General features: G+C 66.2%; 46 protein-coding genes (1 of these 46 cut by a window edge). 20 read left to right on the top strand and 26 right to left on the bottom strand.

The genetic code is table 11. The annotated features are described in order from the left end of the window. The first annotated feature begins 7 nt into the window (after positions 1 to 7). From ABD05_RS27365 to ABD05_RS27355, 3 genes are all read left to right on the top strand, one after another. The gene (locus ABD05_RS27365) at positions 8 to 748 is read left to right on the top strand and encodes a GNAT family N-acetyltransferase (protein ID WP_047903843.1); all 741 of its coding nucleotides are present in this window, start codon (positions 8 to 10) and stop codon (positions 746 to 748) included. Positions 749 to 921: 173 nt separating this feature from the next. Continuing rightward, entirely contained in the window at positions 922 to 1578 is a 657-nt protein-coding gene (locus tag ABD05_RS27360) for a VC0807 family protein (protein ID WP_047903092.1), read from the top strand. Between the two features lie 81 nt (positions 1579 to 1659). Then, entirely contained in the window at positions 1660 to 2526 is an 867-nt protein-coding gene (locus tag ABD05_RS27355; RefSeq protein ID WP_047903091.1) for a CPBP family intramembrane glutamic endopeptidase, read from the top strand. A gap of 42 nt (positions 2527 to 2568) precedes the next feature. On the opposite strand, the gene ABD05_RS27350 is transcribed toward ABD05_RS27355, so the two are convergent. From ABD05_RS27350 to ABD05_RS27330, 5 genes are all read right to left on the bottom strand, one after another. Then, positions 2569 to 3549 (bottom strand): aldo/keto reductase, encoded by a 981-nt coding sequence (locus ABD05_RS27350; RefSeq protein ID WP_047903090.1) that lies wholly within the window; start codon positions 3547 to 3549, stop codon positions 2569 to 2571. A gap of 201 nt (positions 3550 to 3750) precedes the next feature. Beyond that, entirely contained in the window at positions 3751 to 4422 is a 672-nt protein-coding gene (locus ABD05_RS27345; protein ID WP_047903089.1) for a MarC family protein, read from the bottom strand. Between the two features lie 127 nt (positions 4423 to 4549). Further along, positions 4550 to 5350, bottom strand: a complete 801-nt coding sequence (locus ABD05_RS27340; RefSeq protein WP_047903088.1) for an enoyl-CoA hydratase-related protein — start codon at positions 5348 to 5350, stop codon at positions 4550 to 4552. A 38-nt stretch (positions 5351 to 5388) separates the two neighbouring features. Then, positions 5389 to 6711, bottom strand: coding sequence for a phenylacetate--CoA ligase PaaK (gene paaK / locus ABD05_RS27335; protein ID WP_047903087.1), 1323 nt, complete (start codon positions 6709 to 6711; stop codon positions 5389 to 5391). A 59-nt stretch (positions 6712 to 6770) separates the two neighbouring features. Further along, complete coding sequence (locus ABD05_RS27330) at positions 6771 to 8327, bottom strand: 3-hydroxyacyl-CoA dehydrogenase (RefSeq protein WP_047903086.1); 1557 nt, start codon at positions 8325 to 8327, stop codon at positions 6771 to 6773. Between the two features lie 549 nt (positions 8328 to 8876). Between ABD05_RS27330 and ABD05_RS27325 the strand changes: the two genes are divergently transcribed. Beyond that, on the top strand, positions 8877 to 9965 hold the full coding sequence (locus ABD05_RS27325; RefSeq protein WP_047903085.1) for a calcium:cation antiporter: 1089 nt from the start codon (positions 8877 to 8879) through the stop codon (positions 9963 to 9965). A 91-nt stretch (positions 9966 to 10056) separates the two neighbouring features. On the opposite strand, the gene ABD05_RS27320 is transcribed toward ABD05_RS27325, so the two are convergent. The 4 genes from ABD05_RS27320 to ABD05_RS27305 form a co-directional block, all read right to left on the bottom strand. Beyond that, entirely contained in the window at positions 10057 to 11190 is a 1134-nt protein-coding gene (locus ABD05_RS27320) for a transporter substrate-binding and LysM peptidoglycan-binding domain-containing protein (protein ID WP_047903084.1), read from the bottom strand. A gap of 20 nt (positions 11191 to 11210) precedes the next feature. Further along, on the bottom strand, positions 11211 to 11987 hold the full coding sequence (locus tag ABD05_RS27315; RefSeq protein WP_047903083.1) for a hypothetical protein: 777 nt from the start codon (positions 11985 to 11987) through the stop codon (positions 11211 to 11213). 656 nt (positions 11988 to 12643) lie between these two features. Then, complete coding sequence (locus ABD05_RS27310) at positions 12644 to 13552, bottom strand: LysR family transcriptional regulator (protein WP_047903082.1); 909 nt, start codon at positions 13550 to 13552, stop codon at positions 12644 to 12646. 180 nt (positions 13553 to 13732) lie between these two features. Continuing rightward, the gene (locus tag ABD05_RS27305) at positions 13733 to 14701 is read right to left on the bottom strand and encodes a LysR family transcriptional regulator (RefSeq protein ID WP_047903081.1); all 969 of its coding nucleotides are present in this window, start codon (positions 14699 to 14701) and stop codon (positions 13733 to 13735) included. Between the two features lie 362 nt (positions 14702 to 15063). Here ABD05_RS27305 and ABD05_RS27300 point away from each other — a divergent pair, with 362 nt between their 5' ends. The 4 genes from ABD05_RS27300 to ABD05_RS27285 all read left to right on the top strand — a co-directional run bounded on the left by ABD05_RS27300 (position 15064) and on the right by ABD05_RS27285 (position 19423). Then, complete coding sequence (locus tag ABD05_RS27300; protein ID WP_047903080.1) at positions 15064 to 16239, top strand: HPP family protein; 1176 nt, start codon at positions 15064 to 15066, stop codon at positions 16237 to 16239. A 116-nt stretch (positions 16240 to 16355) separates the two neighbouring features. Then, on the top strand, positions 16356 to 16769 hold the full coding sequence (locus ABD05_RS27295) for a MarR family winged helix-turn-helix transcriptional regulator (protein WP_047903079.1): 414 nt from the start codon (positions 16356 to 16358) through the stop codon (positions 16767 to 16769). A 20-nt stretch (positions 16770 to 16789) separates the two neighbouring features. Then, a complete protein-coding gene (locus ABD05_RS27290) occupies positions 16790 to 18577 on the top strand; it encodes a chloride channel protein (protein WP_047903078.1) in 1788 nt (595 codons plus the stop codon). 510 nt (positions 18578 to 19087) lie between these two features. Next, a complete protein-coding gene (locus tag ABD05_RS27285; RefSeq protein WP_174418674.1) occupies positions 19088 to 19423 on the top strand; it encodes a hypothetical protein in 336 nt (111 codons plus the stop codon). Positions 19424 to 19510: 87 nt separating this feature from the next. Here ABD05_RS27285 and ppnP read toward each other — a convergent pair whose 3' ends face one another. Both ppnP and ABD05_RS27275 read right to left on the bottom strand, forming a co-directional pair. Next, positions 19511 to 19831: a pyrimidine/purine nucleoside phosphorylase gene (gene ppnP / locus ABD05_RS27280; RefSeq protein ID WP_047903077.1), complete on the bottom strand. Its 321-nt coding sequence runs from the start codon at positions 19829 to 19831 to the stop codon at positions 19511 to 19513. Positions 19832 to 20040: 209 nt separating this feature from the next. Then, complete coding sequence (locus tag ABD05_RS27275) at positions 20041 to 20943, bottom strand: LysR substrate-binding domain-containing protein (protein WP_047903076.1); 903 nt, start codon at positions 20941 to 20943, stop codon at positions 20041 to 20043. Positions 20944 to 21125: 182 nt separating this feature from the next. On the opposite strand from ABD05_RS27275, the gene ABD05_RS27270 reads away from it, so the two are divergent. From ABD05_RS27270 to ABD05_RS27260, 3 genes are all read left to right on the top strand, one after another. Next, on the top strand, positions 21126 to 22310 hold the full coding sequence (locus tag ABD05_RS27270; RefSeq protein WP_047903075.1) for a M20 aminoacylase family protein: 1185 nt from the start codon (positions 21126 to 21128) through the stop codon (positions 22308 to 22310). A gap of 42 nt (positions 22311 to 22352) precedes the next feature. Beyond that, entirely contained in the window at positions 22353 to 23672 is a 1320-nt protein-coding gene (locus ABD05_RS27265; protein WP_047903074.1) for an MFS transporter, read from the top strand. A 235-nt stretch (positions 23673 to 23907) separates the two neighbouring features. Continuing rightward, positions 23908 to 24450 carry a cysteine hydrolase family protein gene (locus ABD05_RS27260; protein WP_047903073.1) on the top strand — a complete coding sequence of 181 codons (543 nt, stop codon included), beginning with the start codon at positions 23908 to 23910 and terminating at the stop codon, positions 24448 to 24450. A 77-nt stretch (positions 24451 to 24527) separates the two neighbouring features. Here ABD05_RS27260 and ABD05_RS27255 read toward each other — a convergent pair whose 3' ends face one another. From ABD05_RS27255 to ABD05_RS27235, 5 genes are all read right to left on the bottom strand, one after another. Beyond that, the gene (locus tag ABD05_RS27255; protein WP_047903072.1) at positions 24528 to 25631 is read right to left on the bottom strand and encodes a porin; all 1104 of its coding nucleotides are present in this window, start codon (positions 25629 to 25631) and stop codon (positions 24528 to 24530) included. Positions 25632 to 25694: 63 nt separating this feature from the next. After that, complete coding sequence (locus tag ABD05_RS27250) at positions 25695 to 26114, bottom strand: DoxX family protein (RefSeq protein WP_047903071.1); 420 nt, start codon at positions 26112 to 26114, stop codon at positions 25695 to 25697. A gap of 190 nt (positions 26115 to 26304) precedes the next feature. Continuing rightward, complete coding sequence (locus ABD05_RS27245; protein ID WP_047903070.1) at positions 26305 to 27582, bottom strand: c-type cytochrome; 1278 nt, start codon at positions 27580 to 27582, stop codon at positions 26305 to 26307. 2 nt (positions 27583 to 27584) lie between these two features. Beyond that, positions 27585 to 29204, bottom strand: a complete 1620-nt coding sequence (locus ABD05_RS27240; protein WP_047903069.1) for a GMC family oxidoreductase — start codon at positions 29202 to 29204, stop codon at positions 27585 to 27587. After that, the gene (locus ABD05_RS27235) at positions 29204 to 29710 is read right to left on the bottom strand and encodes a sugar dehydrogenase complex small subunit (protein ID WP_047903068.1); all 507 of its coding nucleotides are present in this window, start codon (positions 29708 to 29710) and stop codon (positions 29204 to 29206) included. Before ABD05_RS27235 ends, ABD05_RS27240 begins: the two co-directional genes overlap by 1 nt. Positions 29711 to 30020: 310 nt before the next feature. Here ABD05_RS27235 and ABD05_RS27230 point away from each other — a divergent pair, with 310 nt between their 5' ends. The 3 genes from ABD05_RS27230 (at position 30021) to ABD05_RS27220 (ending at position 39253) form a co-directional block, all read left to right on the top strand. After that, the gene (locus ABD05_RS27230; protein WP_047903067.1) at positions 30021 to 36056 is read left to right on the top strand and encodes an alpha-2-macroglobulin family protein; all 6036 of its coding nucleotides are present in this window, start codon (positions 30021 to 30023) and stop codon (positions 36054 to 36056) included. A gap of 7 nt (positions 36057 to 36063) precedes the next feature. Continuing rightward, positions 36064 to 38301 (top strand): penicillin-binding protein 1C, encoded by a 2238-nt coding sequence (pbpC, locus tag ABD05_RS27225; RefSeq protein WP_047903066.1) that lies wholly within the window; start codon positions 36064 to 36066, stop codon positions 38299 to 38301. Between the two features lie 262 nt (positions 38302 to 38563). Beyond that, positions 38564 to 39253 (top strand): hypothetical protein, encoded by a 690-nt coding sequence (locus ABD05_RS27220; RefSeq protein ID WP_047903065.1) that lies wholly within the window; start codon positions 38564 to 38566, stop codon positions 39251 to 39253. A 28-nt stretch (positions 39254 to 39281) separates the two neighbouring features. On the opposite strand, the gene ABD05_RS27215 is transcribed toward ABD05_RS27220, so the two are convergent. The 3 genes from ABD05_RS27215 to ABD05_RS27205 all read right to left on the bottom strand — a co-directional run bounded on the left by ABD05_RS27215 (position 39282) and on the right by ABD05_RS27205 (position 42402). Next, positions 39282 to 39803 carry a GNAT family N-acetyltransferase gene (locus ABD05_RS27215; protein ID WP_047903064.1) on the bottom strand — a complete coding sequence of 174 codons (522 nt, stop codon included), beginning with the start codon at positions 39801 to 39803 and terminating at the stop codon, positions 39282 to 39284. Between the two features lie 104 nt (positions 39804 to 39907). Further along, positions 39908 to 41155: a multidrug effflux MFS transporter gene (locus tag ABD05_RS27210; RefSeq protein WP_047903063.1), complete on the bottom strand. Its 1248-nt coding sequence runs from the start codon at positions 41153 to 41155 to the stop codon at positions 39908 to 39910. 350 nt (positions 41156 to 41505) lie between these two features. Then, positions 41506 to 42402 (bottom strand): glutamate/aspartate ABC transporter substrate-binding protein, encoded by an 897-nt coding sequence (locus ABD05_RS27205; protein WP_047903062.1) that lies wholly within the window; start codon positions 42400 to 42402, stop codon positions 41506 to 41508. Positions 42403 to 42811: 409 nt separating this feature from the next. On the opposite strand from ABD05_RS27205, the gene ABD05_RS27200 reads away from it, so the two are divergent. The 4 genes from ABD05_RS27200 (at position 42812) to ABD05_RS27185 (ending at position 48750) form a co-directional block, all read left to right on the top strand. Next, positions 42812 to 44458, top strand: coding sequence for a S8 family peptidase (locus ABD05_RS27200; protein WP_047903061.1), 1647 nt, complete (start codon positions 42812 to 42814; stop codon positions 44456 to 44458). 341 nt (positions 44459 to 44799) lie between these two features. Continuing rightward, positions 44800 to 45120, top strand: a complete 321-nt coding sequence (locus ABD05_RS39050; protein WP_047903060.1) for a hypothetical protein — start codon at positions 44800 to 44802, stop codon at positions 45118 to 45120. A 47-nt stretch (positions 45121 to 45167) separates the two neighbouring features. Continuing rightward, positions 45168 to 47930 (top strand): magnesium-translocating P-type ATPase, encoded by a 2763-nt coding sequence (gene mgtA / locus ABD05_RS27190; protein ID WP_047903059.1) that lies wholly within the window; start codon positions 45168 to 45170, stop codon positions 47928 to 47930. A gap of 76 nt (positions 47931 to 48006) precedes the next feature. Further along, positions 48007 to 48750, top strand: a complete 744-nt coding sequence (locus tag ABD05_RS27185) for a transporter (RefSeq protein WP_047903058.1) — start codon at positions 48007 to 48009, stop codon at positions 48748 to 48750. Positions 48751 to 48820: 70 nt separating this feature from the next. On the opposite strand, the gene ABD05_RS27180 is transcribed toward ABD05_RS27185, so the two are convergent. Continuing rightward, entirely contained in the window at positions 48821 to 49105 is a 285-nt protein-coding gene (locus ABD05_RS27180; RefSeq protein WP_047903842.1) for an Rrf2 family transcriptional regulator, read from the bottom strand. A 76-nt stretch (positions 49106 to 49181) separates the two neighbouring features. Beyond that, a complete protein-coding gene (locus ABD05_RS27175; RefSeq protein WP_047903057.1) occupies positions 49182 to 50057 on the bottom strand; it encodes a LysR family transcriptional regulator in 876 nt (291 codons plus the stop codon). Between the two features lie 51 nt (positions 50058 to 50108). Between ABD05_RS27175 and ABD05_RS27170 the strand changes: the two genes are divergently transcribed. Together ABD05_RS27170 and tssF are read left to right on the top strand one after the other, a co-directional pair. Next, positions 50109 to 50387, top strand: coding sequence for a hypothetical protein (locus ABD05_RS27170; RefSeq protein ID WP_047903056.1), 279 nt, complete (start codon positions 50109 to 50111; stop codon positions 50385 to 50387). Between the two features lie 630 nt (positions 50388 to 51017). Continuing rightward, complete coding sequence (gene tssF, locus ABD05_RS27165; protein ID WP_047903055.1) at positions 51018 to 52829, top strand: type VI secretion system baseplate subunit TssF; 1812 nt, start codon at positions 51018 to 51020, stop codon at positions 52827 to 52829. 48 nt (positions 52830 to 52877) lie between these two features. Here the strand turns inward: tssF and ABD05_RS27160 are convergent, their stop codons facing one another. The 5 genes in view from ABD05_RS27160 to ABD05_RS27140 are tightly spaced (at most 43 nt apart) and all read right to left on the bottom strand, a layout consistent with a single transcriptional unit that may run on beyond the window. Further along, on the bottom strand, positions 52878 to 53129 hold the full coding sequence (locus tag ABD05_RS27160; protein WP_047903054.1) for a PAAR domain-containing protein: 252 nt from the start codon (positions 53127 to 53129) through the stop codon (positions 52878 to 52880). Between the two features lie 2 nt (positions 53130 to 53131). Next, a complete protein-coding gene (locus tag ABD05_RS27155; protein WP_047903053.1) occupies positions 53132 to 53869 on the bottom strand; it encodes a putative type VI secretion system effector in 738 nt (245 codons plus the stop codon). Between the two features lie 21 nt (positions 53870 to 53890). Next, on the bottom strand, positions 53891 to 54622 hold the full coding sequence (locus ABD05_RS27150) for a putative type VI secretion system effector (protein WP_047903052.1): 732 nt from the start codon (positions 54620 to 54622) through the stop codon (positions 53891 to 53893). After that, complete coding sequence (locus ABD05_RS27145) at positions 54619 to 57516, bottom strand: T6SS effector BTH_I2691 family protein (RefSeq protein ID WP_047903051.1); 2898 nt, start codon at positions 57514 to 57516, stop codon at positions 54619 to 54621. Before ABD05_RS27145 ends, ABD05_RS27150 begins: the two co-directional genes overlap by 4 nt. A gap of 43 nt (positions 57517 to 57559) precedes the next feature. Further along, on the bottom strand, positions 57560 to 57671 hold the final stretch of the coding sequence (locus ABD05_RS27140) for a DUF4123 domain-containing protein (protein WP_047903050.1). The gene runs 863 nt beyond the window's last position; 112 of the gene's 975 nt are visible here — the last part of the coding sequence; its start codon lies beyond the right edge, outside the window; it ends in the stop codon at positions 57560 to 57562.

Here is a 57671-nt window from a genome sequence, read left to right as displayed (position 1 = left end):
CATGCGCATGCCGACTGCCTCTCCCGCTCCCGACGCCACGCTTCCGCTCGACTCGGTCTGGTCGACCTTCCCGCACCGCAGGGCCGCCGTGCGCACCTTCATCGCCGGGTACTGCGCCGCGCGCGACCGGCGCGACGCGCCGCTGCACGACAGTCCGGACGGCCAGGTCGTGCGGTTCGATGGCGGCATGGGCCGGCCTTTCGAGCATTTCATGATCGAGGGCGCGCCCGCGTGCAGCGACGGCCCGTTCGCCGTCGGCGCATGGATCACGCGCTATGGCGCCGCACCGCTGCCGCCTGCGCTGCAAGGCAGGACGCGCCGGCTGTCGGACGAGCATTTCATGGCCGCCGATATCGGTGTGCTGTCCGGCGACAATGCACTTGCCGAAGCACTCGCCTGCCACACGCCGGGCGACATCGACGCGTTCAACGCGAGCGCGTCATTCCCGCCGTTCCAGCCGAATCCGGCCGCATTCCTGTTCGCGCACCGGCTGGACGGGCAAATCGCGGCCACCGCGCGCTACGGCTTCGCGTCGGCGCGCGACATCGTCGTCGACCGGGTCGCGACGGCGGACGCCTACCGGCGCCGCGGCTTCGCGATGCAACTGCTCGCCGCGATCGTCGCGCACGCGCGGCAGCGTGGTGCGCAGCGCGTGTGGCTCGTGTCGACCGAAGCCGGTCAGCCGCTGTACCGCGCCGCCGGATTCACGCTGCTCGCGCCGGTCGCGGTGGACGAAGTCGTCGCCTGAAGCACGCATCGAACCGCGCCAGCCATCGCCGTTCGTCTCGCGATTCGTCTCATTGCGCTGAGACGAACGTCCCCGCTCGATTCTTCGATATACTGGACCGAACCCTTTTCGGGGCAACCGCGGGCAACCACGCCCGTCGCGCGTTCGCCCCAACCTGCGTGGAATTGCCTACCGTGAAACCGCGAGCCGGCCTGATTCTCGAACTCTTCGTCAACCTGCTGCTGCCCTGGGTTGCGTACCGGGTCGCGCATCCGTATTTCGGCGAAACCGGCGCGCTGTACGCGTCGGCGGTTCCCCCCATCATCTGGTCGATCGTCGAATTCGTCCGCTCGCGCCGCGTCGACGCGGTGGCGGCCATCGTGCTGTTCGGCATCGCGCTGTCGATCGTCGGAATGGCGCTCGGCGGCAGCCCGCGCACGCTGCTGATGCGCGAATCGCTCGCGTCGGGCACGATCGGCGTCGTGTTCCTGCTGTCGCTGTTCCGCGAACGCCCGCTGATCTTCTATCTCGCCCGCGCCACCGTGGCCCGCGAGATGGACGGCGGCGCCGCGCACTTCGAATCGGTCTGGGCCGCACAGCCGGGGCTGCGGCAGATGCTGCGGCGGATGACCTTCGTGTGGGGCGCCTTCATGACGCTGGAGATGCTGCTGCGCTGCTGGATGGTCATGACCTGGCCCGTCGAGCGCGTGCTGGTCGTGTCGCCGATCATCGGCTACACGGTGTTCGGCTGTCTGCTGACGTGGACGTTCTGGTACCGGCGGCGGATGCGCGTGCGCAACAGCGTCGACATCCCGTCCCGCGACGGCGTCACCGAGGTCGCCGGCCGCTGACGGCCGACGCCGGCCCGGCGGCCTGTCACCGCGCCTGCTGTATGATGCGCGGCGTCTTGTCCGACCAATGCGTTTCCTGTCATGTCCCTTTCGCTCCTTCCGTGCGCCACGATCTGGATCGCCCTGTTCGCGGCCGCCGCACTCGCGTGGCATCGCCCGCAGCACGGCCTGAGCCTCATCCTGGCCACGCTCGGCTATGCCGGCGCGCTGGCGTTCGGCAAGCTCGAGCCGATCGTGCTGGCGCCGCTCGCGCTGCTGGCCGCGGCCGCGTGGGGCGTGTTGCCCGCGCGCCCGCTCGCGGTGCGGATCGCCGCGCATGCGGTGTTTGCCGCGCTCGCGGTCGCGCTGAGCCTGCACCTGATCCCCGGTTTCCACAATCCGCTCGTGATCGCCCCGACGCGCTTCACGCCGGACGCCGTGCCGTTCACGATGTACCTGAATCTCGACAAGCCGCTGGTCGGCCTGTGGCTGCTGTGGGTGCTGCCGTGGGTCGCCCCCGACGTCACTCTGTCGCGCGCGCTGCGCACGGGTGCGGTGGCGGCCGTCGCGACGGCCGCCGCATGCCTGGCCGGCGCGCTCGTGTTCGGGATGGTCGGCTGGGCGCCCAAATGGCCCGCGTCGGGCTGGCTGTGGCTCGTCAACAACCTGCTGCTGGTGACGCTCGCCGAGGAAGCGCTGTTCCGCGGTTACGTGCAAGGCGGGCTGACGCGCGCGCTCCGCGCGTTCGCATGGGGGCCATGGGCTGCGCTGGCAGTCGGTGCGGTGCTGTTCGGCGCCGCGCACGCGGCCGGCGGCTGGCAATGGATCGTGCTCGGCACGGTGGCCGGCGTCGGCTACGGCCTCGCGTGGCGGCGCGGCGGACTGCTCGCCTCCGCGCTCGCGCATGCCGGGCTGAACGTCGTCCACTTCGGGCTGTTCACCTACCCGATGCTCGACGCCGCGCGCTGACCCCGGCGCGCGGCACCACGCGGCGAAATACCGCGCCAGGTTTCAGTTGAACCCGGCGACCGCGTGCGGCACGTACGGGCCTTCGAGCGTGGCGATTTCGTCGTCGGTCAGTTTCAACTCGAGCGCGCCGAGCGCATCGTCCAGTTGCTGCGGCTTCGAGATGCCGACGATCGGCGCGGTGACGCCGCGCTTTTGCGCGACCCATGCGAGCGCGACCTGCGCGCGCGGCACGTTGCGCGCGGCGGCGATCGCCGCGACGGCGTCGACGACCGCCTTGTCCGCATCGGCCGTCGCGTCGTACAGCCGCTGGCCGACGTCGTCCTTCTGCTGCCGCTCCGACGATTCGTCCCAGTTGCGCGTCAGGCGGCCGCGCGCGAGCGGGCTCCACGGAATCACCGCGATGCCCTCGGCTTCGCACAGCGGCAGCATTTCCCGCTCTTCCTCGCGATACAGCAGGTTCAGGTGGTTCTGCATGCTGACGAAGCGGGTCCAGCCGTTCTGCTTCGACGTGTGCAGCGCCTTCGAGAACTGCCACGCGAACATCGACGATGCGCCGATATAGCGTGCCTTGCCGGCCTTCACGACGTCATGCAGCGCCTCGAGCGTCTCCTCGATCGGCGTGCCGTAATCCCAGCGATGAATCTGGTACAGGTCGACGTAATCGGTGCCGAGCCGCTTCAGGCTCTGGTCGATGTCGGTCATGATCGCCTTGCGCGACAGGCCCGCGCCGTTCGGCCCCGGCCGCATCCGGTAGAACACCTTGGTCGCGATCACGACGTCGTCGCGCTTCGTGAAATCGCGCAGCGCGCGGCCGACGATCTCCTCCGACGTGCCGTCCGAATACATGTTCGCGGTATCGAAGAAATTGATGCCGGCTTCGACCGCCCGCTGGATGATCGGGCGGCTCTCCGCTTCCGGCAGCGTCCACGGGTGCGTGCCGCGCGACGGCTCGCCGAACGTCATGCAGCCCAGCACCAGTTTCGATACGTCCAGCCCCGTCGACCCGAATTTCACGTATTCCATCGCGCGCCTCGCCATTGAAGTTGAGCTTGCGGCCGGATGCGCGCCGCCATTCGGCGCGCAGGGCGCGAACGGTGCGCCGCGCATCCGCCAGACGTCGCATGTTATCCCGCGCCGCGCAAACGCGTATGACGTGCACGCGGGCACGCCGCGCGCAACGGGCGCATCGGGCGCCCGGTCGCAACGCGGGAAAGGACGGACGGGTTACTTGACCTGGTCAGCGATCGGCTGCAGGAACGCGGAGAAGCCGGTCAGCATGATCTGCACGCCGATGCACAGCAGCAGGAACGCCGACACGCGCATCGCGACCTTGGTGCCTTCGGTGCCGAGGTAGCGCGACAGCAGCGCGGCGCGGCTGTAGGTTTGCCAGATCACGACTGCGACCAGCACGGAGACGGCAACCGATACGATGCTCGACAGCATGAATTCCGACAGCTTGTGCGTGCGGTTCGCATTCAGCGCGATCGCGGTCGAGATCGAGCCGGGGCCGACCGTCAGCGGCACGGTCAGCGGGAAGAACGCGCGCGTCATGATCGCGTTCGCGTCGATCGGCTTGACCGGCGTGTCGCCGCCGCCCGGCACGTCGGGCTCGTTCAGCATCTGCCAGCCCGCCACCGCGACCGCCAGGCCGCCGCCGATCCGCAGCGCCTCCATCGAGATCCCGAAGAAATGCAGTACGGGCGTGCCGGCGAAGAACGCGACCATCAGCACGATGAACGCGTTGAACGCCACCTTCCGCGCGAGCAGGTCGCGCTCGTGCTCGGTGAGCGCCTCGGTCCGCTCGAGAAACAGGAACGCGATGCCGATCGGATTGATGATGCCGATCAGGCCGGTGAAGCCGAACAGGATCTCGGAGATAAGGCGGTTGACGATCATCGGGCGAAGAATCGGTCGGGGCTGGGCCGGCAGCGCGCCGGGGGTCACGCATTGTAGAGCAAGCGCCCGCGCCCGAGCCGCAAAATGCGGCCGGGCGCGCTTCGCCGTCGATCGTCGCGGCGGGCCCTTACTCGGCGGCCGCCTCCCATGCCGGCGGGCGCTTCGCGAAGAACGCGGCGAAGCCCTCCTTTGCCTCCTCCGTCGCCCGCACGCGCGAGATCGTCTGCGCGGTGAACGCCGCGCGCTCGGCCGACGGCGGATACTCGCCGATTGCGTCGAAGAAGCGCTTGATTTCCATCAGCGCGTTCGGGCCGTTGCGACCCAGTTCCGCGAGCGTCCGGTCGAGCGCTTCGTCGAGCGCGTCGAGCGGCACGGCCTGGTGGATCAGGCCGATCGCGACGGCTTCGCCGGCGGCGAGCTGCGTCGCGGTCAGCGCGAGCCGGCGCGCCTGGCGCTGGCCGACCGCCTCGACCAGATACGGGCCGATCACAGCCGGCAGGATTCCGAAACGCGCCTCGCTGACCGAAAAGCGCGCATGGTCGCTCGCGATCACGATGTCGCAGGCCGCGCACAGGCCCACGCCGCCGCCGAACGCGTGACCCTGCACGCGTGCGACCGTCGGCTTCGGGCACTGCCGGATCGCGCGCATCATCGCGGCGAACCGCTCCGCGTCGCGCAAGTTCGCAGCCGCATCGTTCGCGCTCGCGCGCTGCATCCACTGCAGGTCGGCACCCGCGCAGAATGCGCGGCCGTCCGAGCGCAGCACGATCGCGCGCACGTCGTCGCGCCGGCCGAGCGCCGTGAACGCGTCGGTCAGCTCGGCGATCATCGTCTCGTCGAACGCGTTGAGCACGTCGCCGCGCTGCAGCGCGACGGTCGCGATGCCGCGCGCATCGACCGCGACGGCCAGGGTCTTCAATCCATCCATCGAACAGGTTTCCTCGGGTAGAACGGCAATCATCGAAATCAGGCGGCCTGGCGGCGATCGATCACGCGCCGGGCCTTGCCGGTCGCGGTCGCGGGAATGCCGCCCGCCGCGAGCACCGTCACGCCGGACGACACGCCGACCATCGTCTTGATCCGGTGCTGCAGCTCGCGCGCGAGCGCCGCGCGATCGCTTTCGGTGACGGACGCCTCCGCATCGGAGCGCAGCTCGACCGCGAGGTCGAGCCGGTCCATGTGACCGTCGCGCGACAGCGTGATCTGGAACTGGCCCGACAGCGCCGGCAGCGCGACGACGATCTCCTCGATCTGGCTCGGGAACACGTTCACGCCACGCACGATCAGCATGTCGTCGGAACGACCGGTGATTTTCGCGAGGCGGCGCATCGCGCGCGCGGTCGGCGGCAGCAGCGCGGTGAGGTCGCGCGTGCGGTAGCGGATCACCGGCATCGCTTCCTTCGTCAGCGACGTGAACACGAGCTCGCCCTGGCTGCCGTCGGGCAGCACTTCGCCCGTGACGGGATCGATGATCTCCGGATAGAAATGGTCTTCCCAGATCACCGGGCCGTCCTTCGTCTCGACGCATTCGCACGCGACGCCCGGGCCCATCACTTCCGACAGCCCGTAGATGTCGAGCGCGTCGATGCCCACGCGCGTCTCCACTTCCTCGCGCAACGCCTGCGTCCACGGCTCGGCGCCGAAGATGCCGATCTTCAGCGACGACTCGGCCGGATCCATCCCCTGCCGCACCATTTCGTCGATCAGGTTCAGCATGTACGACGGCGTGACGAGGATGATCTTCGGCTCGAAATCGCGGATCAGTTGCACCTGCTTCTCGGTCTGCCCGCCCGACATCGGCACGACCATGCAGCCGAGCCGCTCCGCGCCGTAGTGAATCCCGAGGCCGCCCGTGAAGAGGCCATAACCGAACGCGTTGTGCAGCGTGTCGCCCGGGCGGCCGCCGGCCGCGCGGATCGAGCGCGCGGTCACGTTCGCCCACGTGTCGATGTCGCGCGCCGTGTAGCCGACCACGGTCGGCTTGCCCGTCGTGCCGCTCGACGCGTGCACGCGCACGACCTGCTCGCGCGGCACCGCAAAGAGCCCGAACGGATAATTGTCGCGCAGGTCGTTCTTCGTCGAGAACGGGAATCGGGCGAGATCGGCCAGCGTCTTCAGGTCGTCCGGATGCACGCCCGCCGCATCGAACGTGCGCCGATAGTGCGGGACGTTGTCGTACGCGTGGCGCAACGACCACTTGACGCGCTCGAGTTGCAGCGCCTGCAGTTCGTCGCGGCTGGCGGTCTCGATCGGCTCGAGGGCGGCGGCGGGGTGCGTCGGGTGAGTCATCGGGGTGCTCCTCCAATGGAGTGATGTCGTTATCGTGTTCGGGGTAACAGGGCCGGCGACTACGACCGGAACGTGCGGCCGGCTGCATGCAGCGCGGCGATGCGCGGCGACACGCGATAGCGGTCCTCGCCGTAGCTCGCCGCGAGGTTCGACAGCACGCGAAACACGCGACCGATGCCGATTGCATCGGCCCACGCGAGCGGGCCGCACGGGTAGTTCACGCCCTTCTCCATCGCGAGGTCGAGATCGGCGGGCGAGCACACGCCCTGGTTCACCGTGTCGGCCGCCTCGTTCGCGAGCATCGCGACGGTGCGCATCGCGATCATCCCCGGCACATCGGCGACGCCGACGACGCGGAAGCCCGCCTGCTGGAACAGCCCGACCGCGTCCGCGTAGGCGGCGTCGCTGCACTGGAGCGCGTGCGTCAGCGCGACGAGCCCGGCCTGCGCGTAATCGCGTGCGAGGTCGACGAGCACGAGATCGGCCACGCCCGTTTGCGCGGCGCGCGCGGTCGCCGTACGGCCGTCGGTCAGCGCGATCGATGCGCGGCCGGCCGTCGCGAGCAGGTCGTCCGGATGCGCGCCAGCCTGCCGCGCGAGCTCGATGCGTTCCACGAAGCGCGCGTGCAGCGCGGCGGCCGGGCCGTCCTGCGCGTACAGCACGACATCCGCCGGCGCATCGCGCGGCGGTTCGAGATCGGGTGCGGGCGGCGTCGCGCCGTCCGCATACGAATAGAAGCCGCGCCCGGACTTGCGCCCGAGGAAGCCTGCATTCACGAGTTCCTGCTGAATCAGCGACGGCGTGTAGCGCGGATCGTTGAAGTACGCGCGGAACACCGACTCGGTCACTGCGAAGTTCACGTCGTGGCCGATCAGGTCCATCAGTTCGAACGGCCCCATCCGGAAGCCGCCGGCCTCGCGCATCACCGCGTCGATCGACGCCGGCGCGCCGCCCTGCTCGTTCAGCACGCGTAGCGCTTCCGCGTAATACGGCCGCGCGACGCGGTTCACGATGAAGCCCGGCGTCGATTTCGCCATCACGGGCTTTTTGCCCCACGCGGCCGCGGTCGCATACAGGACCTGCGCAACGTCGGGCGCGGTCGCGAGCCCGCTGACCACCTCGACGAGCGCCATCAGCGGCGCCGGGTTGAAGAAATGCAGGCCGGCGACGCGCTGCGGCACGCGCAGCCCGGCCGCAATCGACGTGATCGAGATCGACGACGTGTTGGTCGCCAGCACGCACGTGTCGTCGACATGGCGTTCGAGCGTCGCGAAAATCTCGCGCTTCACGTCGAGCCGCTCGGCCGCCGCCTCGACGACCAGCGCCGCGCCCGCGAGATCGGCCAGCGCGCGCACTGCCTGGATCCGGTTGCCGGCCGCGTCGGCCTGTGCCGGTTCGAGCCGGCCTTTCTCCGCGAGCCGTGCGAACTGCGCGCGGATGCCGGCCAGCGCCTTGTCGCAGGCCGCTTCGTTCAGGTCGTACAGCAGCACCGTATGGCCGGCCGCCGCCGCAACTTGCGCAATGCCCGCGCCCATCGCGCCGGCGCCGATCACGCCGACGACGGCCGACTGCGCCAGCGCGCCCGAGTTCACCGAATGTGCAGAGGAAACAGCCATCGCTTGCGATCCGTCATGAAGTGGAAGTGCGAGCGATTATAAACCGACCGGTCGGTAGATTTATGTCAGGACGAGCCCGAATTTGTCGTGCAAGAGACCGTTACGGAAACTGCAAAGACAAAAAAATGAAGGATTGGGGCACTTTTTGTAAACCGAAAGGTCAATGAAAGCGTTCGAATATGAGATTGTGGCCCCCAAACGCCTGATAAAATTCGACAACTCGCCGGATTTCAGGGGGAAACCGCGTGTCACGCTGCCACCGATGTCCATCGCGCGCCCCCTTCCGGGGTCGGAACCGAGCCTCCGGCCGGCGCGTCGTCACGATTGTGCGCCCCGCCATCGGCGGCCAGCCGCATCGAACCGTTTCACCCAGCGACGGGCCTCGGCCCGCCCGCGCCCCTCGCCGCCTCATGGCGGCGAACTCGAGGCAGCGCCATCGCGCGCCGCCACCTTTCGGTTTCATCGTCCTCGTTCGGCGGATAGTACGGCCGGGCTTCGTCACCCCGTGACGGCGCGTCGCGCGCCGCCACTCGCATAAGGAAACCCTCCATGCCGCTCTCGTCCAACCAGCTCCCGCGCTGGACCCTCTGGGCCCCGCTTGCCGCATGGCTGGTACTCGCGCTGTCGCGCGTCGTGCCGGCCGAAGGCCTCGTCATCGCGGTGCTCGCCGCCGCACTCGCCGGCGCCGTGTTCGCCGCCGTCCACCATGCGGAAGTCGTCGCGCACCGCGTCGGCGAACCGTTCGGCACGCTCGTGCTCGCGGTCGCCGTGACCGTCATCGAAGTCGCGCTGATCGTGTCGGTGATGCTCGGCGCGGGCCCCGAGAAATCGGGCCTCGCGCGCGATACCGTGTTCGCCGCCGTGATGATCATCTGCAACGGCATCGTCGGCATCTGCCTGCTGGTCGGCGCGTGGAAGCACGGCGAACAGGACTTCCAGGGACGCGGCGCGAGCAAGGCGCTCGCGGTGCTGGCGTCGCTGTCGGTGCTGTCGCTCGTGATGCCGAACTACCTCAGCGCCGCGCCGGGCCCGTTCTTTTCGAAATCGCAGCTCGCGTTTGCCGGCGTATCGTCGCTCGTGCTGTACGGCGCATTCGTGTTCGTACAGACCGTGCGCCACCGCGACTACTTCCTCGCCGCGCACGACAGCGCAAACGAGTCGGTGCACGCCGCGGCGCCGAGCACGCGTACCGCCGTCATCAGCATGATCCTGCTGTTCGTGAGCCTCGTCGCGGTCGTGCTGCTCGCGAAGCTGCTGTCGCCGGCCGTCGAGCACGCAGTGCTGAAGCTCGGCGCGCCCGAAGCCGCGGTCGGCATCGTGATCGCCGCGCTCGTGCTGCTGCCGGAAGGGCTCGCGGCCGTCACCGCCGCACGCGCAAACCGCCTGCAGACCAGCATGAACCTCGCGCTCGGTTCGGCACTCGCGAGCATCGGGCTCACGATCCCGACCGTCGCGGCCGTGTTCATCTGGATCGGCCAGCCGCTCACGCTCGGCATCGGCGCGATGGAAACCGTGCTGCTGGCGCTGACCTTGCTGGTCAGCACGCTGACGCTCAGCCAGGGGCGCACGACGGTGCTGCACGGCGTGGTGCACCTGTCGCTGTTCGCCGCGTACCTGTTCCTGTCGATCACGCACTGACGCCCGAAAACGCGCGGCCCGGCGGATCGCTCCGCCGGGCCGCGCGTTTTTTTACGTCCCTTCACCCGCCTTCGTTCACGTCACGTCTTCGTTACCGAACCGGAATCACCAGATGCTGGCCCGCCAGGATCAGGTTCGGATTGGCGAGGTTGTTGCGGCGCTGGATCTCGCGATAACGCTGGCCGCTGCCGAGCTTGCTCGCCGCGATCATGTTCAGCGTGTCGCCCGACTTCACCACGTACGTGTGTTCGCCTGAAGCTGCCGCGGTCGTCACCGCCTGGTCGCTGACGAAGTACTTGCGCAACAGGTCGAGATACTGCGGCGACTGCTTGAGCTTCGCGATCGCGGCGTTCAGGTAGATCAGCAGATCCTGGTCGTCGGTACGCACGCCGATCTTGTACGCGATGTTCGAGCCGTCGAGCTTGGTCACCGCGAACTTCAGGTCGGTGCCCTTGATCGAGCTGACCGCGAACGGATAGTCGTAGATGAACGCGTCGACCGTATGGCCGTCGATGCTCTTCGCGATGAACGCCGGATCGGAATCGTCGACCTCGACGAACCGGACGTTCGGATACTGGCGCGTGACGAACGCGTGCACGTCGGGGTCGCCCTTCAGGATGCCGACCGTCTTGCCCGCGAGATCGTCGGTCGAGCGGATCGCGGACCCTTGCCGCACGATCAGCGAATAGCCGAAATCGTCGACGTACGGCACCGAATAGACGACGCCGGCCGGCGTGTTGTCCGGGAACGTCAGCCCGTCCATCGCCACGTCGACGACGTGGTTGCCCTTCGCGTCGGTGTCGAGCAGTTGCTTCGGCACGCCCGGATACGTGTCGACCTCGTGACGCGTATCGACGACGACCGGCTTGCCGCCGTGCGAGAACGACGGATCGGCGAACAGCAGCCGCGCGAATTCGACGTTGAAGCCGTGCGGTGCGCCCTTGTCCTCGCCGAAGAACGGCTCGCTCGGGTTCTGCACCGAGATCCGCACGATGCCGTTTTCGGCAATCGATTTCAGCGTGCTGGCCTGCGGCGTGAAGCCGGCCGGCAGCACATTGGCCGACGGTGACGGCTGCGCGGGCTGGCCGGTGTCGCCAGTTTGCGCGGACGTCGAGGCCGGGGCCGCGTCATGCGCGGGGATCAGCGTCGACAGGCCGCCCTGATGCACGATCCATACGCCGACGAGCACCACCAGAAACGCAATTGCGCCGAGAAGTTTTTTCATGGTTGCGTGCCTGCAGGAAGTTATTGTTGTTTCGACGGCAACTGGGCGGGATTCGCCGCATCGGGTCCGGGAACGGGCACGTGGCCGCCGGTCATCGCCTGCTGCTGCGCCTGCTTGACCTCGGGGTTATCCATCAGCGACGTCTCCATTTCGGAGAACGCCTTGTTGACCGAGCGCATCACCGAATCGACGGCCACGTCGGTCTTGATCTGCTCGAACGTGTCGGACGCCTGCCGGCCCGCGAGCTTGTTCATCTGCTGCGCCGCCTGCGACATGTCCCACATCGCCTTCGCGCGGTCGATCGCCGACGCGAAATTCTTCAGTTCCGCCTGCACCTGCTTGTAGCGGCCTTCGCGAAACGAGAGCAGCTGCTTCATCGTGTCAAGCTGCGACCGGAAGCGCGGCGCGTCGTCCGGATACTGCTTCTCGAACAGTTCCGTCTTGCTCTCGAAGTTCTTCACCTCGGTGCGGAACGCGGTGATGCTGTCCGCGAATTTCTGCGCCGCCTGGCGCTTTTCCGCGAGCTGGTTGATCAGCGTCTCGATCGGATTCGCCTGCGCCTCCTCGACGATCATCTTCACCTTCTGGTTCGCGAACTTCATCGCGACGACCGGCGCGAAATAGATCGCGCCGAGGCCGATGACGCCCGCCGTGATCAGCGCGATCACCCCCTTCAGGATGAACAGCGCGGCCGGTGCCGCGATCGCGACGCCGGCAATGATGATCGCCCACTTGATCAGCTTTACCTTGCCACTCCCCGAACTGCCGTTTGCTTCTTCATTCGAAAGCTGCGACATGAGTTTTTCTCCTTGAACCTCGAACCGAACTGCGTGCGTTTGCTTCTTCAAGCTCATTCGAAATGCTTCGGACTCCGGGGCCGCCGGACGGTCAGGAAAGCCGGCGGCGCAATACAGGGCGAGCGCCGGCGGGCGTCACGAGACGCCGGTGTAGGTGCCGTTCAGGATGCGGTGATCGGGGGCGGCAGGCTGCGGCCCGATGCGGCGGGCCGGACCGGCGCCGTTCATCGGCGCGGCCAGCGCGCGGACGGAAGTGTACCGAGGCACGGTACGAAACGGGATGACGGATGCGTGACGCGGCGGGCGTCGGGAGAATCGTTGTTCCGGCGGGCCGACCGATGCGGCGCCGGGATTCCGGTACGAGTGAGTAAAGGCTCATCGTTGTTCTTTTGCGTATCGCGGGTGCAGGAACCGCGCGGCCGGCGCGTCCCGCTCCAAATGCACTGCCGGTATCGTGCGCCGACCGGCATGCAGCGTCAAGCGGTTGTCGCAGTGCAGCGAACCGCCGCGTTCCGGCGTTGAAACACGGGTATCGAGGCAGCTTTCATGACGGTAAGGATTCGCACGACGCCCGCCTGCCTTGCTCGATCAGGATTGCTTGCCATCGCAGCGCCGCAAGCTTCCGGATTGAAAGCTTGTGACACGGCACGAACGTGCTACGTCACCGCGCCGCCCTGCTCCTGCGCGAGAAACCGCTCGACCATCGCGTTGAACACCGGCAGCGCCGGATTGTCGTTATCCGCGCGCCACGCGAGATACAGCTCCGCTGCGGCGTCGACGCCGGCGAGCGGCCGGAACACCACGCCGTCCACATGCAGTTCGCGCGCCGACGCCGGCACGAGCGCTGCGCCGAGCCCCGCACGCACGAGGCCGAGGATCGTATGCGTCTGCCCGACGTAGTGCAGGTAGTTCGGCAGCCGCCCTGCGTTCGCGAACAGGCCGGAGATCAGGTCGTGGAAGTATTTCCCTTCGTTCGGCGAATACGCGATGAACGGCTGCCGGTCGAGATCGTCGGGGCCGATGCGCTCGCACGCGGCGAGCGGCACGCCCTCCGCGACCGCGACCAGCATCGGTTCGCGCTGTACGAGCCGGTATTCGAGCGGCTGGCGCGAAGCGCGCTGGCGCACGAAGCCCGCGTCGAGCATCCGCGACGCGAGCGCGTCGATCTGCACCGTCGACACCATCTCGCGCAATTCGACGTCGACGTCCGGCAGCGCGTGCGCGGCGTGCGCCAGCAGCATCGGGATCATCCGGTACGCGCTGACGGCCGTGAAGCCGAGCGTGATGCGGCCGGCCCCGCCGTGCGCGACGCGCTGCGCGGCCTGCTCGGCCCGCGCGGAGAATTCGAGGATGTGTCGCGCGTCGCGCAGGAAGCGCTCGCCGGCCGCGGTCAGGCTCACCTGCCGGCTGCTGCGTTCGAGCAGTGCGATGCCGAGCGCGTGCTCGAGCAACTGGATCTGCCGGCTGAGCGGCGGTTGCGTCATGAAGAGCCGTTTGGCCGCGTGGCCGAAATGAAGCTCCTCGGCCACCGCGACGAAGCAGCGAAGCTGGTGCAGTTCAATCATCCAGATTTTGTATCGATCGAGGGTGTTTCGAGGTTAGACCGATATCGATACGATTTCCATGCTCGGTTGCACCTTATATATGGCGCGCGGGCTGCTTCGAGCGGATTCGCATCGCGCCGCCGGGCGCATGAGCATCGCGATGGCGCACGTGGTTCCGGCTGCACACGTCCGCCCGTGCCGTCACGCGCGTTTGCGGCCGCCCGGCATCTGCTCGACCGTCAACCGGTCGAGTTCGCGCAGGTCGTTCTCCAGCGCAGGCGTGAGCGTCGTGCGCAGGTGGTCGAGGAACGTGCGGATCTTCGCGTCGAGATAACGGCGCGTCGCGTAGACCGCATACACGCTCACCGTCTGCAACCGGTACTCGGGCAGCACGCGGATCAGCCGCCCTTCGCGAATGTCGTCGAGCACCGTATACAACGCGACGCACGCGATCCCGCGCCCGGCGCGCACCGCGACGCACAGCGCGTCCGGTACGTTGACCTGGAACGGCGCCGGCTGCAGCGCGTAGACGGCCTCCTCGCCGTCATTGCGCTCGAGCCGCCATTCGCCGGCCGGCGATGCAGGCGTATCGAGGCGCAGGCACACGTGGTTCGGCAAATCGTCGGGCGTCTGCGGCGTGCCGTGCCGCGCCAGGTATTCGCGCGACGCGACGAGCACGCTGCAGCTCGTACCGCAGGTCTGCGCGACATAGCCCGAATCGGGCAGCTGCGACGCCGTCACGATCGACACGTCGTAGCCTTCCTCGACGAGATTCGGCATCCGCTGCGCGAGCGTCAGCTCGACCGACACGTCCGGGTTGTCCTCCTGGTAACGGACGATCGACGACACGACATGACTCTGCCCGAGCCCCGTCATCGCATGGATGCGCATCTTGCCGCTCGGCCGCAACAGCGCGTTGCGCGCCTCCGCGTTCGCGTAGTCGATTTCCGCGAGGATCGATTTCGCGCGCTCGAAATAGCGTTCGCCGCTTTCGGTGAGGCCGAGATGGCGCGTCGTGCGATGCAGCAGGCGCGTCTGTACGTGCGCTTCGAGGTTCGATACCGCGCGCGATACCTGCGCGGTGGTCGCGTCGATTTCCTTCGCGACCGCAGTAAAACTGCCGGCTTCGACAACGCGCACGAACAGGCGCATGTTTTCGAGCATGTCCATTGGATTGGCTTGGGGAGAGTCAGTGGGGAGGCGTCGGCGGCGCTCGCGTCAGATGGGGAACGGAACGCAGCCGCGAACCACGTCGAATCGATCACCGTGCCGGGGGAAAGGCGGGAGAGCGGGCATCGCGTACGTGGTTCTGGCATATCGGGGATTCAGTGGCCGGAATTGTACGCCGCCGCAGACGAATTTGCGCTATCGCCCGGCGCCCAAGCTTTCATCGGATGAAAGGCTTTTGCAAGGCGTGTGCGCCGTGCGCGTGCAACGGCCTGATGCAGCGCGACAATTTGTATCACAACACGATATAATTCCACCCTTGTCGCCGCGCGCATCCGCGCCGTCATTCTTACTGCTTACCGTCCATGTCGTCAGGCTCCCCGTCGTCGCGCCGCACGTTGCGCCAATGGCTGCACAGCTTCCTTCCCCATCCGATGTCGCTCGGCTGGCGCGAGCGCCTGCGTTCGTGCACGGGCGCGCTCGTCGGCATCGCGACGGTCGGCGTCACGATGCGGTGGCTGCCCGGCGTGCCGGGCCTCGTGCCGCTGCTCGTCGCGCCGATGGGGGCGTCGGCCGTGCTGCTGTTCGCGGTGCCGGCGAGTCCGCTCGCGCAGCCGTGGTCGATCATCGGCGGCAATCTCGTCGCGGCGACGGTCGGTGTCGCGTGCGCGCATTGGATCGCCGATCCGATCACGGCCGCCGCGGTCGCGATCGCATGCGCGATCGGCGGCATGTTCGCGCTGCGCTGCGTGCACCCGCCGTCGGGCGCCGTCGCGCTCACGGCCGTGGTCGGCGGCCCGGCAATCCATTCGCTCGGATTCAGTTTCGTGCTGGAGCCGATCGCACTGCAATCGGCGATCCTGCTGTCGGCCGCGCTCGCGTATCACGCGCTGACCGGGCACCGCTATCCGCACGGCGGCGTGCGCCCCGAAGCGAAACCGCAGGCAGGCGGCGCCGCACCGGCGCGCGGCGGCTTCACGCGCGGCGACCTCGACGCGGTGCTGAAGCGCCGCAGCGAATGGCTCGACGTCGATCCGGACGATCTCGAAACGCTGTTGCGCGAAACCGAGATGCAGGCCTATACGCGCACGTTCGGCCAGCTCAGGTGCGCCGACCTGATGACGAAGAATGCGATCGAGGTCGCGCCGTCGACGTCGGTGACGGCCGCGCTCACGCTGCTCGACCGCCACCGCGTGAAGGCGCTGCCCGTCGTCGACGGCGAAGGCCGCCTGGCCGGCATCGTCACGCGCGCCGACCTCACGCGCCAGTTGCGCCGCCCGACCCCGCTGTGGCAACGCCTGTCCGCGCGGCTGCCGCAATCGTTCGGCGGCCAGCCCGCGAGCGTCGCGTCGGTGATGACACGCGACGTCGCGTTCGTGCCGGAAACGATGCCGATCACGGCGCTCGTGCCGCTGTTCACGCATTCGGGCCACCACCACATTCCGGTTGTCGATGCGTCGCGGCGGCTCGTGGGAATCATTACGCAGACGGATCTGGTCACGGGCCTCTACCGGCAGACGCAGATGCTCGAGGCCGCTTAACGCAAGCGCAACGCGCCGACGCCACGCGGAATGCATTCATTCCGCCTCAATTCGCTCATTTATATCATGTTGTGATACATTAGCCGTTTCCGAAACCGACTGTCCGACCGATCTCGATGAACGATACCCGACGCGCGCTGAACAAAAGCGATTTCCAGCAACTGTCCGAGTTCCGCTACCAGATGCGCCGCTTCGAGCGCTTTTCCGAACGCGCCGCGCAAAGCGAAGGCGTGACGCCGCTGCAATACCTGCTGCTGCTGCACATCAAGGGTTATCCGCATCGCGAATGGGCAACCGTCGGCGAGCTCGCGGAACGCCTGCAGGCGCAGCATCACGGTGTCGTCGCGCTGGTGACGCGCTGCGAAGCGCTCGGGCTCGTGAAGCGCAAGACGAGCGACGCGGACCGCCGGCAGGTCGAGGTCCACCTCGAGCAAGCCGGCGAGACACTGCTCGCACGCCTCGCGGCGATGCATCGCGCCGAGCTGAAGTCGCTCAAGGGCACGTTCCAGGTTCCCCAGATCGATTACTGACCCTTACTGTTGCCACTCCGATGAACGCACCGCACAAACGCGATTTCTCGACCAACGAACGCCTGCCCAGGATCGCGTTGCTTGCCGCCGGGATCGGCCTGCTCAGCACGCTTGCCGCGTTCGTGCTGTTGAGCCTGATCCACCTGTTCACGAACCTGTTCTTCTTCCAGCAGTTCTCGTTCGCCGACCGCTCTCCGGCGAACCACACGCTCGGCGCATGGGTGATCGTCGTACCGGTGATCGGCGGGCTGATCGTCGGGATGATGGCGCGCTTCGGTTCGGAAAAAATCCGCGGCCACGGCATTCCCGAAGCGATCGAGGCGATCCTGTTCGGCAAGAGCCGCATGTCGCCGAAAGTCGCGATCCTCAAGCCGCTGTCGTCCGGCGTCGTGATCGGCAGCGGCGGCCCGTTCGGCGCCGAAGGCCCGATCATCATGACGGGCGGCGCACTCGGCTCGCTGATCGCGCAGTGCGTGCACGTGACCGCCGCCGAGCGCAAGACGCTGCTCGTCGCCGGGGCGGCCGCCGGCATGACGGCCGTGTTCGGCACGCCGGTCGCCGCGGTGCTGCTCGCGGTCGAACTGCTGCTGTTCGAATGGCGTCCGCGCAGTTTCCTGCCGGTCGCGCTCGCATGCGCGGTCGCCGGTTTCGCACGCGCGCTGTTCTTCGGCGCCGATCCGCTGTTTCCGCTCGCCACCGCCGCGCCGACGCCAGTCGCGCTGCTGTCGTGCATCGTCGCGGGCCTGCTGTCGGGCATGCTCGCCTGCGGCCTGTCGGCTGCGCTGTACCGCGTCGAGGACACCTTCGCGAAGCTGCCCGTGCACTGGATGTGGTGGCCCGCGCTCGGCGCGATCGTGATCGGGGTCGGCGGCTGGCTCGAACCGCGCGCGCTCGGCGTCGGCTACGACGTGATCGGCGACCTCCTCCACCAGCACATCGCGCTGAAGATCGCGCTCGCGCTGCTGCTCGTGAAGGCCGTGATGTGGGTGATCGCGCTCGGTTCGGGTACGTCGGGTGGTGTGCTCGCCCCGCTGCTGATGCTCGGCGCCGGTCTCGGCACCGTGCTGTCGCCGGTGCTGCCGGGCGGCGATCCGGCGCTGTGGCCGCTCGTGTGCATGGCCGCGACGCTCGGCGCGACGCTCGGCGCCCCGCTGACCGCGATCGTGTTCGCGTTCGGCCTCACGCACGACGCCAACGCGCTGCTGCCGTTGCTTGCAGCGACGCTCGTCGCGCACGGCTTCGCGACCATCGTGATGAAGCGCTCGATCATGACGGAAAAGATCGCGCGCCGCGGCTATCACATCTACCGCGAATACGGCGTCGATCCGCTCGAGCGGCATGACATCGGCGAAGTGATGACGTCCGCCGACCGGCTCGTCGCGATCGACGGCGCGTCGACGCTCGATGCCGTCGAGACGCAGTACTTCGGCGCGAAGCAGACGCATCGCGCGTATCCGGTCGTGCAGAACGGTCGCCTGCTCGGCCTCGTCGATCGCGCGACGCTCGACGCGCAGCGCGCACATGCAGCGCCAGACACGCCGATCTCGGGCGCGTTCGCCAACCGTGCGCCCACCGTCGCGCTTGCGCACGAAACGTGCCGCGTCGTCGCATCGCGACTCGCGATGCTCGGCCTCGAACGCCTGCCCGTCGTCGACGACACGCAATCGCTGCGCATCACGGGAATCGTATCGCGCAGCGACCTGATCAAGCCCGCGCTCCAGCATTTCGACGACGAACACAAGCGCGAGCGCTTTCGCCCGATCGTCCCGGCCAACCTGCGCGACATCGGCACGCGCAAGGCCGGCTGACGCATCCAGCGTGCGCGGCACCCCGGCCGCGCACCGCTTCATCATCGCGCCTCACCTCGCTGCACGATGCGGCGCGCGCCTCGTGCACCGCATCGCTTTCCGCGTTTAAAGTTGGTTAACAATCCAACCGACGAAAGTTTGTCATCATGGTACCCATGCGACGGGGCCAACACATTCAGCCATTCCAATTCGCGATCAGAATCAGATAAAGAGTCGCGGCGCGGCATGCAGACACATGCCGCACGCCGCGACCGTCACCTCACCACATCATCGGGCAGCGCGCCGACCAGGCAACGCATGACGTCGTTGCCGCGTCACCCGTCCATCGACGGGCCGCACACGATGCATGCCGCGCCGCAGCAGAGCTGCACAGCACCGCAGCCGCCGCTTGGCAAGCGCGTTAACAACTTGTTTCGGAATAGCCGGAACCGTGCTTGTTCAATGCGATCTCATTAGCACGCAGTACTGCTGCGCATCCCACTCAATCAATCACGACTCGAGGGAGATAACGTGAACGTGAAATACTTACCGCTCATCGCATTGACCGTGGCATTTTCTGCTCATGCAGCCGATTCTGCCCTGCAGAACGTGGGACAAAGCCAGAAACCCGCCGACCAGGTGGCGCAGTGCATCGCCAAGACCTGGGCCGACAAGTCGCAGCAACAGGTGACGTCGCAGTATGAACTCGCGAACGGCCTCGCGATGGCCGTTTATGCACCGGGTCAGCAACCGCCGAACGGCGCCGCCGCCGTGGTGCGCCCGGCCAACGCCGCGAACGCGAAGACCTGGGTCGGTTTCCGCGGCGGCGATGCGTCGTCGGCCGGCGACATCAACGCCTGCCTGTAACGAAAACAGGCGCTCCGGATAGCCTTGCGCCATCCGCTTGCGACAAGCCCCGCTTCGGCGGGGCTTTTCTATTGCTGCCGCCTGCGCTTACAGGTAGCTGCAGACGTAGTCGAGCGTCTCGAGCACTTCGATGTCGAAGCGGCTCTTGCCCGGCACCGAGAACGATTCGCCGGCACCGTAGGTCTGCCATTCGCTGCTGCCGTCGAGCTTCACGCGGCACTTGCCCGCCTGCACTTCCATCAATTCGGGCGCGTCCGTGCCGAAGTTGAGCGCGCACGGCAGGATCACGCCGAGCGTCTTGCGCGTGCCGTCCGGGAAGAGCACGGTATGCGACACGCACTTGCCGTCGAAATAGACGTTCGCGCGCTTGACGACCGATACGTTGTCGAATTGGGTTGCAGTGGTCATGTGATGCCTCTGATTGCTGGATGCCGGATGGCGATGTTGTTGGAGGCCGGCCGGAACGGCGGGCCGGCCGCTATGATACCGGCTCGCGCGGCGTGCGCCGGAACTGCGTGCCCGCCGAGCGAGCGTCGTGCCCTTCAATCGACCGCTGCGCTGCGCACCAGATCGTCAGGATGACTATGCAATGACGGTCGCTGCCGGCAGCTACCAGCTCACCGCAGCCCTTTGCGTCGCGCCGAATCGCGCAGGCAATCCAGCAGCATCGCCGCGGCCGGCGTCAGCGGGCTGTCGCGGCGCGTGACGACCTGCACCGACACCGCCGGCAAACGCTCGCGAATCGGCAGCACCGTCAACTGATCGCGTGCCCACTCGCCCTGAAGCAGTTGCTCGGGCATCGACGCGATCAGGTCGCACCCCGTCATCAGGCTATGCGCGAGCCCGAAGCTCGGGCATTCGACGACGCGCGCCGGCACCGGCAGCCCGTACGCGACGAACGAATTGAACAGTGCCTGCGTCGAGCTTTCCGGCGACGGGTTCATCAGCCAGTCGGCGTCGACGAGATCGGCGAGCGACGTGGCCGACGCGAGCGGATGCCCGTTGCGCGCGACGATCAGCGAACGGCTCGCATAGAGCTCCGCATGATCGAACTCGGCCGCCAGCAGTTCGGGCACGACGACGGCCACCGCGAAATCGAGCGAGCCGTCGTGCAGGCGCGGCAGCGCGACGCCCGGAAACCCTTCGACCAGGTTCACGCGCGCCACCGGAAAGCGGCGCCGGAACGCGCGAAATGCATCGGGCAGGATCGTCACAGCGGCGGCCGGCGTGATCGCCGCCGAGACGGAGCCCGTCATCGCGCCCTGTGCCTGCTCGATGTCGTCGCGTGCGCGCTGCATTTCAGCGACGATCAGCCGCGCGCGCACCTGCAGTTGCTGGCCGAATGCGGTGAGCTGCACGCCGCGCGCAGTACGCACGACGAGCGACACGCCGAGCGCGATCTCCAGTTCCTTGACCGCCTTCGTCAGCGCCGCCGGCGACACGTTCAGGCGGCGCGCGGCCGCGCGAATGCTCCCTTCTTCCGCGACGGTGACGAACGCTTTCAACTGATGGTATTTCATGGCGGCGATGCGTGATCCGTGGAAACCCTGTGCCCGGCCGTGCGCGCCGGTTCAGGGTATTCCCGAGCGGCAACCGGTGGTGTGCACCAAAGCAATTTATCAGCTTCTGGTGAGCAAAAGAAATTTATATGCTGTCTCGTCATATGCACGTCAAACGCCCCACCTGCCCCACAGGAGACACCATGCTGCAAGCCGTGAACCCCGTCATCCCCGGCATCGCCGCGATCGCCCCCGAGCTCGTCGAGGTGCGCCGCCGCATCCATGCGCATCCCGAACTCGCGTTCGAAGAGACGCTCACGAGCGATCTCGTCGCCGAGCTGCTCGCCGGCTGGGGTTACGAAGTGCATCGCGGTATCGGCAAGACGGGCGTCGTCGGCGTGCTGCGCGAAGGGCAAGGCACGCGCACCGTCGGGCTGCGCGCGGATATGGACGCGCTGCCGCTCGCGGAAGCCACGGGCCTGCCGTACGCGAGCCGCCACGCAAACAAGATGCATGCGTGCGGCCACGACGGCCACACCGCGATGCTGCTGTGCGCGGCGCGCCACCTCGCGGCGACGCGCCAGTTCTCCGGCACGCTGAACCTGATCTTCCAGCCGGCCGAGGAAAACTTCGGCGGCGCGAAGGCGATGATGGACGACGGCCTGTTCGACCGCTTCCCGTGCGACGCGATCTTCGCGATCCACAACATGCCGGGCCGCGCGGCCGGCGACATGGCCTTCCGCACCGGCGCCGCGATGGCGTCGGCCGACCGCGTGACGATCACGCTGCGCGGCGTCGGCGGCCACGGCGCGATGCCGCACTTCGCGCGCGATCCGATGTCGGCCGCGGGCAGCATCATGGTCGCGCTGCAGACGATCGTCGCGCGCGAGGTCGATGCGCAACATGCGGCCGTGATCACGGTCGGCAGCGTGCAGGCCGGCGAGACGTTCAACATCATTCCCGAAACCGTCGTGATGAAGCTGTCGGTGCGCGCGCTGAACGCCGACGTGCGCGCGCTGCTCGCGCGCCGCATCGAAGCGCTCGTGAAAGGCCAGGCGGAAAGCTTCGGCGTCACCGCGGAAGTCGACTACGACTACGGCTACCCGGTGCTCGTCAATCACGCGGAACCGACCGCGTTCGCGGCCGACATCGCGCGCCGGATGCTCGGCGCCGAGCGGGTCGAGACCGAAGCCGCGCCGCTGATGGGCAGCGAGGATTTCGCGTTCATGCTCGAAGCGCGCCCCGGCTGCTATGCGTTCATCGGCAACGGGATCGGCAGCAAGGGCGGCTGCATGGTGCACAACCCCGGCTACGACTTCAACGACGACATTCTCGCGATCGGCGCGAGCTACTGGGTTCGCGTCGCCGAAGCCTGGCTCGCGGCCTGACGGCCCTTCATCACGCAGTTTCGCGCTTACCGGGGGAACCCCATGGAAACGTCTGCCCTTCCGTTCGCCGGCACGCCGGCCGATGCACGCGCCGCCGCGAAGAAACGCCGGCTGATCGCGGCCGCCGCCGTCGGCAACGCGCTCGAATTCTACGACTTCACCGTCTACAGCTTCTTCGCAATCCTGATCGGCAAGCTGTTCTTCCCGGTGCATTCGTCGTTCGGGCAGTTGATGCTCGCGGTCGCGAGCTTCGGCGTCGGCTTCGTCACACGGCCGCTCGGCGGGCTCGTGATCGGCATGTACGCCGACCGCGCCGGCCGCAAGAAGGCGATGATCCTGACGCTGCTGCTGATGGCGCTCGGCACCGCAATGATCGCGGTGGCACCGACCTTCGCGCAGATCGGCTTCGCCGCGCCGCTGCTGCTCGTGCTTGCGCGCCTGCTGCAAGGGTTTGCGTCGGGCGGCGAAGTCGGCGCGTCGACGACACTGCTGCTCGAGCAGGCGCCGCAGCATCGTCGCGGCTTCTACGCATCGTTCCAGTTCTCGAGCCAGGGGCTCGCCGCGCTCGCGGGCGCACTCACCGGCGTTGCGCTGACATCGACGCTGAATGCCGCGCAACTCGAAAGCTGGGGCTGGCGCGTGCCGTTCATCATCGGCACGCTGTTCGTGCCGCTCGGCTACTGGCTGCGCCGCACCGTCGAGGAAGTGCCGGCCGCTGCGCCCGCCGCCGCGCACGACGAACCGGTTGCGTCGCTGCCGCTCGCCGACGTGCTGCGCCATCACGGCAAGGCCGTGTTCGCGGGCCTCGGCGTGACGATCGGCGGTACGTCGATCCACTACATCATCGTGTTCTACATGGCGATCTACGGCGTGCAGGTGCTGCACCTGCCGACCTGGCTGTCGATGACGGCCGGCTGCGTCGCCGGCGCGATCCTGATGCTCGTGACGCCGATCGGCGGCCATCTGTCCGACGTCTACGGGCGCAACCGGATCGTCTGGTGGACGCGCATCGTGCTGATGGCCGCGATCTACCCGGCGTTCATCGCGCTGAACCGCTGGCCGGGTGCCACGTCGCTGCTGTCGATCATCGCGGCGCTGTCGATCGTGCACGCAATCAACGTCGGCGCAACAGGAGCGATGCTCGGCGAACTGTTCCCGCGTGCGGTACGCGCGACCGGCGGCGCGCTCGTGTACAGCGTCGGCGTCGCGATCTTCGGCGGCTTCGCGCAGTTCTTCGTCACGTGGCTGATCGCGGCGACCGGCAACCCGAATGCACCCGCGTGGTATGCGATCGGCTGCGGCGTGTTCACGCTGCTCGCGATACGCTGCATGGACGAAAAGGCCGGGAAGTCGCTCGACTGAGCGGCGGCCGATGCGCGGCACGCGATTGACGCGGTGCGCGCGCATCATGCATGATCGCTCCATGCGCCACACCACGACCACTTCTTTGACCACGACGCGCACGACCGCCTTCGGCGGGCTCGTGCGGCGAGTGCGCGCAAGGTCGTAGCGCCACCGATTCCTCACAGGCCCCGCCGGTTCCGGACGGGGTCTTGTCGTTTCTCCGTCCCTGTACCGGTCATTCAGGAGAAACGCGATGTCCGAAGTCCTTTCCCCGCAACGCGCACTGCTCGTCGTCGACATGCAGGTCGGGCTGTTCCATGGCCCGGATCGCCCGCATGACGGCGCGCGCGTGCTCGCCAACATCAATCGGCTGATTGGCCGCGCGCACGACGCCGGCGCGCCCGTGTTCGCGGTGCGCCATACCGGTCCCACCGGTTCGCCGATCGCGCCCGATTCGCCGCTCGCCGCGCTGCTGCCGGAACTCGCGATCGATCCCGCGCGCGACACCGTGTTCGACAAGACCCGCCCGAGCTGCTTCGCGGGCACGCGCCTCGCCGAATGGCTTCGCGCGGCCAACATCGGCGAACTCGTCGTCACCGGCATGAAGACGCAGTACTGCGTCGATACGACTTGTCGCGCCGCCGCCGATCTCGGCTTTCGCGCTGTGCTCGTGACCGACGCGCACACCTGCATGGACACGCCGGCACTGCCGGCCGAGCGGATCGTTGCGCATCACAATGCGACGCTCGATGGCCCGTTCGCGACGCTGATGACGACTGAGGCTTGCTGGTTCTGACCGCCACCAACCGCACGCCGTAAACGCAACAACGCACGGACGACTGCCGCCCGTGCGTTGCTTGGTAGCTGCCCGGCTCAGAACGTATGCATCATCCCCACATACGCCCCCGTCTGCGACTCGCCCGCCAGCGGGCTCGTGCCCGACGTCGCATCGCGCGGCGTCGCGAGCAGCGAGAAGTTCGAGTTGCCGCCGTTGCGTGCATACGCGACCGTGCCGTACAGGAACGTGCGCTTCGACAGGTTGTACGTGGTGCCGAGCACGTACATGATCGCGTGGCCCGACGGATCGTGCGACGCATCGCCGCCGCCGCTGCCGACCTTCACGTAGTACCCGCCGCCCGTCACGGCCCACTGCGGCGTCGCGGTGTAGGTCGCGCCGAGCCAGTAGTGATCCGCGCGATCGGCAACGCCGGCCGGGCTGTCCGGCGCCTGGTAGTGCGTATACGCGCCCTGGATCTTGAACTTCGACACCTTCACGTTCGCGCCGACGAAATACTCGCGCGACGCGGTGAAGATGTTGCTGAACTTGCCGTTGTTGTCGCGCAGTTCGTCGTAGATGCCGCGCACGTCGAGCACCGGCGAGTGGTACGAGATCATGATCCCGTCCGAGCGGCCGAAATCGTCGGCCGCGCCGTAGTTGAAGCCGCGCGACTGGTTGCCGAACGCGTATTGCGCCTGCACGTCGAAGCCGCCGATCACCGGGCTGTGATATTCGATGTTGTTGCTGCTTTGCTGCCAGTTGCGGCCGCGCACGAGCGACGCCGACGAAAACGCCTGCTGGACGAACGGATCGAATTCCCACACGCCGTCGCTGTCGATGAACAGGTTGCGGCCGGCCTGCAGCTGGCCCCATGTGTCGCTCTTCAGCCCGACATACGCGCGCCGCGACCACATGCGGCCGCCGCCGGTCTGGCCGTTCATCACCTGGAACGCGGTTTCGAGGTTGAAGACCGTCGACAGCCCGCCGCCCAGATCCTCGATGCCCTTCAGCCCGAACATGCTGGTGCCCCAGTCGCCGCTTTCCGCGCTCCAGCGCGACTTGCTGCCGTTCGGTGTGGCGATGTGGTTCAGGTATTCGATGCCGCCGTCGACACGGCCGTACAGCGTCACGCTCGTTTGTGCGAAAGCGGCTGCCGGCGTCGCAGCCGCGATCAGCCATGCGAAATGTTTGAGTCGCAAAATGATGCCCCCTCGGAATCTCGACCTTCCAGCGCGCGCCCCATGCGCGCGCCCCGGGCCTGTTTATCCGCGATCGATCGAAAAACGTCCGGGGCCCGCTGCGCAGAGCGCGAGCAGGCCGCCCGTGATCGCGATGTTCTTGTAGAAATGAATCATGTTGTTGATCTGCTCGCCGCCCGTCATCGTCCAGTAGTGGTGGCCGATGATGCCGGTGCCGATCGTATACAGCGCAAGCAGCAGCGCGAGCGGGCGCGTCTGGAAGCCGACGAGGATCGCGATCCCGCCGAACAGCTCCATCGCGACGGAGATCGCGGCGGACATGATCGGCGCGGGTGCGCCTTCCGAACCCATGAACGCGATGGTGCCGGGGAAGTCGATGATCTTCTTCCAGCCGAACATCACGAACAGGATCACGAGCAGGATCCGGGAAAGCAGCAGCAGCACATCGCGCTGGGACGCGAGAAACGGTTGATTCGGTGTCATGGTATCGATCAACGAAAACGATGCGCGGCTGGCGCACCGGATTGCCAATGAACCGGGACGGGCGGCAGCCTGCACCGCCCGCCCCGCTCTGCAACAACCGGCATCGGGGTCCGCCCGATGTGCTGTGCTCCTCCTCTTGTTCGACGCTGCTCTTCTTCGATGTTGCGCTGCTGCGCCGTCGCGCGCCGCGTCAACGCAGCTTCGCGACGTCCTGATCGGTCACCTTCGCGGCCGGATTGCCGAACTGCCCGGTCAGGTAGTTCGTCAGCGCGGCGATCTGCGCATCCGACAGCTCGTGGCGGAACGCCGGCATCCCGACGTCCTCGCTGCCGGCCTTGCGCTGCACGCCGTTCAGGATCACCTGCACGAGGTTGGTCGGATTCGGTGCGCCGACCGTCGAGTTGTGGAACAGCGGCGGGTAATAACCGTCCGGCGTGCCCTTGCCCTGCATCTGGTGGCAGGTCGCGCAGTTGCCGAGGTAGAGCCGCGCCGGATCGATGCCCGACGACGTGAGCGCGACACCGCGCAGCTTCAGGCCGTCCTCGGCCGGCTTGCCCCACGACGAGCGCGACTGCTTCGCGTCGCCGCTGGCGACGGCCGGCACCGTGCGGATGTACGTCGAGATTGCGCCGATGTCGGCTTCCGTCATCTTCGAGAAGCTGTGCTCGATCGCCTCGGCCATCGGGCCGGCCGCCTGCGCGACGCCCGGCACGCTGCCGGTGCGCAGGTACTGGACGAGCTGCTGCTGCGTCCAGCCGCCGATCCCCGCGTTCGGGTCGGACGTGATGTTGTAGCCGTCCCAGCCCGCGAGCACCGAGCCCGACAGGAAACCGCCGCCCGACTCGTCGAGCGACTTCTCCTGCATCGCGATGCCGCGCGGCGTGTGGCACGTGCTGCAGTGCGCGAGGCCCTGCACGAGGTACGCGCCGCGGTTCCACTCGGCACTCTGCGCCGGCTTCGGCTGGTACACGCCATCCTTCAGGAACAGCCAGTTCCAGATCTTCAGCGGCCAGCGCATGCTCAGCAGCGCGGGGATCTCGTTCTTCGGCGGCGCCTGCTTGACCGGTTCGACGCCGTGCATGAAGTACGCATACAGCGCCTGCACGTCGTCGTCGTCGATCTTCGCGTACGACACGTACGGCATCGCCGGGTACAGGTTGTCGCCGTTCTTCGACACGCCATGACGTACCGCGCGCTCGAAATCGTCGAACGTCCAGTTGCCGATGCCCGTATCGGGATCGGGCGTGATGTTGCTCGTGTAGATCTTGCCGAGCAGCGGCACGGGCATCCCGAGGCCGCCCGCGAACGGCTTGCCGCCCTTCGCGGTGTGGCACGCCATGCAGTCGCCCGCGATCGCGAGGTATTCGCCGCGCTTGACCTGCGCCGGATCGGCCGCGTCGGCCGCGCGCGCGAGACCCGGCAGCGCGAGGCAGCCGGCGAGGAGGAAGGTGAGAGTAGATTTCCGCACGGTCAGACTTCCTTCTTCAGCGTGTCCGACATCCGCAGCGCGAGCGCCGCGATCGTCAGCGTCACGTTCACCGTACCGACGGTCGGCATCGTCGAGCTGCTCGATATGAACAGGTTCGGATGGTCGAACGTGCGGCAGTCCTTGTCGACGACCGAGTCGCGTGCATCCGCGCCCATGATCGTCGCGCCCGTGATGTGGTTGTTCGGCGCGAACTCGTCGTTGAAGACGACTTCGGTGCCGCCCAGCACCTTCGCGGCCGTCGCGTAGACCTCGCGCGTGTGCACGGCGCCGCGCTTCACGTAGTCGTCGATCGCGTACGTGATCTCGGGGCGCGGGATGCCGATCGCGTCGGTGGCCGTCTTGCTCGGCACGATGCGGTTCTCGGGTTGCGGCAGGATTTCGTGGAAGCAGTCGAACTGCACGTAGCGCGCGGAACGGTCGCGAATCTGCGCGTCGAGCTCCTCGGGCTTCATCAGCTTGCCGCCCTTGAAGATCTTCTGCGTCTCCTGGTTGATGCGCGACATGTTCGACAGGTGGATCTTCTTCGCGGCTTCGGTCGCGCGGAACGGGCCGTCGCGGAAACCGATCAGCGACGTCATCTCCTGCGGGCCGCGGCCCGGCCACAGCTTCTCGTTCGCGTAGAACGACACGCCGGTGCCCGGGTGGTCCATCAGGTTGCGGCCGACCATGTCGGAGCTGTTCGCGACGCCGTTCGGGAAATCGCGGTTCGCCGACATCAACAGGATCTTCGGCGTCTCGATGCCGTTCGCGGCCACCACGAAGTACTTGCCTTCGACGCGATGGTCGGCGCCCGACTTGTCCTTGTAGACCGCCGCGGTAATGCGCTTGTCCGGCCCGGTCTCGAGCTTGTAGACGACCGCGTTCTCGATCAGCTTCGCGCCGGCCTGCTCGGCCTTCTCGACGTGCACGATCCCGTTGTACATCGCGCCGATCGGGCAGATCGGCATGCAATTGTTGTTCCCGCAACAGGTTGGCCGGCCGTCGTACGGGCGGCTGTTGCGCGCGACCGGCTCGGTCACCACGTGGAACTTCGGGTCATAACCGTTGAGCGCGCTCTTGATCGTCTGCTCGTTGAACGACAACGGCAGCGGCGGCATCGGGTACGGCTCCTTGCGCGGCGAGTACAGGTCTTCCTCGGGGCCCGGGCCCCACACGCCGAGTTCTTCCTCCGCGCGCTGGTAGTAATGCTCGAGGTCATCGTACTGGATCGGCCAGTCGCGGCCGACGCCGTACACGGTCTTCATCTTGAAGTCGTTCGGGATGAAGCGCCACGCCGACGCGGCCCAGTGCCACGTCGTGCCGCCCACCGCGCGGATGTACTGCGAGTTGAACTTGTGCTCGCCCTTCAGGACCAGGTAGTCGTTCGGCGGGCCGTATTCCGGATGCGGCGCCCACGGGCTCGACGGGTACGGCGCCATGAAATCGGTCTTGTCGAGCTGGTTGCGAAAGCGCTCGACGATTTCCCAGCGCGGCATGCGCGGGCCGGCTTCCAGCAGGATCACCGACTTGCCCGCCATCGCGAGCTGGTGTGCCACGATCGCGCCTGCGACACCCGAGCCGACGACGACGACGTCGGCCTTTTGCGTATCGGTATCGGCCATCAGGCTTGCCTCTCGATCGGTTTGTCGGCCCAGAAGCCGGGTTTGTTGGGGCAATACGAAGGGATCACGAGCGTATCGGATACGACGCTGAACATTAATGCTTCTTCGTAGGTAATCACGACGTTGTCGACGATGCCGAGATACCACGCTTCAAGAATCTTCAGCGCGAGCGCTTCCTGATCGGGATTCAGCGAGCCGGACACGAGTGCGCCGGCGAGTTGCGGCAGGCTGTCGGCCGTCTTGAACGAGCCCTTCTGCAATGCCTGCAGGAAGCGCTGGCCGAGCACGCGACTCAGCCCTTTCTTGCCGGTCAATGCTTCGGAGAGCGTCATGAACGTATCGAGCGGCGCGGTGCCGGGATCGTCGGCCAGGGCCCGCAACGCCAGCGAGCCCGTGAGGCCCGCCGCCGTCAGCGCCAGTGCGCCCTGCAGCCATTGACGCCGCGTGATGCCGGTTGCGGCTGCGTCGCCATCGCGACGCGAGTGGGGGGTGTTGTCGTTGTGCATGTTTCCTTCTCTCGAACACCGGATTCGGGAAAACCACGCTTGATATTTCTCAAACATTGGCGCGGACCTGAAATGTACGCGCACAAATCGGATCGAACAATCTTTTTATAGTCCATTAAATGTTCCGCAATCCGAGACAATCGACATTTCGCTTCATTTTTGTGTCGTCGACGCGACAAATCTGCGGCGGACGCACCGGTGTCGCATGCCGGCGACACACTGCGACTGCGCGCGACGATGCGTGCGCATGACCGTCGGTTAGAATCGCGTGCAATCAAACAGAAAGCTTCCCTCCGAGGGCAATCGAGCGATGAAGCAGTACGACAAAGACAACAAAGCGAAGCGAACCAACCACACCACTCGGCTGCTCTGGCGCATCGGCGCCGTCGCGGCGCTCGGCGGTGCCGCGGCCCTGTCGCTGCATGCGCTCGCAGCGCGTACGGTGAGCGTGTCGCCGCAAGGTACCGTCACCGAAGTCCGGCAGACCGTCGTCAAGTTCGACGAACCGATGGTCGCGTTCGGCTCGGCGTCCGCGCCGAATCCCGCGCGCGTGACCTGCAACGATTCGACTGCCGCACGCGGCCAGGGTCACTGGCTCGACGACAAGACCTGGGTTTACGACTTCGAAAACGACCTGCCGCCCGGCGTGCGCTGCTCGGTCGCGCTCAACGACACGCTGCGTTCGGTCGCCGGCAACGCGGCCAGCGGCCCGCGACGCTTCACGTTCCAGACGGGCGGCCCGTTCCCGGTGAACGTGCGCCCCGGCTCGCGCGAGATCGAGGAACGGCAGGTCTTCGTGCTGAAGCTGAACGGCCCGGCCGAACCGCGCTCGGCGCTCGCGAACATCTGGTGCGAAGCGGCCGGCATCGGCAACCGCATTCCCGTCACGGCTGCCGACGACGATACGCGCAACGCGCTGCTCGACCATTTCGGGCTGAAGAAGGAAGCCGCGCGCGTGCTGACGCTGTCGTGCTCGCAGGCGCTGCCGGCAAGCGCGAAGATGCAGCTCGTATACGGCAAGGGTGTCGCGAGCCCGAGCGGCATCGCGAACGAAACCGAACGGCGCTTCGATTTCACCGTGCGCGCGCCGTTCGCCGCGAGCTTCTCGTGCGAACGCGAGAACGCAAAGGCGCCCTGCACGCCGCTGCGCCCGCTCACGCTGTCGTTCAATGCGCCGATCTCGCGCAAGAACGCCGACGCGATCAAGCTGCGCGGCCCCGACGGTTCGCTGTCGCCGACCTTCGCGGCCGACGACCACAGCGAGGAAGTGACGACCGTCACGTTCAACCCGCCGCTGCCCGCGCAGGCCGGCCTGACGATCGAACTGCCGTCGGGCCTGCGCGACGTGACCGACCGCGCGCTGTCCAACGCCGACCTGTTCCCGCTGGCGACGCGCACCGCGCCGATGCCACCGCTCGCGAAATTCTCGTCGGGCACCTTCGGGATCGTCGAGCGCTTCGCCGAACCCGATACGCCCGCGCTCGTGCCGGTCACGCTGCGCAACGTCGAGGCCGACCTGCATATCGCCGGCCTCAACGCGGGCGGCGCGCAATTCGCGAACCTGAAGGTCGAGAACGACACCGCGATCCGCCAGTGGATGCGCACCGTCGACCGCTTCGACAACTGGTCGATGACGGCCGGCTCGATCGACAGCCAGATTCCCGGCCTGCTCCAACGCAAGGGCCAGCACCCCGTCTACGTGCCGCTCGAAGCCGGCGAAAAGCAACCCGCGCCGCAGAACCGCCGCATCGACGTGCGCTCGCTGTCGCTGCTCAAGGGCGAGCCCGGCGCGCAGGCGCTGACGCTGCCGCAGGCCGACCCGAAGACGCTGCGCCCGTTCGAGATCGTCGGCGTGCCGATCGACAAGCCGGGCTTCTACGTGCTCGAACTCGCGTCGCCCGCGCTCGGCCGCTCGCTGCTCGCGAAGCCGTCGAGCATGTACGTGCGCACCACCGTGCTCGTCACGAACCTCGGCGTGCACCTGAAACAGGGCCGCGAGAACAACCTCGTGTGGGTCACGACGCTCGACAAGGGCAAGCCCGTGCCGAACGCGCAGATCCGCGTGTCGGACTGCAACGGCGATGAAATCGCGGCCGGCAAGACCGATGCGCAGGGCCTGCTGAAGATCGACGGGCAGTTCGAACCGAAGCACGAATGCCGCTCGTCCGAGCGCTTCGACGACTACTTCGTGTCGGCACGCGTCGACGACCCGAAGACGGGCCCCGACATGGCGTTCGTCAGCTCGGGCTGGAACCGCGGGATCGAATCGTGGCGCTTCAACGTGCCGACCGACACCGACAGCGCGCCGACCGTGCGCGCACATACGGTGTTCGACCGCACGCTGCTGCGCGCGGGCGAAACCGTGTCGATGAAGCATTTCATCCGGTCCGAGACGCTGCAGAGCCTCGCGTTCCCGTCGCAGTACCCGACGCGCGTGACGATCCGCCATCTCGGCACGGGCCAGACATACAAGCTGCCGCTCACGTGGGCCGCCGATCACAGCGCGGACTCGCAGTTCACGCTGCCGCCCGCCGCGAAGCTCGGCGAATACAGCGTCGAGCTCGAAGGCGGCCCGGAAGACGCGCCGACCGCCACCTATTACAGCGGCAGCTTCCGCGTCGAGGCGTTCCGCCTGCCGGTGCTGAAGGGATCGATCGGGGCGCGCGATGCGCAGAAGAGCCCGCTCGTCGCCGTGAAGGAAGCGCCGCTCGCGGTGCAGATCGACTACGTGTCGGGCGGCGGTGCATCGAACCTGCCGGTGCAGGTGTCGGCGCTGATGAAATGGGCGTCGCCGCCGTTCGCGGATCGCTTCGAGGACTTCAGCTTCACGCCGTATCGCCCCGACAAGAGCGACGGCAACGCCGACGACGATTCGCAGGACGGCGACAACGCATCGTCGTCGAACAACGATCCCGACGCGACGAAGCTGATCGCCGACAAGCTGCCGCTGACGCTCGACCGCAACGGCGCGGGCTCGGTCACGCTCAAGGGCCTACCCGACGTCGACGCGCCGAAGCGCATCGCACTCGAAGCGACGTTCGCGGACCCGAACGGCGAAGTGCAGACGATCCGCGGCGACACGATCCTGTGGCCGGCCGCGGTGGTGACCGGCATCAAGGCCGGCCGCTGGGTGTCGGTCGGCCAGCGCGTGCCCGTGCAGGCGCTCGCGGTCGACCTGCAGGGCAAGCCGCGCGCATCGGTGCCGATCGAGATCAAGGGCGTCGCGCACATCACGACGTCGTCGCGCAAGCGGATGGTCGGCGGCTTCTATGCGTACGACAACAAGAGCGACACGCGCGACCTCGGCGTGCTGTGCTCGGGCAAGACCGACGACAAGGGCCGCATGGCCTGCGACGCGACGCTCGAACAGGCCGGCAACATTCAGCTGATCGCGGTCGCGAAGGACGGCGACGGCCGCACGTCGAACGCATCGACGTCGGTCTGGGTCACGCGCGAGGACGAACTCTGGTTCGGCGGCGACAACACCGACCGGATCGACGTGATCCCGGAGAAGACCTCGTACGAACCGGGCGAAACGGCCCGCTTCCAGGTGCGGATGCCGTTCCGCTACGCGACCGCGCTCGTCGCGGTCGAGCGCGGCGGCGTGATGGAAACGCACATCGTCGAGCTGAACGGCAAGAACCCGACCGTCGACCTGAAGGTCGGCGAATCGTGGGGGCCGAACGTCTACGTGTCGGTGCTCGCGCTGCGCGGCCGGATTCGCGAAGTGCCGTGGTACTCGTTCTTCACGTGGGGCTGGAAAGCTCCGGTCGAATGGGCGCGCGCGTTCTGGCGCGAAGGCCGCCATTATGAAGCGCCGACCGCGTTCGTCGACCTGTCGAAGCCCGCATTCCGCTACGGCCTCGGCGAGATCAAGGTCGGCACGGGCGTCCACCGTCTCGGCGTGACCGTGACGACCGACGCGACGCGCTACACGGTGCGCAGCAAGGCGCAGGCGCACGTGAAGGTCACGCTGCCGAACGGCCAGCCCGCGCCGGCCGGCACGCAGATCGCGGTCGCGGCCGTCGACGAGGCGCTGCTCGAACTGATGCCGAACAACAGCTGGGACCTGCTCGACGCGATGCTGCGACGGCGCGCGTACGGCATCGAGACGGCCACCGCGCAGATGGAAATCGTCGGCCGCCGCCACTTCGGCCGCAAGGCCGTGCCGGCCGGCGGCGGCGGCGGCAGCGCGCCGACGCGCGAGCTGTTCGACACGCTGCTGCTGTGGAATCCGCGCGTGGCGCTCGACGCGAACGGCAGCGCGACCGTCGACGTGCCGCTGAACGACGCGCTCACGCGCTTCCGGATCGTCGCGATCGCGGCGGTCGGCCCCGACCGTTTCGGCACCGGCAGCACGTCGATCCGCAGCACGCAGGATCTGCAACTGATCTCCGGCCTGCCGCCGCTCGTGCGCGAAGGCGACGCGTTCCGCGCGCAGGTCACGCTGCGCAACACGACCGACCGCGCGATGCAGGTCGTCGTGACGCCGCGCGTGACGGGCCTCGACGTCGCGCCGCAAACCGTGTCGCTCGCGGCCAATACGGCGACCGAGGTCGCGTGGACGATCACCGTGCCCGAGCAGGCGCTCGACGCGGCCGGCGCGCTGAACTGGCGCATCGAGGCGGCCGAGCAAGGCGGCAAGCGCGCGGCCGACGCGCTGGCGGTCGCGCAGAAGGTCGTGCCCGCACTGCCGGTAACCGTGCAGCAGGCGACGCTCGCGCAGGTCGACGGCACGCTGACGGTGCCCGTGTCGGCACCGGCCGGCGCCGCGAGCAACGCACAGGGCGCGCCGCGCGGCGGCATCGCGGTGTCGCTGCAGTCGAAGCTCGCCGACGGCCTGCCCGGCGTGCGGCGCTGGTTCGAGCGCTATCCGTACCGCTGCCTCGAACAACAGGCGTCGCGCGCGATCGGCCTGCGCGACCCCGCGCAATGGCAGGCGCTGGTCGCGCGCATGCCCGTCTATCTCGACAGCGACGGGCTCGCGAGCTACTTCCCGCCGCCGTCCGACAATTCGCACTACGGCAGCCCGACGCTGTCGTCGTACCTGCTCGTGCTGTCCGACGAGGCGAGCCGTGCCGACCCGCGCTTTGCGCTGCCGGAGGACCTGCGCACGCAGCTCGAAGCCGGGCTCGCGCGCTTCGTCGATGGCCGCCTCGAGCGCAACGCGTGGGCGCCGCGCCAGGATCGCGACCTGCGCAAGCTCGCCGCGATCGAGGCGCTGTCGCGCTACGGTGCTGCACAAGGCCGCATGCTCGGTTCGATCGAGATCGCGCCGAACCAGTGGCCGACGTCGGCGGTGATCGACTATCACGCGATCCTGACGCGCGTGAAGGACATCCCGCAACGCGACGAGAAACGCGCGCAGGTCGAACAGATCCTGCGGGCACGCCTCACGTACCAGGGCACGCAACTCGTGTTCTCGACCGCGCGCGACGACGACCTGTGGTGGCTGATGACCAGCAACGAGACCAACGCCGCGCGTCTCGCGATGGAATTCGCGGGCGACCCGGCGTGGAAGGACGAGATGCCGCGCGTCACGGCCGGCCTGCTCGCGCTGCAGCGCCAGGGCGCATGGCAGACGACGACGTCGAACGCACTCGGGCTGCTCGCGGTCGAGCGCTTCTCGCGCACCTACGAGAGCACGCCCGTCTCCGGCGCGACGAAGGTCGCGCTCGGCGGCGCCGAACGCTCGATTTCGTGGTCGCAGGCGCCGGCCCCCGCCGACACGCCGGCGTCGGCCACCGCCGCGACCCGCGCCGCCGCCGCGCGCAGCGTGCTGATGCCGTGGCCGCGCGCGTCGCAGGCGCCGGCCACGCTGTCCGTCACGCAGGAAGGCACGGGTCGCCCGTGGGCGACGGTCGAGAGTCTCGCGGCCGTGCCGCTGCGCGCGCCGTTCGCGGCGGGCTACCGGATCACGAAGACCGTCACGCCGGTGTCGCCCGCCGTCAAGGGCGTGCTGACGCGCGGCGACGTCGTGCGCGTGCATCTCGACATCGATGCGCAGAGCGACATGACGTGGGTCGTCGTCAACGATCCGATCCCGTCCGGCGCGACGATCCTCGGTTCGGGCCTCGGCCGAGACTCCGAAGCCGCGACGCAAGGCGAGAAGACGCCGGACGGCGCGTGGCCGGCGTTCATCGAACGCGATTTCGACGGCTACCGCGCGTACTACGACTATTTGCCGAAGGGCAAATTCTCGGTCGAGTACACGGTGCGGCTGAACAACGTCGGCACGTTCGGATTGCCGCCGACGCGCGTCGAGGCGCTGTACGCGCCGTCCGTGTACGGCCTGTGGCCGAACCCGCCGATGACCGTGAAGCCGGCCGACGCGGGCAAGCAGTGAGCGCGTGATGATCGATCGGGTCTTGCCGCGGCCGGCGCGTTTCGCCGGCCGCGTATTCGTCGCCGTCGTGCTGGCCGCGCCGCTCGTCGCGCATGCGCTGCCGGGCTACGACGACGTGCGCCGCACCTGGCGCAGTTCCGACTGGGTGCTGCTCGCGCGCGACGGCACGCCGCTGCAGCGCACGCGCGTCGACCTCACCGAACGGCGCGGCGACTGGGTGTCGCTCGCGGACGTATCGCCCGCGTTCCGCGAGGCGATCGTCGTCTCCGAGGACAAGCGCTTCTACGAACACAGCGGCGTCGACTGGCGCGGCATCGCCGGCGCCGCGTGGGGCAACCTGTGGAACGAGCGCACGCGCGGCGCGTCGACCGTGACGATGCAGCTCGCCGGGCTGCTCAGCGATTCGCCCCGCCGCTCGGGCCAGCGCTCGCTGCCGCAAAAGGCCACGCAGGCCATGAACGCGCTACTGCTCGAACGCGGCTGGCGCAAGGACCAGATCCTCGAGACGTACCTGAATCTCGTGCCGTTCCGCGGCGAGACGGTCGGGCTCGGCGCGCTGTCGCAGGTGCTGTTCGGCAAGGCGCCGTCGGGCCTCGACGCGCGCGAAGCCGCGATCGCGGCCGCACTCGTCCGTGCGCCCAACGCGACGCCCGCGAAGGTCGCCGAGCGCGCATGCCGGATCCTGCGCGACATGCATGCCGAGCAGGCGTGCGCGTCGCTCGACGGCTACGTGCAGCTCGTCACCGCGCGTCCGGCCAACGCCATCCGCGACGACGGCGCCGCCCTCGCCCCGCACTTCGCGCGGCGCATTGCGGCCGAGGTCAGGCCGGCGGCCGGCGCGCAGGTCCGCACGACGCTCGATGCGCCGTTGCAGCGCTTTGCGCGCGACACGCTGATGCGCGCGCTGACCGAACTCAACGCGCCCGCGCACCGGCGCAACGTGCAGGACGGCGCGGTCGTCGTGATCGACAATGCGACCGGCGAGATTCGCGCGTGGGTCGGATCGTCGGGCGCGTTGTCGAGTGCGCGCGATGTCGACGCCGTGCTCGCGCCGCGCCAGGCCGGCTCGACGCTCAAGCCGTTCCTCTATGCGCAGGCAATCGACGAAAGGCGGCTGACCGCCGCGTCGCTGCTCGACGACGCGCCGATCAACCTCGCCGCCGGCGGCGGCCTGTACATTCCGCAGAACTACGACAAGGATTTCAAGGGCTGGGTGAGCGTGCGCAGCGCGCTCGGCGGCTCGCTGAACGTGCCGGCCGTGCGCACGCTCGTGCTCGTCACGCCGCACCGCTTCGCCCGCACGCTGACCGCGCTCGGCCTGCCGCTCGCGCAGGAAGGCGACTATTACGGCTTCAGCCTCGCGCTCGGGAGTGCCGACGTCACGCTGCTGTCGCTGACCAACGCGTATCGCGCGCTCGCGAACGGCGGCGTCGCGCGCAAGGCCGTCGACCTGCCCGCGCCGGCACCGGCGTCCGGTGCATCGGCACCCGCGCATGCGGACGGCGGCACGCGCGTGTTCAGCGAAGCGGCCAGCTTCGTCGTCACCGACATCCTCTCCGACAACAATGCGCGCGTACGCACGTTCGGCTTCGACAACCCGCTCGCGACGCGCTTCTTCTCGGCGGTCAAGACCGGCACGAGCAAGGACATGCGCGACAACTGGACCGTCGGCTTCACGTCGCGCTATACGGTCGGCGTGTGGGTCGGCAACGCGGATGGCTCGCCGATGTGGGACGTGTCGGGCGTCACGGGCGCGTCGCCCGTGTGGTCGGCCGTCGTCGGCTACCTGCACCGCGACCTGCCGAGCCGGGCACCGCACGCGCCGGCCGGCGTCGAGACGCGCCGCATCACGTTCGAGCGCGACGTCGAGCCGGCGCGCAACGAGTGGTTCATCGCGGGAACGGCGGTCGACACGATCCGGCTCGCCGCGCCCGTCACGCCGGGCAAGGACGGTGCGCGCGCACCGTTGACGATCGGCGCGCCGACCGACGGCACGATTTTCGCGATCGACCCGGACATTCCGCCGAAGAACCAGCGGATCTGGTTCGAACGCTCGGCCGGACGCGCCGCGCGGTTCGCGTGGCGGCTCGACGACAAGGTGATCGGCCATGCCGACCGCGTCGCGTGGATGCCATGGCCGGGCCGGCACCGGCTCGAACTCGTCGACGCGCGCGGCAACGTCGCGGATGCGATCAGCTTCGAGGTGCGCGGCGCGTTCGCGAAGACGGCCGCGCGCAAGCCTTGAGCGCGTGAACCGGCTGCTTGCAGGCCGGCCGCGTTGCCGCAAGGCTCGCGCCGCTGAACGGCACGCCCGCCCCCTCGGGAACGGCGCGTTCTCTCGTCGTTTTCAGTCGTCGCCCGACATCACCCGTTACGAAGGAAACTGAAAGGATTCCGGCCCGACGGGCAAACGGGCCAGCAGCGCGCGACTCGGGAATCTAGAATGTAAGCAGCGCCGCTTCCCCGGGCGCGCACCGGTTGCTCCCTTCTCCCGGACACCCGCGACCATGAACATTCGCCATACGCGCTTCACCCGCCCCGCGCTGGGCGCGCTCTGCGTCGCAACGCTCGCGATGCTCCAGGCCTGCAACGGCGACGCCTGCTTCGGCGTGGATGTCTGCTTCAACAACAACACGCAAACCGTCTCTCTGTCGGGCACGGCGGCCACGGGCAACGCGCTCGCGAGCGCGTCGGTGGCAGTCAGTTGCGCGACAGGCTCGGCGACGACGCTGACCGACGGCGGCGGCAACTACCAGGTGACGGTGAACGCCGCTCTGCCGTGCGTCATTACCGTGACGTCGGGCGGCACGAGCCTGCATTCGCTTGCCTATGCGGGCGGCACCTTCAACACGACGCCCGAGACCGAGCTGATGCTGGTCTATCTCGCGGCACAGCTCGGCACGAATACGGCCGGGCTGATCGGCAATTTCCAGGGCAATCTGCACTTCCAGCAGGTGATGGGCAGCCCGAACGCCGTGCAGGCGGCGCAATCGGCCGTCGTGACGAATCTGCAGCAGCGCTATGCGGTCACGCTGACGACGCCGGCGTTCCTGACCACGTCGTTCGTGGTCGGGCAACCGGGTGTCGACAGCGATCTCGGTGCGCTGGCGAAAGCTGGCGCGATCGATTCGAACGGATTGCCGGATCCGGTTGCCGTTTCGCTATTGGCGCAGGCCGGCGCCGCGCATCCGCTGTAGGCGGCCTGCGGCGGAAAAGGATCGAACGTCAGGCGCCCGCTTCGTTCGCGTCGTCGGCCAGCAGCGCCCACCGTTCGTGGTCGCACCATTCGCCGCCGATGCGCAGATAGCGCGGCGAAAACCCCTCTTTCCGGAAACCGAGCCGACGAACCAGCGCGATCGACGCGTGGTTGCCGGGCTGGATGTTCGCTTCGAGCCGATGCAGCCCGAGCTCGCTGAACGCGATGCCGATCGCCGCGCGCAGCGCGTCGGTCATCAGCCCCTTGCGGCTGAAATCCGCCATCCCGTAGTACCCGAGATACGCGCTCTGAAACACGCCGCCGACGATCTCGTTGACGTTCACCACACCGACCACCGCCCCGGACGCCCGTTCCCGCGCGACGAGGCCGACATTCGGCCCCGTCAGGCAGCGGGCGAACCATTGGTCGAATCCCGCCTGGTCGGTGAACGAGTCGACCCACGGCAGATGGTGGCTCCGGCTCGCGCGGTTGGCGGCGATCAGGTCGGTGGCGTCGGATCGGGCGACGCGATTCAGCAGGATCAGGCTCATGGTTCGGTCGGTTGCGGTGTGTTACGCGAGCGGCCCGGCGAGCGGCCCGGCGAGCGAGGCCGTTCGCCCGCATCGTTGCCGCTCGCGATCCATCGACGAAACGCTTACGCGGCTTCCCCGCTCCCGCACACGACGGTCGCGGCCTGCTGCTGCGTCAGGTACCGCAGCAGCTTCGTCACCATCCATACGACGATGAACGACAGCGCGACGAAAAACACCGCGAGCGGTGTCAGCACGTGGATCGACACGAAGCCGGCCAGCCCCATCATCGCGGACGACACGAGCAGCAGCGCGCACCCGAGGATCGCGCTCGTCAGGCCCGCGATGTGCGGAAACAGCGAATTGCCCTTGGCCATCAGCGTCGGATACATCGCGCCCGCGCAGAAACCCATCACGAGCACCGGCGTCGCGAGCGTCCACACGCGCAGGCCGACGGTCAGCGCCAGCACCAGCATCGCAACCGACGCACCGGCCATCACGCGCGCGCCGATGCGCAGCCGTTGCTCGGCGCTGGGCAGCCCGCGCCCGTGAATGCGGTTCGACAGGCCGCCGAGGAAATACATCAGTCCGATGCCGAGGGCGAGATAACCGAAGAACGTCGGCGGCTTGTGCAGCGTGGTCTGCACCATGAACGGCCCGACGATGTTGAACACGAGCAGGATGCTGTAGCACAGCCCCTGCGCGAGGAAGCAGCTCTGGAACACCGGGCTCGCCAGCACCTTGCCCGCGTTCGCGATCAGCGTGCGCGGCTCGAGATGCACCGGTTTCGGCAAGGTTTCCCGATAGCGCCACAGCAACGCCCACATCACCAGCGAGTAGACGAGCAGGAACACGAGGCAGGCGCGCCAGCCGAACCATTCCTGAAGGTGCGCGCCGATCACCGGCGCGACGATCGGCGCGAGCCCCCACGCGATCGACATGTACGTGAACGCATGCATCAGCGCCTGGCCGGAGAACGAATCGGTGATGATCGCCTTCGCGAGCAGGTTGGTGGTCGCGATCCCGAAGCCCTGCAGGCAGCGCGCCAGCACGAACGTCTCCAGGTTCTGCGCGCCGAGCGACAGCAGGCAGCCGATCGTGTAGATCACGAGCCCGAACGCAAGCACGCGTTTGCGCCCGTATGCGTCGGCGATCGGGCCGAAGATGAGCTGGCCGAGCGCGTAGGCCGCCATGTAGCCGGACACGCTCGACTGGATCGCCTGCGGCGTCGTCGCGAACGAACGCGCCATGTCGGGCAGCGCGGGCACGTAGATGTCGATCGCGAGCTGGCCCGCGGACGCGAACAGGCAGATCAGGAACAGCAGGAAACGCGGCGAATTCGACTCGCGCGCGGGAGTGAGCGTGGCGTTCATGACGACTGGGAAGGATGTCGGGCAGCGGTGACGCGGCCGCACATGTTCGAATTGCGAACATGCGTGCGATCGTGGCGAATGGCGTATTGTGCCCGTTGTTGCGTCAGGCGACCGGATTCCCCTGGCGCGGGCGAGGTTGAATGCCGATTGCGGCACGCGGGGAAATGCGCTAGCCGGGCCGGCTCCCGTCATTGGGGCGGCCCGGTCGCGGGCATGTTTCGCTACCGCGGCAACGCACCCGCCGCACGCGGGGCGTCAATCGACACCGCACGCATGTCGCGCCCCGCTCGCCCCTGCCGTCGACTCCGCCGGCAGCGCCTGCGGTCCTTCATGACGGCACCGCGCCCGGATCAATACTGCGCCTGGTCCGTCGGATTCCTGAACAACTGCTTCATCTCCGCCGACAGCGGATAGCCGAGGCTCACGCCCTTCGGCGGAATCGGCTGCATGAACCACTGGTTGTAGAGCTTCTCGGCCGCGCCCGACGTCTGCATCTTCGCGATCACGCCGTCGACGACGTGCTTGAACGGCGGATCGTCCCTGCGCATCATGCACGCGTAGTTTTCGTGGACGAGCGGCGTGCCCGTCACCGTATATGCGCCCGGATTGCGGTCCTTCGCGATCTCGCCGTACAGCAGCGGCTCGTCCATCACGAACGCCACCGCGCGCCCGGTCGTGACGTTCATGAATGCTTCGGCGTGATCCTTCGCGCTGATGATCGTCATGTTCATCGCCTTCTCTTCGTTGAGCTTGCGCAGCAGGCGCTCGTCCGACGTGCCGGCCGTCGTCGCGACCGTCTTGCCGGCCAGGTCCGAAAAGTCCTTTACGCCCGAATCCTTGCGCGTGCTGAAGCGGATGCCATAGAGAAAAATGCTGTTCGAGAACGCAGCCTGCTTCTGCCGTTCGAGCGTGTTCGTCGTCGATCCGCATTCGAAATCGATCGTCCCGTTCTGCAGCAGCGGAATCCGGTTCTGCGACGTGATCGGAATCTCCTTCACCGTGAGGTTCGGCGCATTCAGCTCCGTCTTCAACTGGTCGATGATGCGCGACGCGATGTCCCGCGAATAGCCGATGTTCTTCTGCTGGTTGTCCGAATACGAGAACGGCACCGACGATTCTCGAATGCCCAGCGACACGATGCCCGTGTCCTTGATCTTCTTCAGCGTGCCGGTGAGGGCCTGCGCATGCGCGGCGCCCGCCAGCGCACAGGACAACGCGACGGCCAGCAAACGGAAGCGGCGATCCATGCTTTTCTCCTGACAAAACGTTGATCGAATCGCGATCGTACGCCCGACAAAATTCGCACCGTATCAGGGAAAGCGTCCCGCGCGCTCCGCGGCGGCTACGCCGCGTGCGGCCGTTTCCGTGGCGCGCAAAAGCGCCCGCGCCGCGCCTTTCCGCCTGCGGCCTCGCTCCGCGTGCTCAGTCGCCCGTTCCAAACGCGTGTTCGTGCTGCCATGCCGCAACGTAATCGTTTGCGTCCCGCTCATTTTTCACACAAAACATACTCAAGAAGCCGCTACAGCGGCCGTTACCCAGTGCATGGCGCGTCGCAGCAACCCAGCCGCGACCACCAGACAAAAACGACAAGGTCCGGGTCAGCCGGACCAGCGCCACCGCCGGCACGACGGTTATCTACGAGGATCGAGTTTCAACATGAGAGCCAAACGTCTCAATATCGCGCTGGCGCGCTCCGCTCATGCGCGCATGCTCGCCGGCATGCTGTCTGCCGCCGCCCTCCTGCCCCTCGCCGGCTGCGGCGGCGGAGGCGGCGACGGCAGCAACCCGTCGCCGACCACCGCAGCACCGGCCCCCACCCCGACGCCAGCCCCCGCGCCCGCCCCGACGACCCCGCCCAACACGTCCACCAGCAACACCTGCACGACCCAGCAGGCCGCCGTGCAGATGGCCGCCCAGACCGCGCCCGACGAGCCGCCGGTCGATCACCTGATCGTCAGGCTGAAGCCACTGACGGCCGCGCGTGCGATGGCCGCCATCGACGACGGCACGCGGCTCGACGCGGTGATCCAGCGCTCGATGACGCGCTGGACGGCACCGGTGACCGGCAGCGCACGCGCGTATGCGAGCACGGTCGCGCAAACGCCGCTGAACGTGCAGGTCGAGCGGACGATCTCGAACGGCGCGGCCGTGCTGTCGCTCGGCCAGCGTGTCGCGGCCGCCGACGCAACGGCGCTCGCGCAGACATTCGCCGCCGACGCCGACGTCAACTACGCGGAACCGGATCACCCGATGAAGATCCGCGACACGCCGAGCGACCCCAGCTACAGCCAGCAATGGTATCTGTCCGACCCGAACGCCGGCATCGACGTGCCGCCCGCATGGAACACGACCAAGGGTTCGCCGACCGTCGTCACGGCCGTGCTCGACACCGGCTATCGGCCGCACCCCGACCTCGTCGGCAACCTGCTGCCCGGCTACAGCTTCATCACCAACGTCAACACCAGCAACAACGGCCTGTCGCGCGGCCCCGACGCGACCGACCCGGGCGACTGGGTCACGCAGCAGGAACTCGACAACGCGAGCGGCCCGTACTATCACTGCGAGAGCGAACCGAGCGCGAGTAGCTGGCACGGCACGCGCGTAATGGGCGTGATCGGCGCGACCGCCAACAACGGCATCGGCATCGCCGGCGTGTCGTGGCTCGGCCGGATCCTGCCGGTGCGCGTGCTCGGCAAGTGCGGCGGCGTGACGAGCGACATCGCCGACGCGATGCGCTGGGCGGCCGGCATTCCCGTCACTGGCGTACCGACGAACCCGACGCCGGCGAAAATCATCAACCTGAGCCTCGGCGGCGTCGGCGCGTGCAGCGCGACGTTCCAGCAGGCCATCGACGACGTGAACGCGAAGGGCGTGACCGTCGTCGTCGCTGCCGGCAACGACGGCCTGTCGACCGGGCTCGACCAGCCCGCGAACTGCCGCGGAGTGATCAGCGTAGGCGCGACCGACGCGACCGGCCGCCGCGCATCGTTCAGCAACTTCGGCGCCAACATCGCGCTGAGCGCGCCGGGCGTCAACATCCTGTCGACGGCCAACGGCGGCACGACGACGCCGGGTGGCGACACCTACGGCCCGGCGAGCGGCACGAGCCTCGCGACGCCGCAAGTGACGGGTGTCGCCGCACTGATGCTCGCGGTGAACGGCAACCTCACGCCCACGCAGATCCAGCAGAAGCTGCAAGGCGGCACGCGCGCGGTGAAGCTGGCGGCCGGCACGTCGTGCACCGCGATGCCGGCGGGCTCGGGCATTCTCGACGCACGGACCGCCGTCGCGTCGGCCAACTGATCGCCGGCACCCTGCCTCGACGCAGCCACGCGCATGCCGACATGGCGTGCGCGCGGCTGGTTTCTTTCGGCGACCCGGCGCTCGCCGATCGCCGATCGCTTCCGTGTCTCGAAATAACACCTGACAAAAGGGTTGACGCTTCGCACGACGAGCCTTTACCATCGCCCCCGTCTAATTACATGGAGTGTTCTGTGAACACCGATGCGAGTTGTAGTTGGTGCTCGACCAACTTGACTGCTGCCTGAGGAAAACGCGCAGAGCCTCGTCTTCTGCCGCATCCCGGGAAGCAGGATGCGGCGTCCTTCCGGCCTGACTGGCCAGATTCCCCGCCGAATTTTTCGATGTTGTCGAATGCACGCGACGCGCTGTCGCGCGTGTGCGTTCGTGTTGCGCGCGGCGCCAGCCGCGTGCGTTTCCGTTCGCGTGCCGTCCGGCCGCGCGCCTTCGTGCGTGTGCGGCTGCCGATCGCCCGTGCCGATTACCCGCAACCGACAGGAGTGCAGATGAACTCAGACGACAGTAGTCGATTACCGCTCGCCGGTGCGACGCTGCGCATCGACACGCCGATCGCACTCCACGCGCCGGCGAGCGTTTCCGCCTTTACCGATCCACAGCCGATCGCGCCTGACGCGACGCGGCGGGGAGCGCTCGTGCGTCGATAACGTCACGGCCGCTCCCCGCCCGCCGCCTCGTGCGCTGGGAGCGACTCATGACACGACACAACACATCGCAAAAGAAGCAACGCGGCTTCATCAAGGCCGGCGCCAGCCAGCAGAACGAGCCGCGCACCATGCGCGCCGCGCAGGAAGCGGCCCGCCCGCTCGAGGACACGCTGAAGTCGCTGCACACCAGCACGCGCGGCCTCACCTACGACCAGGCCGCCGACCGCCTGCAGCACTACGGCCCGAACGAGATCGCGCACGACAAGCCGCCGCACTGGACCCGCCAGTTGCTGATGTCATTCCACAACCCGTTCGTCTACGTGCTGCTGGTGCTGGCCGCCATCAGCTTCTGCACCGACGTCTGGTTCGCGGCGCCCGACGATCGCGACTATGTCGGCATGACGATCCTGCTGACGATGGTCACGATCAGCGCGCTGCTGCGCTTCGTGCAGGAGTTCCGTTCGCTGCGCGCAGCCGAGAAGCTCAAGGCGATGGTCCGCACGACGGCCACCGTGCAGCGCGCGGTGACCGACACGGCCGAGCCGTCACGCCGCGAGGTGCCGATGCGCGAAGTCGTGGCCGGCGACATCGTGCACCTGTCGGCCGGCGACATGATCCCGGCGGACGTGCGCCTGCTCGCGTCGCGCGACCTGTTCATCAGCCAGGCCGTGCTGACCGGCGAGGCGCTGCCCGTCGAGAAATACGACACGCTCGGCGCGGTGGCCGGCAAATCCGCGAGCACGGGCACGGCCGGCGCGACGACCGATGCGTCGACTTCGCTGCTCGATCTCGAGAACGTCTGCTTCATGGGCACCAACGTCGTCAGCGGCACGGCGACGGCCGTCGTCGTCGCGACCGGCGAAGACACGTACTTCGGTTCGCTCGCACGCAACGTCGTGAGCCACAAGCGCATCGAGACGAGCTTCGATCGCGGCGTCTCGAGCGTGAGCTGGCTGCTGATCAAGTTCATGTTCGTGATGGTGCCGATCGTGTTCATGATCAACGGCCTGACCAAGGGCGACTGGCTCAGCGCACTCACGTTCGCACTCGCGGTGGCCGTGGGTCTCACGCCCGAGATGCTGCCGATGATCGTCAGCGCGAACCTCGCGCGCGGCGCGATCGCGATGGCGCGCCGCAAGGTCGTCGTCAAGCGGCTGAACTCGGTGCAGAACTTCGGCGCGATGGACGTGCTGTGCACCGACAAGACCGGCACGCTCACGCAGGACAAGATCATCCTCGAACACCACCTCGACCTGTCCGGTCACAAGAACGAGGAAATCCTGCGGCTCGGCTGGCTGAACAGCTTCCACCAGAGCGGCCAGAAAAACCTGATCGACATCGCGGTCGTCGCACGCGCCGATGAAATCGGCGAACGCGCGAAGCCGCAGGGCTACAAGAAGATCGACGAGCTGCCGTTCGACTTCGTGCGGCGCCGCCTGTCGGTCGTCGTCGAGGATACGCGCGGCACGCACCTGCTGGTCTGCAAGGGCGCGGTCGAGGAAATGCTGGCCGTCTCCACGCATGTGCAGGATGAGGACGGCGTGCGCCCGCTCGACTTTGTCGCGCGCAAGCGCCTGCTCGAACAGGCCAACGCATACAACGAGGACGGCTTCCGCGTGCTCGTGCTCGCGACGCGCACGATCCCGCGCGGCGACGAACGCGAGCAGTACCGCACCGCGGACGAACGCGACCTCGTCGTGCGCGGCTTCCTCACCTTCCTCGATCCGCCGAAGGAGTCGGCCGCGCCGGCACTCGCCGCGCTGCGCGAGAACGGTGTCGCGGTGAAGGTGCTGACGGGCGACAACCCGACCGTCACGATGAAGGTGTGCCGCCAGGTCGGCCTCGAACCCGGCAAGCCGATCCTCGGCGCGGAAATCGAAGCGCTCGACGACGCAACGCTTGCGCAGGTGGTCGAACGCACGACCGTGTTCGCGAAGCTCACGCCGCTGCAGAAGGCGCGCATCGTCAAGGCGCTGCAGGCGAACGGCCACACGGTCGGCTTCCTCGGCGACGGCATCAACGATGCGCCCGCGCTGCGCGACGCCGACGTCGGCATCTCGGTCGACAGCGGCGCCGACATCGCGAAGGAAACCGCCGACATCATCCTGCTCGAAAAGAGCCTGATGGTGCTCGAGGAAGGTGTGATCAAGGGCCGCGAGACGTTCGGCAACATCCTGAAGTACCTGAACATGACCGCGAGCTCGAACTTCGGCAACGTGTTCTCGGTGCTCGTCGCCAGCGCGTTCCTGCCGTGGGAGCCGATGCTCGCGACGCAACTGCTCGTGCTGAACCTGATCTACGACACGTCGCAGATGCTGCTGCCGTGGGACAAGATGGATCCCGAGTTCCTGAAGAAGCCGCGCAAGTGGGAAGCCGGCAACATCAGCCGCTTCATGCTGTGGATCGGGCCCACGTCGTCGGTGTTCGACATCACGACGTACGTGCTGATGTGGACCGTGTTCGGCGCGGGCGCGATGTATCACCTGAACGGCGGCACGGGCGGCCAGATCGTGATGAACTCCGGCTGGTTCATCGAGAGCCTTGTGTCGCAGACGCTCGTCGTCCACCTGCTGCGCACGCAGAAGATCCCGTTCCTGCAAAGCACGGCCGCGCTGCCGGTGCTGCTGTCGACGTTCACCGCGATCGCGATCGGCTGCTGGCTGCCGTTCTCGCCGTTCGCGGACGCGCTCGGCTTCATGCACCTGCCGGGCACCTTCTGGCTGTGGCTCGCCGCGACGATGGTCGGTTACATCCTGCTCGCGCAGATCGTCAAGACGATCTACGTGCGCCGCTACAAGCAGTGGTTCTGATTCCGTTCGGATGACGACGTGCCGGCCCGCGCAACGCGCGCGGGCCGGCTACTCAAGATGCAATACGGGTGACCTAATGAAAAGAATCCTTCCGCTCGCAGCCGCGAGCGCACTCCTCGCGCCGCTCGACGCCTATCCGGCCCACCCGCTCGTCAGCGACGATACGGGTACGCAGGGCAATGCGAACTGGCAGTTCGAGTTCAACGCCGAGGAAACCTCGAAACAGGAAGACAGCGGCCGCCACCAGCTATGGAACGCGACGCTCACGCGCGGGTTCGGCGAACACGTCGACCTCTACGTCAACGCGCCTTATACGCATCTGCAAACGCGCACCGACGAAAACGGCGCGGGAATCGGCGATGTCGAGATCGGCATGAAATGGCGCTTCGTCGAACGCGGGCCGCTGTCGCTCGCGCTGAAACCGAAGGTGACGATGCCGACCGGCAACGACGGTCGCGGGCTCGGCACGGGCCGCGTCGGCACCGGCGCGACGCTGCTCGCGCAGGCCGACGTCGCGCGCTTCTCGCTGCTCGCGAATGCGGGCCTCACGTACCAGCCGAATCGCCAGGGCGACCTGACGTCGGTCTGGGCCGTGTCGGGCGCGGCGATCTACAAGGCGACCGACCGGCTTCAGCTCGTGGCCGATGTCGGCCTATCGCGCAACACGGAAAGCACCGCCGGCGCGAATCCGGCGTTCGTGCTCGCCGGCGCGATCTATTCGCCGACGCGCTGGCTCGACCTCGACGTCGGCTACCGGCACGGCCTGAACGACCAGACCTATCGTCATTCGGTGATGGCCGGCGTGACCGCGCGCTGGTAATACCCGGCATCGCGCGACGCACGCGTCGAACCACCACACGACGGGCCGCATCAGCGGCCCGTTTTTTCATTCATCGGGCGTCGTTCGCGCCGAACAGTTGCGCGCACACGCTGCGCCCTTCGTCGGTCAGCGCGGCGCTGCCGGTGCCGTCCTCGTTCAGCGTCGTCGCGGTGAGGCCCGCGGCATCGAGCTGCGTCAGCACGCGGCGCAACGTACTCATCGGCAGTTGCGTGCGCTTCGCGATCTTCGGCAGCGACCACGGTTTGCCGGCCGGATCGTTCGCGGCCTCGTTCAGCGTCGCGAGCGTTGCAACGAGTGCGGGATCGAGCGGGGATTCGTCGGATTCAGAGGTCATCGTTTCCGGTCGGTAGTGGACGGGATATTCATTCGGGCATTCGGCGCCGATCGAGGACACTATATCGCCTCGCCCGTCACGCTTCCTTGATCGCGGCACGCATGAACGACACAAAATGCGTCGTGACGGGATCGTCGCGGCCGGACAGCCACGCGAGCCCCACGCGCCACTTCGCGTCCTTGCCGTCGAGCGGCAGCACCGTCGCGTCGCGCAGCAGGTACTGCGCGCGCGACGGGATGAACGCGACGCCGACACCGGCCGCGACCGACGTCAGCACCGACTGCACGTCTTCCGCCTGCTGCGTCACGTGCGGCACGAAGCGGCGCTCGACGCACCATCGGTCGATCTGAGCGGCGAGCCCCGGGCCGCGCGCACGTTGCAGCGCGATGAAGCCGATCTCGTTGAGCACGTCGAGGTCGGCCGGCACGCGTTTGAAGCCGAGGTGCGGCGGCACCGCGAGCGCGAGCCCTTCGTCGATCACCTTGAACGACGACAGCCCGTCGTCGGACGGCAGGCGCAGGAAACCGGCGTCGAGCTTGCCCGCGCGCAGCCGGCGAGTCTGCTCGGACGACGACAGGTCGCTCAACGTGACGGCGATGCCCGGATTGCGGCGACGAAATTCCGCGACCAGCTTCGGCACGAGCGTCAGCACGGACAGGCAGATGCCGAGCCGCAGATGCCCGCGCTGCCCGCTGGTCGCCTCCCGCGCACGCGCGAGGATCTCGTCGGCATCGCGCACGAGTGCCTGCGCGTCGGGCAGGAACCGTTCGCCGAACGGCGTCAGTTCCGCGCCGTGCCGCCCGCGCTCGAACAGCTTGCCGCCGAGGCTCGCCTCGAGCGCGCCGATCTGCTTGCTCAGTGCCGGCTGGCTCATGTGCAGCGCATCGGCCGCGCGGCTGAAATGGCACAGCTCGGTGACCGTCAGGAACGTTCGCAGCAGTTTCAGTTCCATTCTTTAAAGGAATCGTAACGATCGAAATATTCATTTTACCGATCGAATGCGATGACGTTCAATACGGGCATGCCCTTCCCGGAATTTACTGTCATGTCTGTTGATCATTCGACCGAATGCGTGGCCGCCCCGTCATGCGATACCGCGGTCGCGAACGAACGCGCCACTGCGGTCGATGCGCGCACACCGAAGCGTCGTGCCGAACGCACCGATGGACGCAGCCGCCGTTTTCGTTTCGGCGATGCGATCGAAGACACGCCGCCACGTGTCGTGACGGGTTCGATCGCGATCAGTTTCGCGGTCGTGTCGCGGCGGAACTGGCCGCGCTGAGCCGCGCTACCTCCTGCGGTGCCCCCGTCGAACATTCATCGTCATCGCTTTGTAACATTACGGAGAGGCCCAGACACGACCACGTATGCCCGGCGTTGCTGCGGAACCGGTATCGAGCAGCCGTGCCCCGCCACTTTGCGTACAGAGCAACCGAATTAACCATCTGAGCAAGATGATGCACGCGCGCCGTGGCGGCGATCTGTGCACGCTCCCGGCAATCGATCTCCCGTTGACGGATCAGGTTGCGCAGGCTGATGCGGGTTACGTGACCACGGCCACAGGCGAAGCGGTGCTTCGCCCTCAATCCGCGATAAGTCGAATCCCGGCAAACCAGTCCATGCTTTCCGACTGCGTCGCGCAAAGCGCGACTGCGGTCCAGCACCGGATGCGATTTGTCACGTTGAACGAACATGTGCGACAAAGATTCGTGACTGGCAGTACGAAATTGAGAAAGCCGTTTCGGGTTTGCCGATCGTGGAATTGGAATTCCCCGAGTCGATCGACGGTTTTTTTGTGTTAAGCGGTTATCATAGCAACGTCAGACGTTAGCGTGCCCGACACCATTCAGCGCAACCGAAACAGTCGGCGAATATATTGGTTCGCCGCCTTGCCGGTTCATCACTTCACGCAATGGATCAACTGCTTCCGCACTACGAACGAGAACTTGCGCTACTGCGCCGATCGATTGGAACCTTTACGACACGCTATCCCAAAATTGCCGTTCGCCTGGGGATTTCCGGCGACCATTCCGAAGATCCCCATGTCGAACGGATGTTGCAGTCGTTCGCCCTCCTCGCCGCGGATATAGGCAATCGGCTCGACGACAACTATCCTGAATTCGCCGAAGCTCTCCTCGGCATGCTGTATCCCCAGTATCTTCGAGCGGTTCCGGCATGCGCAGTTGCCCAGTTCGATGTCTCGGACATGTTCGACAAGCTCACCGAGCCATCGGTCATTGCCCGCCACACGGAACTCGCAAGCAAGGCAGAAGACTGCCGTTTCCGCACTGTATATGACGTAACGCTGGCACCCGTGCGCATTTCGACTGCGCGCTACGCATCGGCTACGGCTGTGCCCTCCGACGTGGTGCTACCGCCCAGTACGACTGGTCTGCTCTCCATCACTTTCGAAGTTGCCCGACCTGACTTTCGCATCGAAGCCGTCCCCAGCCCGTTGCGCATTCATGTCAACGGCTCCCGCGAAGTCGTCGGTGCGGCAATGGACACGATGACGATGCGCACGACAGCGGCCTTCGTCGAAAACATCGAACGTCGCTGGTCACCTCTGACCACACCGCCGCTCACCGCCGTGGGCTACGATGGTGCTGAGAAACTGATCGACGAAGACGATGGGCCGCCGGCCCTGCGACTACTGAGCGAATATTTTGCGTTTCCGAAGAAATTCGATTTCATTGACGTCGACCTCGCCACGCTCGCGCGTGTGGTGGGTTCCAGCCAAAAACTCACATTGCATCTCGCCGTTTGTGACGTTCATCCGGATTCGTGGACGGCACAGCAACTAAAAGATCTGTCGGCCGACCATCTGAAGCTCTTTTGCACGCCGATCGTCAACCTGTTCCGGCTTACGTCGCTACCACTCAAGCGGAATCCGATCACGGACGCGTATCCCGTGCAATCCCAGAATACGGATGCCGCCGGCGTCGAGATCTGGTCCGTCGACGAGGTCCGTACCACAACACGCGAGTCCAGAGCGAATATCATTCCTCCGTTCACGTCGCTCATGCACGGCAGTTCCACCAAACCGGCCGGTCCCTATTGGGTTCTCATGCAACACAACGCGGCCTCGCCATCGGGGAAGAAGGAAACCACGCTCAGCCTAGTCGAACTCGACGGCCGACCGGCAACCGACACCGGGATCGAGCAGATAACGGCAGATGTCTCCTGCTCGAATGGCAATCTCCATCGCGCGATGCGGGCAGGTGCCGAGGACGGTGATCTGGTGAACGAGCAGGGAACGATGGTTTCGCGCATAGTGATGCTGGACGCACCTACGGAAGTCTCGCGATTGTCGCGTGAAGGCGATTCGGCTTGGCGGCTCATCACGCAGCTCGCCCCGCACTCGATCGAATTGACCCCTACCGGGCTCGTGGAACTAAAACGCCTGTTCCGCCAATTCGCTGCTCATTCTGCGGGACACGCAAACCTGCTCAACGGACTGACGAACCTGAGCCATCGCGTCAAACAGCTCTGGCTGCCGGGAGAACCGATGCCGAGTTTCGTGCGAGGTCTCGAAGTGACGTTGACGGTCGATGAACAAGCGTTTGCCGCCGCCAGCCTCAGCACATTCATCGTCGTGATGGATCACTTCTTCGCCGTGCATGCTCCAGTGACGAGCTTTGTCCAACTTGTCGTGATGTCGGCCAACACAGGCCGGGAAATTCGACGTTGCACGCCACGGCCAGGCACGATCATGCTCGCCTGATTTTCTGCCTCAACCTGGACGATCAAGTCGCGCCGTAATTCATGCAGGTCAGGTAAGGCTCGAAATCAAGTGACAGCCGCAGGTCGCCCGGTGACCGTGCCGGGCAATCGGAACACCGTCGTCGGTCATTGATTCGTCGCCCTCGACAATCAAATTTGGCTTCACATCCGGATGCTGGGGGCACGAAACCTCATCACCCTTGCGGGCAACGAAACGGCCGTCGAATCGCATCTTTGACGATCCCGTAATCACCTTGCCACCATGATCGGTATCGTCACCTACGCGAATAAGATTCATCATTGTTAAGTACCCTGTGGGCGATAGTGGAAGTAGTGAATGCCGTATTCGAGATCTCGCTTCTCCGGTTTCATCTGTTTCGACGAACGTACGAGATTGATCCCGCGTACATCACTCCAGCCGTAGCAGGAGAAAATGATTTCAGCCAGTCTAGCAAAGCGTTTCATCTTCAGATAAGCACGGTGAAACAGGACCCAGAAGATCAGCAGTGAGAAAGCCCATGCACCGACCATAACGGTCATAAGAGTGACTCGATCCATACCCGTGTCGGTAAACGTAAGCAAACTCCCCACCGCATTCAGAATCACGACCGTACCCAGCATGATCTTCATCAGCCAACGATAAAGAGCTGACCTCCCTCGCGTCGCGTGCGGATACACCGCGACAACATCATCATTGACTCTTCGGATTGAGTAGGCGAAGTAGTGATCACGCGGCCTCGGTTCGGCTACGATCTCCACCTCGTCACCCTCTTTCATGGGCATCTTCCAGAGCCATCCCTCGATCTGCTTGCCGTCGAGTTCAAACTCCACCCAGCCCGCCTCTTCTTCGGAGTTCGCTGAAGACTGAATCAACCCGATTGCATATGCACCCATGCCAGCCAACGCTGCACCGGCCGCCGTCGCTTGTATGTAGGCGTGATGTGCTTCACTTAAGACGAAGTCTTGCTGGCGACGCCGGCACCTCAGCTTGCTGATCGTGCCTCGCAGCAACTGAACTGCGTATTCACGCTCCGAACTCACGCCACCTCCACCGTCCGCACCTCAAGGCCGATAGTGGAAGTAGTGAATGCCATAGTCGAGATCTCGCTTCTCCGGCTTCATCTGTTTCGACGAACGTACGAGATTGATCCTGCGTACCTCACTCCAGCCGTAGCAGGAGAAAATGACTTCGGCCAATCTGGCAAAGCGTTTCATCTTGAGATACGCACGGTAAAACAGGATCCAGAATATCAATAGAGAAAAGGCACCTGCACCTCCCAAGACTGTCATGAGAGTCGTGCTATCGATATCAGCGGCGTCACGTGACAGCATGAAGCACAGTAGAGCGTAGACCGGCACAAAAAACCACAGCATGATCTTCATCAGCCAACGATAAAGGGCCGACCTCCCTCTCGTCGCATGCGGATATACTGCCACGATATCGTCCCGAACTCTCCGGATTGAATACGCAAAGTAGCGGTCACGCGGCCTCAATTCGGCAACGACCTCAACTTCGTCGCCCTCTTTCATCGGCATCTTCCAGAGCCACCCTTCGATCTGCTTGCCGCCCAGTTCAAACTCCACCCAATCCGCTTCTTCCTCGGAATTTGCAGACGATTGGATCAACCCGATCGCCGATGCTCCCATGCCAGCCAGGGCCGCACCTGCGGCCGTTGCCTGCATGTAAGCATGCTGCGTTTCACTCAAGACGAAGTCCTGCTGGCGACGCCGGCACTTCAACTCGCTGATCGTGCCTCGCAGCACCTGAACTGCATATTCACGCTCCAAACTCATGCCATCTCCGTCATTGCCTTCTCAAAGGCCTTTTCCTGCTGCGCCATATCCGTGTATTTTGCAACACTGTGATCTTTCACACGCAGAATAGCCTCTTGCCCAGTGCCGAATACACAGCGAGAGCACCACGACTCCAACTCGTCCGGGGTCAGGACGTCAGCGAGTACTTGAAGTGCGAGCAACCCAATGGTCGCTTCCCATGTAATCAGCATGCTCACCACTCGGAGCGACGCAACCACTGCCACTCGCGATGCAACAGCCTCGACCGCCATGACGACGACTCGATTCCCTGAGCGAGCCGCCAACGTCTTGAATAGCGGCGCCGCAGTACTGATGGCATCGATAACAAATGCCGTACCGGAGGCAACCCCCAGCATCGTTTTCGCAACCAAGATCCACATTACGTCGTACTGACCGCTCTTCAGCGATTTTCGAGTTGCTCCGTAGTCCAGCCAAGCTGCAGCAAATGCGCCAGCGCCCGACAAAAAACCTCCCACCATCTTCCAGCCCATCGTCCGAACGGACTTCTTCAGCGTACCGTAATACGGCGTCATCGCAATTGTGATGATCGCCGCACTGAGCGACGCCCCCGATTTGATCAGCTTGGCGGTGGTATCTTCGTCCTTGGCCTCTGACAACAGATGCCAGAAGTTCACCAACTCACATAGAGCCGCGATCACCGCGATACGACCGAGACGAAGCTCCTTCAGCGCGTTCGCATCCTTGTCGGCCTTCAACTTATCCCACACCTCATACAACTCGGTAGTCGGGTTCGCTCCTGCCTTCGCCGGCGCCGACAACACAGTTCGTGCCGTGCGAAAACGCTGCAAAATTTCGCTTCGACTCACCTTGTCATACAGGGCCTGCTTGCGGACGAGTGCCAGCGCATCCTCGACAGGTACTCCTGCCCTCTGGAGGAACAACGTCTGTACAATTTTTTCCCCGACAAAATCGCCCAACTTATTGATTCGGAGTTTTTCGAAGACGCGATCACCGATATTCATCAGCAAGACGTCACGCCCTTGCTCCTTGTACATCGCACCCAGATATGAAATCTTTGCCGGATTGGTTTCCAAGGCCAATTTCGAATATTTCTTGTAATAATCGGTCAGTTTACCAATATACTTCACCGCCGTTACGACATACTTGACACCATCGTCCTCCAGCGGCGTATCCTTGTGCTCCAACGCGCTGGCGAGCAGTTTCTCAAGCTCCTCGCGCCCTGCTGGATGGTTCATGGCGACTGCCCGCCACACGATGCTTTCCTTGTCCGTCGGCTTCCAGCGGCCGATCAGATCATCGAGAATCGCGAGCCCTTTGGGCGTTGATCCCAGCCCGTCGATTGCCATTGCAACCACAACTTCGAATTCAAAGCTGTCACTTAGATCGTCGCAGTAATAGTCGTCAAGCGTGTCCGCAAGAAGTGGCGTTCGCAGCCATTTTCCGACATCATTGCTGCGTGTTTCCTGCAATTGGAACACTGCGTTTTGCAACTTCTTGTACGGCGTACGGAAATCCTCGATTTGCTTTCGCTGAAGTCGTGCTTCGTACCGAGACCACTCCGATTTCTGCATCCTGTCGAGATTGCGATCATGGAAACCGGGTTGCGCCTTTGCATACTTGCGCGCATCGTTCATGACTTCATCGCGGTATTTACCCAGGTAAGGCATACTCGAACTTGCGCTGCCTGCACTACTAAATCGGCCAATCTGAATAATACGAGTCTGATAGCTTCCTGGAATATTATTGGCGGCCATCCAGTCGAGATCGTCATAATACGCATTAACCTGCTGGGCACGCGCAGCATCCGCTCCCGCTAGCGCCCTGGCGCGTTGCGCAGCCAATCCGGCACGAGCCGTCGCCGACCCAAGCGGAGTCATGGCATGCGCCTCCTTCGCCATGGCCTCCTGAGTTGCAAGGTTCTGACCCGTGCGCGAGTCGACGATACGTTTGGCCGTATCGACGTCGTTCAGCGCCATTACCTTCATACCAAGTTCCTGCTGCGAGCCATATCGATCGAGCCAGGACACTGGATCATTGCGAAAGCCATTCAGCTCGTGAACGTTGCCAACTGCGTCCCACAAGGCGAGCAACATCGGGGGATAGGTTGACGAAGTTGCCCCGCCGCCGGCATCGTGTTTTCCAACTTGGCCCATCATTTTCACCAGCGACTGGCTCGCCGATGCTGGCGACGCCTGTCGAATGTTCAAGGGGTAACGCGACACCACGCGGGCAAGCAGATCTTCTCGATAGCTGCCATCGTCTGCAGTAAAGCGCTGCTTATCGTCAAGCACGCACAGTTGCTTCGCATCCAAGCCCGGCATGTACTCGAGCACATCGTTGATTGAAGACTCCGTTGCAACGATTGCGTGCCCCGTCCCATCTTTCCCCGTGGGGACCCATTTCGACGGTTCGATCCATTGCATGCGCTGTTTACGCAAGTCTACGTAGATCTCGTATTTGTCGAAAGTTCGTGGATGCCACGCATGTTGCGAGAACGCGATATAAACCTTGCCCGTACAAAGTTCGGGTTGCTCGATCGCGATGACATCCATCGGAACGGCAATGCTCGTCTTGGCACATGCCGGATGGGTGGTTGGAACCGACGGCAACGGTAACGACTGCTTCCAAAACCGGCCGTCTTCGGTCACCTTGTACGCTTCCCAGTAATTGGTACCACGTGCACCTACTTCGTATAAAAGATAGAGCCAACCGTCGCGCAAGGTTCGGAGACCATACTGATGCTCGGTAAGGCCAACGGTCGTCACGCGGTCGCCGACGATGCCGGCGGGCATCTTTGCCTTTACCGTTTTGGGCAGGACGGCGTACCGCACCGGCAAAATCGGCAGCCCCGTCTTCTCACAGTTGGCACATTTCTGGTTATTTGCTGCCATACGCTCTCTTCGTATTGAATTCAGGCAATCTTGCCAACACCAATCAACGGGACGACGAAGCGCTCAGCCGCGCATACCAGGCGCCGTCTCGAATCTCCGCCACATCCGCTTCCGTCAATACCCCGACCGCTGCCGTATAAAACTGATCGGGCGTC

The organism is Burkholderia pyrrocinia (genome assembly GCF_001028665.1).
In the GTDB taxonomy this organism is placed as follows: Bacteria; Pseudomonadota; Gammaproteobacteria; order Burkholderiales; family Burkholderiaceae; genus Burkholderia; species Burkholderia pyrrocinia.
Note: the sequence above shows the minus strand (reverse complement) of the source record. Positions and strands in the feature narration are given on the sequence as shown.

Excerpts from the sequence above, each read along its gene's own strand:
- ABD05_RS27365 (WP_047903843.1), top strand. The coding sequence starts at position 8 with ATGCCGACTGCCTCTCCCGCTCCCGACGCCACGCTTCCGCTCGACTCG.
- ABD05_RS27355 (WP_047903091.1), top strand. The coding sequence starts at position 1,660 with ATGTCCCTTTCGCTCCTTCCGTGCGCCACGATCTGGATCGCCCTGTTC.
- ABD05_RS27350 (WP_047903090.1), bottom strand. The coding sequence starts at position 3,549 with ATGGAATACGTGAAATTCGGGTCGACGGGGCTGGACGTATCGAAACTG.
- ABD05_RS27345 (WP_047903089.1), bottom strand. The coding sequence starts at position 4,422 with ATGATCGTCAACCGCCTTATCTCCGAGATCCTGTTCGGCTTCACCGGC.
- ABD05_RS27340 (WP_047903088.1), bottom strand. The coding sequence starts at position 5,350 with ATGGATGGATTGAAGACCCTGGCCGTCGCGGTCGATGCGCGCGGCATC.
- paaK (WP_047903087.1), bottom strand. The coding sequence starts at position 6,711 with ATGACTCACCCGACGCACCCCGCCGCCGCCCTCGAGCCGATCGAGACC.
- ABD05_RS27330 (WP_047903086.1), bottom strand. The coding sequence starts at position 8,327 with ATGGCTGTTTCCTCTGCACATTCGGTGAACTCGGGCGCGCTGGCGCAG.
- ABD05_RS27325 (WP_047903085.1), top strand. The coding sequence starts at position 8,877 with ATGCCGCTCTCGTCCAACCAGCTCCCGCGCTGGACCCTCTGGGCCCCG.
- ABD05_RS27320 (WP_047903084.1), bottom strand. The coding sequence starts at position 11,190 with ATGAAAAAACTTCTCGGCGCAATTGCGTTTCTGGTGGTGCTCGTCGGC.
- ABD05_RS27315 (WP_047903083.1), bottom strand. The coding sequence starts at position 11,987 with ATGTCGCAGCTTTCGAATGAAGAAGCAAACGGCAGTTCGGGGAGTGGC.
- ABD05_RS27310 (WP_047903082.1), bottom strand. The coding sequence starts at position 13,552 with ATGATTGAACTGCACCAGCTTCGCTGCTTCGTCGCGGTGGCCGAGGAG.
- ABD05_RS27305 (WP_047903081.1), bottom strand. The coding sequence starts at position 14,701 with ATGGACATGCTCGAAAACATGCGCCTGTTCGTGCGCGTTGTCGAAGCC.
- ABD05_RS27300 (WP_047903080.1), top strand. The coding sequence starts at position 15,064 with ATGTCGTCAGGCTCCCCGTCGTCGCGCCGCACGTTGCGCCAATGGCTG.
- ABD05_RS27295 (WP_047903079.1), top strand. The coding sequence starts at position 16,356 with ATGAACGATACCCGACGCGCGCTGAACAAAAGCGATTTCCAGCAACTG.
- ABD05_RS27290 (WP_047903078.1), top strand. The coding sequence starts at position 16,790 with ATGAACGCACCGCACAAACGCGATTTCTCGACCAACGAACGCCTGCCC.
- ppnP (WP_047903077.1), bottom strand. The coding sequence starts at position 19,831 with ATGACCACTGCAACCCAATTCGACAACGTATCGGTCGTCAAGCGCGCG.
- ABD05_RS27275 (WP_047903076.1), bottom strand. The coding sequence starts at position 20,943 with ATGAAATACCATCAGTTGAAAGCGTTCGTCACCGTCGCGGAAGAAGGG.
- ABD05_RS27270 (WP_047903075.1), top strand. The coding sequence starts at position 21,126 with ATGCTGCAAGCCGTGAACCCCGTCATCCCCGGCATCGCCGCGATCGCC.
- ABD05_RS27265 (WP_047903074.1), top strand. The coding sequence starts at position 22,353 with ATGGAAACGTCTGCCCTTCCGTTCGCCGGCACGCCGGCCGATGCACGC.
- ABD05_RS27260 (WP_047903073.1), top strand. The coding sequence starts at position 23,908 with ATGTCCGAAGTCCTTTCCCCGCAACGCGCACTGCTCGTCGTCGACATG.
- ABD05_RS27250 (WP_047903071.1), bottom strand. The coding sequence starts at position 26,114 with ATGACACCGAATCAACCGTTTCTCGCGTCCCAGCGCGATGTGCTGCTG.
- ABD05_RS27240 (WP_047903069.1), bottom strand. The coding sequence starts at position 29,204 with ATGGCCGATACCGATACGCAAAAGGCCGACGTCGTCGTCGTCGGCTCG.
- ABD05_RS27235 (WP_047903068.1), bottom strand. The coding sequence starts at position 29,710 with ATGCACAACGACAACACCCCCCACTCGCGTCGCGATGGCGACGCAGCC.
- ABD05_RS27230 (WP_047903067.1), top strand. The coding sequence starts at position 30,021 with ATGAAGCAGTACGACAAAGACAACAAAGCGAAGCGAACCAACCACACC.
- pbpC (WP_047903066.1), top strand. The coding sequence starts at position 36,064 with ATGATCGATCGGGTCTTGCCGCGGCCGGCGCGTTTCGCCGGCCGCGTA.
- ABD05_RS27220 (WP_047903065.1), top strand. The coding sequence starts at position 38,564 with ATGAACATTCGCCATACGCGCTTCACCCGCCCCGCGCTGGGCGCGCTC.
- ABD05_RS27215 (WP_047903064.1), bottom strand. The coding sequence starts at position 39,803 with ATGAGCCTGATCCTGCTGAATCGCGTCGCCCGATCCGACGCCACCGAC.
- ABD05_RS27210 (WP_047903063.1), bottom strand. The coding sequence starts at position 41,155 with ATGAACGCCACGCTCACTCCCGCGCGCGAGTCGAATTCGCCGCGTTTC.
- ABD05_RS27205 (WP_047903062.1), bottom strand. The coding sequence starts at position 42,402 with ATGGATCGCCGCTTCCGTTTGCTGGCCGTCGCGTTGTCCTGTGCGCTG.
- ABD05_RS27200 (WP_047903061.1), top strand. The coding sequence starts at position 42,812 with ATGAGAGCCAAACGTCTCAATATCGCGCTGGCGCGCTCCGCTCATGCG.
- ABD05_RS39050 (WP_047903060.1), top strand. The coding sequence starts at position 44,800 with ATGTTGTCGAATGCACGCGACGCGCTGTCGCGCGTGTGCGTTCGTGTT.
- mgtA (WP_047903059.1), top strand. The coding sequence starts at position 45,168 with ATGACACGACACAACACATCGCAAAAGAAGCAACGCGGCTTCATCAAG.
- ABD05_RS27185 (WP_047903058.1), top strand. The coding sequence starts at position 48,007 with ATGAAAAGAATCCTTCCGCTCGCAGCCGCGAGCGCACTCCTCGCGCCG.
- ABD05_RS27180 (WP_047903842.1), bottom strand. The coding sequence starts at position 49,105 with ATGACCTCTGAATCCGACGAATCCCCGCTCGATCCCGCACTCGTTGCA.
- ABD05_RS27175 (WP_047903057.1), bottom strand. The coding sequence starts at position 50,057 with ATGGAACTGAAACTGCTGCGAACGTTCCTGACGGTCACCGAGCTGTGC.
- ABD05_RS27170 (WP_047903056.1), top strand. The coding sequence starts at position 50,109 with ATGACGTTCAATACGGGCATGCCCTTCCCGGAATTTACTGTCATGTCT.
- tssF (WP_047903055.1), top strand. The coding sequence starts at position 51,018 with ATGGATCAACTGCTTCCGCACTACGAACGAGAACTTGCGCTACTGCGC.
- ABD05_RS27160 (WP_047903054.1), bottom strand. The coding sequence starts at position 53,129 with ATGATGAATCTTATTCGCGTAGGTGACGATACCGATCATGGTGGCAAG.
- ABD05_RS27150 (WP_047903052.1), bottom strand. The coding sequence starts at position 54,622 with ATGAGTTTGGAGCGTGAATATGCAGTTCAGGTGCTGCGAGGCACGATC.
- ABD05_RS27145 (WP_047903051.1), bottom strand. The coding sequence starts at position 57,516 with ATGGCAGCAAATAACCAGAAATGTGCCAACTGTGAGAAGACGGGGCTG.